The organism is Streptomyces sp. NPDC014907, assembly GCF_055562975.1.
This window is the reverse complement of the sequence record NZ_JBVHEG010000002.1, coordinates 780,783-838,453: the sequence shown is the minus strand read 5'-3', so window position 1 is coordinate 838,453 and position 57,671 is coordinate 780,783. Positions and strand designations below refer to the sequence as shown.

The 57,671-nt window shown below is 73.8% G+C and carries 43 protein-coding genes, 1 other RNA gene and 1 pseudogene (1 of these 45 only partly in view); 30 read left to right on the top strand and 15 right to left on the bottom strand.

Annotated elements, in window-relative coordinates; genetic code table 11:
- Positions 1 to 470: the start of a winged helix-turn-helix domain-containing protein gene (locus ACZ3IL_RS09165; RefSeq protein WP_467388149.1), read on the bottom strand. It extends 727 nt beyond the left edge of the window; 470 of the gene's 1,197 nt are visible here — the first part of the coding sequence; it begins with the start codon at positions 468 to 470; the stop codon falls past the left edge of the window.
- 85 nt (positions 471 to 555) lie between these two features.
- Positions 556 to 1,140: a GNAT family N-acetyltransferase gene (locus ACZ3IL_RS09160; protein WP_467388147.1), complete on the bottom strand. Its 585-nt coding sequence runs from the start codon at positions 1,138 to 1,140 to the stop codon at positions 556 to 558.
- Between the two features lie 239 nt (positions 1,141 to 1,379).
- Between ACZ3IL_RS09160 and secA the strand changes: the two genes are divergently transcribed.
- Positions 1,380 to 4,190 carry a preprotein translocase subunit SecA gene (gene secA / locus ACZ3IL_RS09155; RefSeq protein ID WP_467388145.1) on the top strand — a complete coding sequence of 937 codons (2,811 nt, stop codon included), beginning with the start codon at positions 1,380 to 1,382 and terminating at the stop codon, positions 4,188 to 4,190.
- Between the two features lie 132 nt (positions 4,191 to 4,322).
- Here the strand turns inward: secA and ACZ3IL_RS09150 are convergent, their stop codons facing one another.
- Positions 4,323 to 4,859: an Rv3235 family protein gene (locus ACZ3IL_RS09150; RefSeq protein WP_467388143.1), complete on the bottom strand. Its 537-nt coding sequence runs from the start codon at positions 4,857 to 4,859 to the stop codon at positions 4,323 to 4,325.
- 270 nt (positions 4,860 to 5,129) lie between these two features.
- Here ACZ3IL_RS09150 and ACZ3IL_RS09145 point away from each other — a divergent pair, with 270 nt between their 5' ends.
- The 3 genes from ACZ3IL_RS09145 to ACZ3IL_RS09135 all read left to right on the top strand — a co-directional run bounded on the left by ACZ3IL_RS09145 (position 5,130) and on the right by ACZ3IL_RS09135 (position 11,830).
- Positions 5,130 to 5,636: a DUF6912 family protein gene (locus tag ACZ3IL_RS09145; RefSeq protein WP_467388141.1), complete on the top strand. Its 507-nt coding sequence runs from the start codon at positions 5,130 to 5,132 to the stop codon at positions 5,634 to 5,636.
- A 58-nt stretch (positions 5,637 to 5,694) separates the two neighbouring features.
- Positions 5,695 to 6,354 carry an HAD family hydrolase gene (locus ACZ3IL_RS09140; RefSeq protein ID WP_467388139.1) on the top strand — a complete coding sequence of 220 codons (660 nt, stop codon included), beginning with the start codon at positions 5,695 to 5,697 and terminating at the stop codon, positions 6,352 to 6,354.
- Between the two features lie 514 nt (positions 6,355 to 6,868).
- On the top strand, positions 6,869 to 11,830 hold the full coding sequence (locus ACZ3IL_RS09135; RefSeq protein WP_467388137.1) for an NAD-glutamate dehydrogenase: 4,962 nt from the start codon (positions 6,869 to 6,871) through the stop codon (positions 11,828 to 11,830).
- Between the two features lie 55 nt (positions 11,831 to 11,885).
- Here ACZ3IL_RS09135 and ACZ3IL_RS09130 read toward each other — a convergent pair whose 3' ends face one another.
- From ACZ3IL_RS09130 to ACZ3IL_RS09105, 6 genes and pseudogenes are all read right to left on the bottom strand, one after another.
- Positions 11,886 to 13,256: a glycosyltransferase 87 family protein gene (locus ACZ3IL_RS09130; protein ID WP_467388135.1), complete on the bottom strand. Its 1,371-nt coding sequence runs from the start codon at positions 13,254 to 13,256 to the stop codon at positions 11,886 to 11,888.
- Positions 13,257 to 13,267: 11 nt separating this feature from the next.
- A pseudogene (locus ACZ3IL_RS09125) lies at positions 13,268 to 13,462 on the bottom strand (ABC transporter ATP-binding protein); the annotation flags it as partial.
- A 236-nt stretch (positions 13,463 to 13,698) separates the two neighbouring features.
- Entirely contained in the window at positions 13,699 to 14,574 is an 876-nt protein-coding gene (locus ACZ3IL_RS09120; RefSeq protein ID WP_467388133.1) for a carbohydrate ABC transporter permease, read from the bottom strand.
- A complete protein-coding gene (locus tag ACZ3IL_RS09115) occupies positions 14,571 to 15,917 on the bottom strand; it encodes a carbohydrate ABC transporter permease (RefSeq protein ID WP_467388131.1) in 1,347 nt (448 codons plus the stop codon). Before ACZ3IL_RS09115 ends, ACZ3IL_RS09120 begins: the two co-directional genes overlap by 4 nt.
- A 7-nt stretch (positions 15,918 to 15,924) precedes the next feature.
- Positions 15,925 to 17,280: an ABC transporter substrate-binding protein gene (locus ACZ3IL_RS09110; RefSeq protein ID WP_467388129.1), complete on the bottom strand. Its 1,356-nt coding sequence runs from the start codon at positions 17,278 to 17,280 to the stop codon at positions 15,925 to 15,927.
- Positions 17,281 to 17,403: 123 nt separating this feature from the next.
- On the bottom strand, positions 17,404 to 20,961 hold the full coding sequence (locus tag ACZ3IL_RS09105) for an FtsK/SpoIIIE domain-containing protein (protein ID WP_467388127.1): 3,558 nt from the start codon (positions 20,959 to 20,961) through the stop codon (positions 17,404 to 17,406).
- A 578-nt stretch (positions 20,962 to 21,539) separates the two neighbouring features.
- Here ACZ3IL_RS09105 and ACZ3IL_RS09100 point away from each other — a divergent pair.
- The 4 genes from ACZ3IL_RS09100 to ACZ3IL_RS09085 all read left to right on the top strand — a co-directional run bounded on the left by ACZ3IL_RS09100 (position 21,540) and on the right by ACZ3IL_RS09085 (position 26,984).
- A complete protein-coding gene (locus ACZ3IL_RS09100) occupies positions 21,540 to 23,312 on the top strand; it encodes a serine/threonine-protein kinase (RefSeq protein ID WP_467388125.1) in 1,773 nt (590 codons plus the stop codon).
- Between the two features lie 107 nt (positions 23,313 to 23,419).
- Positions 23,420 to 24,658 carry a serine/threonine-protein kinase gene (locus ACZ3IL_RS09095; RefSeq protein ID WP_467388123.1) on the top strand — a complete coding sequence of 413 codons (1,239 nt, stop codon included), beginning with the start codon at positions 23,420 to 23,422 and terminating at the stop codon, positions 24,656 to 24,658.
- Between the two features lie 91 nt (positions 24,659 to 24,749).
- Positions 24,750 to 25,853, top strand: a complete 1,104-nt coding sequence (gene prfB, locus ACZ3IL_RS09090; RefSeq protein ID WP_467388121.1) for a peptide chain release factor 2 — start codon at positions 24,750 to 24,752, stop codon at positions 25,851 to 25,853.
- Positions 25,854 to 26,237: 384 nt separating this feature from the next.
- Positions 26,238 to 26,984 (top strand): LPXTG cell wall anchor domain-containing protein, encoded by a 747-nt coding sequence (locus ACZ3IL_RS09085; RefSeq protein ID WP_467388119.1) that lies wholly within the window; start codon positions 26,238 to 26,240, stop codon positions 26,982 to 26,984.
- An 88-nt stretch (positions 26,985 to 27,072) separates the two neighbouring features.
- Here ACZ3IL_RS09085 and ACZ3IL_RS09080 read toward each other — a convergent pair whose 3' ends face one another.
- On the bottom strand, positions 27,073 to 27,255 hold the full coding sequence (locus ACZ3IL_RS09080; protein WP_467388117.1) for a hypothetical protein: 183 nt from the start codon (positions 27,253 to 27,255) through the stop codon (positions 27,073 to 27,075).
- Positions 27,256 to 27,498: 243 nt separating this feature from the next.
- Between ACZ3IL_RS09080 and ftsE the strand changes: the two genes are divergently transcribed.
- The 5 genes from ftsE (at position 27,499) to ssrA (ending at position 31,459) form a co-directional block, all read left to right on the top strand.
- Positions 27,499 to 28,188: a cell division ATP-binding protein FtsE gene (ftsE, locus tag ACZ3IL_RS09075; RefSeq protein ID WP_053648390.1), complete on the top strand. Its 690-nt coding sequence runs from the start codon at positions 27,499 to 27,501 to the stop codon at positions 28,186 to 28,188.
- A 32-nt stretch (positions 28,189 to 28,220) separates the two neighbouring features.
- A complete protein-coding gene (gene ftsX / locus ACZ3IL_RS09070) occupies positions 28,221 to 29,138 on the top strand; it encodes a permease-like cell division protein FtsX (protein ID WP_467388115.1) in 918 nt (305 codons plus the stop codon).
- A gap of 78 nt (positions 29,139 to 29,216) precedes the next feature.
- Positions 29,217 to 30,404, top strand: a complete 1,188-nt coding sequence (locus ACZ3IL_RS09065) for a S41 family peptidase (protein ID WP_467388113.1) — start codon at positions 29,217 to 29,219, stop codon at positions 30,402 to 30,404.
- 18 nt (positions 30,405 to 30,422) lie between these two features.
- The gene (gene smpB, locus ACZ3IL_RS09060; RefSeq protein ID WP_467388111.1) at positions 30,423 to 30,962 is read left to right on the top strand and encodes an SsrA-binding protein SmpB; all 540 of its coding nucleotides are present in this window, start codon (positions 30,423 to 30,425) and stop codon (positions 30,960 to 30,962) included.
- Between the two features lie 103 nt (positions 30,963 to 31,065).
- Positions 31,066 to 31,459, top strand: a transfer-messenger RNA (tmRNA) gene (gene ssrA / locus ACZ3IL_RS09055).
- A gap of 87 nt (positions 31,460 to 31,546) precedes the next feature.
- On the opposite strand, the gene ACZ3IL_RS09050 is transcribed toward ssrA, so the two are convergent.
- Genes ACZ3IL_RS09050 through ACZ3IL_RS09040 form a run of 3 tightly spaced genes read right to left on the bottom strand, consistent with a single transcriptional unit; the run spans position 31,547 to position 33,436 of the window.
- Positions 31,547 to 31,762 (bottom strand): Txe/YoeB family addiction module toxin, encoded by a 216-nt coding sequence (locus ACZ3IL_RS09050; RefSeq protein ID WP_467388234.1) that lies wholly within the window; start codon positions 31,760 to 31,762, stop codon positions 31,547 to 31,549.
- A gap of 38 nt (positions 31,763 to 31,800) precedes the next feature.
- The gene (locus ACZ3IL_RS09045; protein ID WP_467388109.1) at positions 31,801 to 32,076 is read right to left on the bottom strand and encodes a type II toxin-antitoxin system Phd/YefM family antitoxin; all 276 of its coding nucleotides are present in this window, start codon (positions 32,074 to 32,076) and stop codon (positions 31,801 to 31,803) included.
- A gap of 46 nt (positions 32,077 to 32,122) precedes the next feature.
- Positions 32,123 to 33,436: an MFS transporter gene (locus tag ACZ3IL_RS09040; protein WP_467388107.1), complete on the bottom strand. Its 1,314-nt coding sequence runs from the start codon at positions 33,434 to 33,436 to the stop codon at positions 32,123 to 32,125.
- An 84-nt stretch (positions 33,437 to 33,520) separates the two neighbouring features.
- On the opposite strand from ACZ3IL_RS09040, the gene ACZ3IL_RS09035 reads away from it, so the two are divergent.
- The 3 genes from ACZ3IL_RS09035 (at position 33,521) to ACZ3IL_RS09025 (ending at position 37,252) form a co-directional block, all read left to right on the top strand.
- Positions 33,521 to 34,486 (top strand): LysR family transcriptional regulator, encoded by a 966-nt coding sequence (locus tag ACZ3IL_RS09035; protein WP_467388105.1) that lies wholly within the window; start codon positions 33,521 to 33,523, stop codon positions 34,484 to 34,486.
- Positions 34,487 to 34,652: 166 nt separating this feature from the next.
- Positions 34,653 to 36,020 (top strand): nitrate/nitrite transporter, encoded by a 1,368-nt coding sequence (locus ACZ3IL_RS09030; protein WP_467388232.1) that lies wholly within the window; start codon positions 34,653 to 34,655, stop codon positions 36,018 to 36,020.
- 83 nt (positions 36,021 to 36,103) lie between these two features.
- On the top strand, positions 36,104 to 37,252 hold the full coding sequence (locus ACZ3IL_RS09025) for a uroporphyrinogen-III synthase (RefSeq protein WP_467388103.1): 1,149 nt from the start codon (positions 36,104 to 36,106) through the stop codon (positions 37,250 to 37,252).
- 109 nt (positions 37,253 to 37,361) lie between these two features.
- Here the strand turns inward: ACZ3IL_RS09025 and sigJ are convergent, their stop codons facing one another.
- Entirely contained in the window at positions 37,362 to 38,303 is a 942-nt protein-coding gene (sigJ, locus tag ACZ3IL_RS09020; RefSeq protein ID WP_467388230.1) for an RNA polymerase sigma factor SigJ, read from the bottom strand.
- A 243-nt stretch (positions 38,304 to 38,546) separates the two neighbouring features.
- Between sigJ and ACZ3IL_RS09015 the strand changes: the two genes are divergently transcribed.
- From ACZ3IL_RS09015 to ACZ3IL_RS08995, 5 genes are all read left to right on the top strand, one after another.
- Positions 38,547 to 38,909, top strand: a complete 363-nt coding sequence (locus ACZ3IL_RS09015) for a hypothetical protein (RefSeq protein ID WP_467388101.1) — start codon at positions 38,547 to 38,549, stop codon at positions 38,907 to 38,909.
- 119 nt (positions 38,910 to 39,028) lie between these two features.
- Positions 39,029 to 39,571, top strand: a complete 543-nt coding sequence (locus tag ACZ3IL_RS09010) for a GNAT family N-acetyltransferase (RefSeq protein ID WP_467388099.1) — start codon at positions 39,029 to 39,031, stop codon at positions 39,569 to 39,571.
- A 62-nt stretch (positions 39,572 to 39,633) separates the two neighbouring features.
- Positions 39,634 to 41,982: a HelD family protein gene (locus ACZ3IL_RS09005; protein ID WP_467388097.1), complete on the top strand. Its 2,349-nt coding sequence runs from the start codon at positions 39,634 to 39,636 to the stop codon at positions 41,980 to 41,982.
- A gap of 503 nt (positions 41,983 to 42,485) precedes the next feature.
- Positions 42,486 to 43,916: an NAD-dependent malic enzyme gene (locus tag ACZ3IL_RS09000; RefSeq protein WP_467388095.1), complete on the top strand. Its 1,431-nt coding sequence runs from the start codon at positions 42,486 to 42,488 to the stop codon at positions 43,914 to 43,916.
- Positions 43,917 to 44,228: 312 nt separating this feature from the next.
- Positions 44,229 to 44,510 (top strand): HU family DNA-binding protein, encoded by a 282-nt coding sequence (locus ACZ3IL_RS08995; protein WP_015033921.1) that lies wholly within the window; start codon positions 44,229 to 44,231, stop codon positions 44,508 to 44,510.
- A 248-nt stretch (positions 44,511 to 44,758) separates the two neighbouring features.
- On the opposite strand, the gene murA is transcribed toward ACZ3IL_RS08995, so the two are convergent.
- A complete protein-coding gene (murA, locus tag ACZ3IL_RS08990; protein ID WP_388690499.1) occupies positions 44,759 to 46,105 on the bottom strand; it encodes a UDP-N-acetylglucosamine 1-carboxyvinyltransferase in 1,347 nt (448 codons plus the stop codon).
- A gap of 280 nt (positions 46,106 to 46,385) precedes the next feature.
- On the opposite strand from murA, the gene ACZ3IL_RS08985 reads away from it, so the two are divergent.
- From ACZ3IL_RS08985 to ACZ3IL_RS08945, 9 genes are all read left to right on the top strand, one after another.
- Entirely contained in the window at positions 46,386 to 46,946 is a 561-nt protein-coding gene (locus ACZ3IL_RS08985) for a YqgE/AlgH family protein (protein WP_467388092.1), read from the top strand.
- Positions 46,947 to 46,975: 29 nt separating this feature from the next.
- Positions 46,976 to 47,260: a DUF3039 domain-containing protein gene (locus ACZ3IL_RS08980; protein ID WP_056558193.1), complete on the top strand. Its 285-nt coding sequence runs from the start codon at positions 46,976 to 46,978 to the stop codon at positions 47,258 to 47,260.
- A gap of 301 nt (positions 47,261 to 47,561) precedes the next feature.
- Complete coding sequence (locus ACZ3IL_RS08975; protein ID WP_467388090.1) at positions 47,562 to 48,905, top strand: extracellular solute-binding protein; 1,344 nt, start codon at positions 47,562 to 47,564, stop codon at positions 48,903 to 48,905.
- Positions 48,906 to 48,910: 5 nt separating this feature from the next.
- Positions 48,911 to 49,882, top strand: coding sequence for a carbohydrate ABC transporter permease (locus ACZ3IL_RS08970; protein WP_467388088.1), 972 nt, complete (start codon positions 48,911 to 48,913; stop codon positions 49,880 to 49,882).
- Positions 49,879 to 50,727, top strand: a complete 849-nt coding sequence (locus ACZ3IL_RS08965; protein WP_467388086.1) for a carbohydrate ABC transporter permease — start codon at positions 49,879 to 49,881, stop codon at positions 50,725 to 50,727. Before ACZ3IL_RS08970 ends, ACZ3IL_RS08965 begins: the two co-directional genes overlap by 4 nt.
- Positions 50,728 to 50,731: 4 nt before the next feature.
- Positions 50,732 to 52,375 (top strand): beta-N-acetylhexosaminidase, encoded by a 1,644-nt coding sequence (locus ACZ3IL_RS08960; protein WP_467388084.1) that lies wholly within the window; start codon positions 50,732 to 50,734, stop codon positions 52,373 to 52,375.
- Between the two features lie 303 nt (positions 52,376 to 52,678).
- Positions 52,679 to 53,554, top strand: coding sequence for an FAD binding domain-containing protein (locus tag ACZ3IL_RS08955; RefSeq protein WP_467388082.1), 876 nt, complete (start codon positions 52,679 to 52,681; stop codon positions 53,552 to 53,554).
- The gene (locus ACZ3IL_RS08950; protein WP_467388081.1) at positions 53,551 to 55,251 is read left to right on the top strand and encodes a (2Fe-2S)-binding protein; all 1,701 of its coding nucleotides are present in this window, start codon (positions 53,551 to 53,553) and stop codon (positions 55,249 to 55,251) included. The genes ACZ3IL_RS08955 and ACZ3IL_RS08950 overlap by 4 nt, the downstream gene beginning before the upstream one ends.
- Positions 55,248 to 57,569, top strand: a complete 2,322-nt coding sequence (locus ACZ3IL_RS08945; RefSeq protein WP_467388079.1) for a xanthine dehydrogenase family protein molybdopterin-binding subunit — start codon at positions 55,248 to 55,250, stop codon at positions 57,567 to 57,569. Before ACZ3IL_RS08950 ends, ACZ3IL_RS08945 begins: the two co-directional genes overlap by 4 nt.
- Positions 57,570 to 57,671 lie beyond the last annotated feature (102 nt).

The following is a 57,671-nucleotide window of genomic DNA, read 5'->3' as shown; positions in this document are numbered from 1 at the left end:
TTCTTCGCGCCGCCCAGTTCGGTCGCCGTGCGGGGTCCCTCGGTCCGGAGCTGGTCGATCACCTTCCGGTAGGCCGCGGGCGGCAGCTCGTGGCCCCACTGCGGGCGGGCGCGGTAGGCGCGCCTGCGGAAGGCGAAGTGCGGCCACTCCTCGACCGGCAGGACGCAGGCGGCGTGCGACCAGTACTCGAAGGCGTGGGGCCGGGCCGGGGACGCGCCGCCGGACGAGGCCGTCCAGTACGCCTCTTCCACGGCCGCGCGGCCCACGGCGCCCAGGCGCGCGTACGGGACCAGTTCGTGCGAGCGGGCGAGGACCGAGATGGTGTCGAGCTGGACCTGGCCCAGGCTTCGCAGCACGCCGCGCACCCCGGCGCGGCGGTCGGGCGCGCCCAGGAATCCCTGGGCGCGCAGCGCGATCCTGCGGGCTTCGTCGGCGGACAGTTCGGCGGCGGGGCGCGGCGCGGTCGTCATGATCGGCACCTTAGGCCCCGGCACCGACACCCGGCACCGGAACCCGACACCGGAACCCAGGACCGGAACCCGGGACGGGGCCCGTTCAGGCGGCCGGGAGACCGGATGCCGGGAGGTACGGCAGCGGGCTCGGCAGGCCGAAGTCGGAGGGGAGCAGGGCGCCGGTCCAGCAGTCCCGCAGCGTGCCCTTGTTGGGCAGGCCGGCGCGCTGGACGCCCTCCATGAGGAACCCGGCCCGTTCGGCCACCGCGCGCGAGGCGGCGTTGCCGACCTCGGCCCGCCACACCAGGCGGGTGCAGCCGAGCCCTGTGAAGGCCCAGTGGGCCAGGGCGCGGACGACCTCCGTCATGTAGCCGTGGCCGCGGTGCTCCCGGGCCAGCCAGTACCCGACCTCCCAGACGCCCGGGCCGCGGCCGCTCAGGGAGGCGGCGGCGAGCAGCGGGCCGCCGGTCAGGGGCTCGGCGAAGAAGACGTACTCGCTGTCGTCGCGCCAGCCGTCCGGCACCAGGCGGTTCAGGAAGAGTTCGGCGTCCTGCCGGGTGTAGGGGTCGGGGACGGTGGTCCAGCGCAGGATGGCGGGGTCCTGGCAGATCCCGTACACGGCTTCGGCGTCACCGGGGACGGGGGCGCGCAGGCGCAGGCGGTCGGTGGTGAGGGTGATGGGCTCCATGCGGGGATTGTGGGGACCGGCCGGGCCGGAAGCGAACACTTTTCGGGCGGGGCGGCACCTTCCGCCCGCTTCGTGCGTTCTCTCTGCGGGCGGACGCACGGCTCAGGTGCTGCGGGCCTCCCTCCGTGAGGGCGGTCTCGCTTACGATGGCCGTTGCGGTGGGGACCACCTGCCGTGCCCGCGCTCGTGTCCATGACAAGACCTAGTGCCAGGCCCGACCGGCAAGGAGACCAGCCTCAGTGTCCGTCTTCAACAAGCTCATGCGTGCAGGCGAAGGCAAGATCCTGCGCAAACTGCACCGCATCGCGGACCAGGTCAACTCCATCGAAGAGGACTTCGTCAACCTCTCCGACGCCGAGTTGAGGGCGCTCACCGATGAGTACAAGCAGCGGTACGCCGACGGTGAGAGCCTCGACGACCTGATGCCCGAAGCGTTCGCGACGGTGCGCGAGGCCGCCAAGCGCGTGCTCGGCCAGCGCCACTACGACGTCCAGCTGATGGGCGGCGCCGCGCTGCACCTCGGCTACGTCGCGGAGATGAAGACCGGTGAGGGCAAGACCCTCGTCGGCACCCTCCCGGCGTACCTCAACGCGCTCTCCGGCAAGGGCGTGCACCTGATCACGGTCAACGACTACCTGGCCGAGCGCGACTCCGAGCTGATGGGCCGGGTGCACAAGTTCCTCGGCCTGACCGTCGGCTGCATCCTCGCCAACATGACGCCGGCCCAGCGCCGCGAGCAGTACAACTGCGACATCACGTACGGCACGAACAACGAGTTCGGCTTCGACTACCTGCGCGACAACATGGCGTGGTCCAAGGACGAGCTCGTCCAGCGCGGCCACAACTTCGCCTGTGTCGACGAGGTCGACTCCATCCTCGTGGACGAGGCCCGCACGCCGCTGATCATCTCCGGCCCGGCCGACCAGGCCACCAAGTGGTACGGCGACTTCGCCAAGCTGGTCACCCGCCTCACCAGGGGCGAGCCCGGCGTCCCGCTCAAGGGCATCGAGGAGACCGGCGACTACGAGGTCGACGAGAAGAAGCGCACCGTCGCCATCCACGAGGCGGGCGTCGCCAAGGTCGAGGACTGGCTGGGCATCGACAACCTCTACGAGTCGGTGAACACCCCGCTCGTCGGTTACCTGAACAACGCCATCAAGGCGAAGGAACTGTTCAAGAAGGACAAGGACTACGTCGTCATCGACGGCGAGGTCATGATCGTCGACGAGCACACCGGTCGCATCCTCGCCGGCCGCCGCTACAACGAGGGCATGCACCAGGCGATCGAGGCGAAGGAGGGGGTGCCGATCAAGGACGAGAACCAGACCCTCGCCACGATCACCCTGCAGAACTTCTTCCGCCTGTACGACAAGCTCTCCGGCATGACCGGTACGGCCATGACCGAGGCCGCCGAGTTCCACCAGATCTACAAGCTCGGCGTCGTCCCGATCCCCACGAACAGGCCGATGATCCGCAAGGACCAGTCGGACCTGATCTACCGGACCGAGGTCGCCAAGTTCGCCGCCGTGGTGGACGACATCGCCGAGAAGCACGAGAAGGGCCAGCCGATCCTGGTCGGCACGACCTCCGTCGAGAAGTCCGAGTACCTCTCGCAGCAGCTCTCCAAGCGCGGCATCCCGCACGAGGTCCTCAACGCCAAGCACCACGAGCGCGAGGCCAGCATCGTCGCCCAGGCCGGCCGCCGCGGCGCCGTCACCGTCGCCACGAACATGGCCGGCCGCGGTACGGACATCAAGCTCGGCGGCAACCCGGACGACCTCGCCGAGGCCGAGCTGCGCCAGGCGGGCCTCGACCCGGTCGAGCACGTCGAGGAGTGGGCCGCGGCCCTCCCCGCCGCCCTGGAGCGCGCCGAGAAGGCCGTGAAGGCGGAGTTCGAGGAGGTCAGGGAGCTGGGCGGCCTGTACGTCCTCGGCACCGAGCGCCACGAGTCCCGCCGCATCGACAACCAGCTCCGCGGCCGCGCCGGCCGTCAGGGCGACCCCGGCGAGTCCCGCTTCTACCTCTCCCTCGGCGACGACCTGATGCGCCTGTTCAAGGCGCAGATGGTCGAGCGCGTGATGGCCATGGCCAACGTGCCGGACGACGTGCCGATCGAGAACAAGATGGTCACCCGCGCCATCGCGTCCGCGCAGTCGCAGGTCGAGACCCAGAACTTCGAGACCCGCAAGAACGTCCTGAAGTACGACGAGGTCCTCAACCGGCAGCGCGAGGTCATCTACGGCGAGCGCCGTCGCGTCCTGGAGGGCGAGGACCTGCACGAGCAGATCCGCCACTTCATGGACGACACGATCGACGACTACATCCGCCAGGAGACCGCCGAGGGCTTCGCGGAGGAGTGGGACCTCGACCGCCTGTGGAACGCCTTCAAGCAGCTCTACCCGGTGAAGGTCACCGTGGAGGAGCTGGAGGACGCGGCCGGGGACCGGGCGGGCATCACCGCCGAGTTCATCGCCGAGTCCATCAAGGACGACATCCACGAGCAGTACGAGGCGCGCGAGAAGCAGCTCGGCTCGGAGATCATGCGCGAGCTGGAGCGGCGCGTCGTCCTGTCCGTCCTGGACCGCAAGTGGCGCGAGCACCTCTACGAGATGGACTACCTCCAGGAGGGCATCGGCCTGCGCGCCATGGCGCAGAAGGACCCGCTGGTCGAGTACCAGCGCGAGGGCTTCGACATGTTCACCGCCATGATGGAGGGCATCAAGGAGGAGTCCGTCGGCTACCTGTTCAACCTGGAGGTCCAGGTCGAGCAGCAGGTCGAGGAGGTCCCGGTGCAGGCGAGCGCCCCCTCGCTCGACAAGGGCGACGCGGTGCCGGCCGGCACCGGGCGTCCGGAGATCCGCGCCAAGGGGCTCGACGCCCCGCAGCGGCCGGACCGGCTGCACTTCTCGGCGCCGACGGTGGACGGCGACGGCGGTGTGGTCGAGGGCGACTTCGGCTCCGACGACACCGACTCCGGCGACGGGATGACCCGCGCGGAGCGGCGCAAGGCGCAGAAGAACGCGGGCGGCGGGCGGCGCCGCAAGAAGTGACGCCCCGCCGGGCCCCCGGACCCTGAGCGTGCGAGGGGGCCGTCCACCCACCGGGTGGACGGCCCCCTCGTCGTACCTACCTCCGCGGCCGTGCGCCCCCGCGACGTACGGCCCGTGTCGTGCGTCCCGCCGTCACGCGTGCCGGGCCGTCGCGCCCAGGCCGTCGAGTTCCACGGCGGCGCAGCGCCAGCGGTGGTCGGCGCCGCGCTCCAGCCGGAACGCCATCGCCCGGACGCGGGCGCCGACGGCGATGGTCGCGAACGCCTCGACGGCCCCCTGGGAGGGGTGGGTCTGGGCCGAGCAGCCGCGCAGCACCGGGCGCGGCCCGGAGGAGCGCAGGGGGGTCCGGGGGGCGAGCCGGACCAGCTGCTCGTACGCGTCGCCGAGGGTGTGGCCGAGCATCCAGTGCACCGGCCGTTCCCCGCTCAGCACGGCGAGCAGGCGCTCGGCGAAGACGGTGTGCGGGGGCAGCGAGCGGCGCGCGGCGCCCCGGGACGCGCGGGGGCGGGTGCCCGCGGAGCCGCGCGGGCGGGTGCCGGCCGGGCCGCCCGGAGCGGTGCGGGGGCGCGGGGCGCGGGGGCGTGCGGCGGCGGCCGGGGAGACCGCGTGGGCGGCCTCGGCGGTGGCGTCGCCGGCGGTGGTGCCGGCGGTGAGGAGCGTGCTGGTCATGGAGGGTCCCTGTCTCTGAGTAACCGTTTGGTACCAGTCGGTAACTTCCGATGGGGACCTTGTACGGCGGGACTCCGGGGCCCCGCAAGGAGCCCGCCCCCGGAGGCGGCCCGGGGACGGGATCACCTATCCGGGTGACGCGGCCGGAAAACCGGTCCCCGGCGGTCCGGAGAGGGCGTCCCGGCGGCGGCGGAGCGGCACCGGCCGGGAACCCGAAGGGGGACTCCGCACGTATCCTGAGGACACCTCCGTCTACGAAAGCGGCCAGCCATGCGCGTCTACGTCCCCCTGACCCTCCCCGGTCTCGCACAGGCGCACAAGGCGGGCGAGCTGGGCCCGGGCCCGCTGACCGCCTACGCCGTCACCCCCGCCCTGCGCGAGTGGTACGTCTCCGACGACATCGAGGAGCTGGAGTACGCGGCGCTCAACCGGGCCGCCTCCGCCTCCCTGCGGCTGCTCGCCAACGACCCCGGGACGCCCCGGCGCCGGGTCGTCGTCGCCGTGGACGTGGCCGACAAGGACGCGACCGTGGATCCCGACCGGGGGCTCGACGCCGGTTCCGTCGGCGAGGTCCGGATCGCCGGGCCCGTGCCGCTGGGCAGGGCGGCGGCGGTGCACGCCGACGCGGACGACGCCGAGGCGGACGTCACGGCGGCGGCGGACGCGCTGGGGGCGGCGGACCAGGGCGACGACGACGCGCGGTTCGTCGTGGACGGTGCCGAGGACCACGAACTGCTGTGGTTCGGGGTGCAGGAGATCCCGGCGCTGCTGGGCTGACGGCGCGGGGGAGGCCGCCGCACTCCTCACCGCCGGAGGCGGCGGGTACCGTCCTTCCATGGGGAAGCACGGAAAGCACCTGGTCTGGGACTGGAACGGCACGCTGCTCGACGACACCGACGCGGTCATCGGGGCGACGAACGCCGCCTTCGCGGAACTCGGACTCGGGCCGATCACGCCGGAGCGGTACCGCGAGCTGTACATGGTGCCGGTGCCGAGGTTCTACGAGCGGTTCATGGGGCGGCTGCCCACCGAAGCCGAGTGGGCCCTCATGGACGGCGTCTTCCACCGCCACTACCGGGAGCGGGCCGAGGGCTGCGGGCTGACCCCCGGGGCGGCGGAACTCCTCGCGGCGCGGCAGGCGTCCGGCTCCACGCAGTCGCTGCTCTCGCTCGCGCCGCACACCGACCTCGTCCCGCTCGTGCGGCGGCACGGGATCGCGGAGCGCTTCACGCGCGTGGACGGACGGGTCGACGCCTCGACGGACGGGAAGTCCGGGCACATGGTGCGGCACCTGGCCGCCCTCGACGGGGTGCGGCCGGAGCGGGTGGTCGTCATCGGCGACGCGGCGGACGACGCGCTGGCGGCGGCGCACGTGGGGGCCAGGGCGGTCCTCTACACCGGGGGATCGCACAGCCGCGCCTCGCTGGAGCGGGTGGGCGTACCGGTGGTGGACTCGCTCGCGGAGGCGGTGGCCGTGGCGGAGGAGCTGGTGTGACCCCTCCGCCAGGCACCGGCCGGACGGGCCGGCCCCGCGCCCGGCGCCCCTCCGGGGACTCCGCCGCGCCGCCGGTCGCGATCGGGCCCTTCGCCGGGGTCCTCCCGGATCACGGGGGCCGGACCGCCGTCCCGCGCGGACCGCTCCCTCCGGGGCACCCCGCCGGGAGGACCCGTGTCGCTGTCCATAACGTCAAACTTCCGCCCCCTCTTTTGTACACATACGGCTCATGACGGTTCGGGGGTCGGGAGCGATAGGCTTTCGTCGTGATCAGCGCGATACGCCGAGGGGGCAGTGAAGCCCCCGGCTGCCGCCCGGTCCGCGACAGCGGCCGGGCCGTCCGTGCGTTCGCCGATCCCCTCCGTCCGGGCGCGCCGCGCACAGTGGCCGATAACGACCCGGACATCTCTCATCCGGGCATAACGTCGTCCTCGACCGGAATCACCGCGTCGAGACGTTGTGTCCTTCCTTCCACCGACGTCACGCAACGGCGCGCGACCAGGAGTCAGAGGACATGCAGACCAAGCTGGACGAAGCCAAGGCCGAGCTGCTCGAAAGGGCCGCTCGGGTAGCTGAGCACAGCCCGGTCGGGGGGCGACTTCCGACGGGGCCGGAGGGTTCGGGCGAACGCCCGGACGGGGACACCGTGCTCGAGTACCTCCAGCGCTACTACCTGCACACGGCGCCCGAGGACCTGACCGACCGGGACCCGGTCGACGTGTTCGGCGCCGCCCTCTCCCACTACCGGCTCGCGGAGAACCGCCCGCAGGGCACCGCGAACGTGCGCGTCCACACCCCGACGGTCGAGGAGAACGGCTGGACGAGCAGCCACTCCGTCGTGGAGGTCGTCACCGACGACATGCCCTTCCTGGTCGACTCGGTCACCAACGAGCTGTCCCGCCAGGGCCGCGGCATCCACGTCGTGATCCACCCGCAGGTCCTCGTCCGCCGTGACGTCGCCGGCCGGCTCATCGAGGTCCTGTCGGCCCAGATCCACGGCGAGCTGCCGCACGACGCGCTCACCGAGTCCTGGATCCACGTCGAGATCGACCGCGAGACCGACCGCGCCGACCTCAAGCAGATCACCGCGGACCTGCTGCGCGTCCTGTCCGACGTCCGCGAGACGGTCGAGGACTGGGAGAAGATGCGCGACGCCGCCCTGCGCATCGCGGACGGCCTCCCCGACGAGCCCACCGCCCCCGACCTGCGGCCCACCGAGGTGGAGGAGGCCCGCGAGCTGCTGCGCTGGCTCGCCGACGACCACTTCACCTTCCTCGGCTACCGCGAGTACGAACTCGTGGACGGCGACGCCCTGACCGCCGTGCCCGGCACCGGCCTCGGCATCCTGCGCTCCGACCCGCGCCACGACGGCGACGACGAGGGCCACCACGCCCACCCCGTCTCGCCCTCCTTCAGCCGGCTCCCCGCCGACGTGCGCGCCAAGGCCCGCGAGCACAAGCTGCTGATCCTGACGAAGGCCAACAGCCGGGCGACCGTGCACCGCCCCTCGTACCTCGACTACGTCGGCGTGAAGAAGTTCGACGCCGACGGGAACGTCGTCGGCGAGCGCCGCTTCCTCGGCCTCTTCTCCTCGGCCGCCTACACCGAGTCCGTCCGCCGCGTCCCCGTCGTCAAGCGCAAGGTCCAGGAGGTCCTGGCGGGCGCCGGCTTCTCCCCGAACAGCCACGACGGCCGCGACCTGCTCCAGATCCTGGAGACCTACCCGCGCGACGAGCTGTTCCAGACCCCGGTCGACCAGCTCCGGTCCGTCGTCACCAGCGTGCTGTACCTGCAGGAGCGGCGCCGGCTGCGGCTCTACCTGCGCCAGGACGAGTACGGCCGCTACTACTCGGCCCTCGTCTACCTGCCGCGCGACCGCTACACCACCCGCGTCCGGCTGCGGATCATCGACATCCTGAAGGAGGAGCTCGGCGGCACCAGCGTCGACTTCACCGCCTGGAACACCGAATCGATTCTCTCCCGGCTGCACTTCGTCGTCCGCGTCGAGCCCGGCACCGAACTGGCCGTGCTCACCGACTCCGACGTGGACCGCATCGAGGCCCGGCTCGTGGAGGCCGCCCGCTCCTGGGCCGACGGCTTCGGCGAGGCCCTCAACGCCGAACTGGGCGAGGAGCGCGCCGCCGAACTGCTCCGCCACTACGGCAACGCCTTCCCCGAGGGCTACAAGGCCGACCACTCGCCGCGCGCCGCCGTCGCCGACCTGGTCCACCTGGAGGCCCTGTCCGACGGCCGGGACTTCGCGCTCTCCCTGTACGAGCCGGTCCTCGCGGGCCCCGGCGAGCGCCGCTTCAAGATCTACAAGACGGGCGACCAGATCTCCCTCTCCGCCGTCCTGCCGGTCCTCAACCGGCTCGGCGTCGAGGTCACCGACGAGCGTCCGTACGAGCTGCGCTGCGCCGACCGCACCCACGCCTGGATCTACGACTTCGGCCTGCGGATGCCCGCCGAGACCGGCAACGGCGCCTCCCTCGGGGACGACGCCCGCGAGCGGTTCCAGGATGCCTTCGCCGCCACCTGGACCGGACAGGCCGAGAACGACGGCTTCAACTCGCTCGTCCTCTCCGCCGGGCTGACCTGGCGCGAGGCGATGGTGCTGCGCGCCTACGCCAAGTACCTGCGCCAGGCCGGGGCGACCTTCAGCCAGGACTACATGGAGGACACCCTCCGCAACAACGTCCACACCACCCGGCTGCTCGTCAACCTCTTCGAGGCCCGGATGGCCCCGGAGCGCCAGCGCGCCGGCACCGAGCTGATCGACGCGCTCCTCGAAGAGCTGGACGCCGCCCTCGACCAGGTCGCCTCCCTGGACGAGGACCGCATCCTGCGCTCCTTCCTCACCGTCATCAAGGCCACCCTGCGCACCAACTTCTTCCAGCGGGACAGCGAGGGCCGGCCGCACGCCTACGTGTCGATGAAGTTCGACCCGCAGGCCATCCCCGACCTGCCGGCCCCGCGCCCCGCCTTCGAGATCTGGGTGTACTCGCCCCGCGTCGAGGGCGTCCACCTGCGCTTCGGCAAGGTCGCGCGAGGCGGTCTGCGCTGGTCCGACCGGCGCGAGGACTTCCGCACGGAGATCCTCGGCCTGGTCAAGGCGCAGATGGTGAAGAACACCGTCATCGTGCCCGTCGGCGCCAAGGGCGGCTTCGTCGCCAAGCAGCTCCCGGACCCGTCCGTGGACCGGGACGCCTGGATGGCCGAGGGCATCGCCTCGTACAAGACGTTCATCTCGGCCCTGCTCGACATCACCGACAACCTGGTGGCGGGCGAGGTCGTGCCGCCGGCCGACGTGGTCCGCCACGACGAGGACGACACCTACCTGGTCGTCGCCGCCGACAAGGGCACCGCGACCTTCTCCGACATCGCCAACGGGGTCGCGGAGTCGTACGGCTTCTGGCTCGGCGACGCGTTCGCCTCCGGCGGCTCGGCCGGCTACGACCACAAGGGCATGGGCATCACCGCCCGCGGCGCCTGGGAGTCCGTCAAGCGCCACTTCCGGGAGCTGGGCCACGACACCCAGTCCGAGGACTTCACCGTCGTCGGCGTCGGCGACATGTCCGGCGACGTCTTCGGCAACGGCATGCTGCTCTCCGAGCACATCCGCCTGGTCGCCGCCTTCGACCACCGGCACATCTTCCTCGACCCGAACCCGGACGCGGCCGTCTCGTACGCCGAGCGCCGCCGCCTCTTCGAGCTGCCCCGTTCGTCCTGGGCCGACTACGACACCTCGCTGCTCTCGCCCGGCGGTGGCGTCCATCCCCGCAGCGCCAAGTCGATCCCGGTCAACGCGCAGGTCCGGGCCGCCCTCGGCATCGAGGACGGGATCACCAAGATGACCCCGGCCGAGCTGATGAAGGCCGTCCTGCACGCCCCCGTGGACCTGCTGTGGAACGGCGGCATCGGCACGTACGTCAAGTCGTCGGCCGAGTCGAACGCCGACGTCGGCGACAAGGCCAACGACGCCATCCGCGTCAACGGCCAGGACGTGCGCGCCAAGGTCGTCGGCGAGGGCGGCAACCTCGGCGCCACCCAGCTCGGCCGCATCGAGTTCGCCCGGTCCGGCGGTCCCGAGGGCAAGGGCGGCAAGATCAACACCGACGCCATCGACAACAGCGCCGGCGTCGACACCTCCGACCACGAGGTCAACATCAAGATCCTGCTCAACGGGCTCGTCGCCGAGGGCGACATGACCGTCAAGCAGCGCAACAAGATCCTCGCGGAGATGACCGACGAGGTCGGCACGCTGGTGCTGCGCAACAACTACGCGCAGAACACGGCCCTGGCCAACGCGGTCGCGCAGTCGCCGTCCCTGCTCCACGCCCACCAGCGCTTCATGCGCCGGCTGGGCCGCGACGGGGCCCTCGACCGCTCCCTGGAGTTCCTGCCCAACGACCGGCAGATCCGCGAACTGCTCAACAACGGGCGGGGCCTGAGCCAGCCGGAGCTGGCCGTCCTCCTCGCTTACACCAAGATCACGGTGGCCGACGAGCTGATCGGCACGGAGCTGCCGGACGACCCGTACCTGCGCGGGCTGCTCCACGCGTACTTCCCGACGCTGCTGCGCGAGCGGTTCGCCGACGCCGTCGACGGCCACCCGCTGCGGCGCGAGATCATCACCACCGTCCTGGTCAACGACACCGTCAACACCGGCGGATCGACCTTCCTGCACCGCCTCCGCGAGGAGACCGGCGCGTCGATCGAGGAGATCGTCCGGGCGCAGACCGCCGCCCGCGTCGTCTTCCGGCTCGGCCAGGTCTGGGACGCCGTCGAGGACCTCGACAACCGGGTGCCCGCCGACATCCAGACCCGGATGCGGCTGCACTCCCGCCGGCTCGTCGAGCGCGGCACGCGCTGGCTGCTCAACAACCGTCCGCAGCCGCTCCAGCTCACCGAGACCATCGAGTTCTTCTCCGACCGCGTCGAGGAGGTCTGGTCGCGGCTGCCGCAGCTGCTGCGCGGTTCCGACCTGGAGTGGTACCGGTCGATCCTGGACGAGCTGACCGGGTTCGGCGTGCCGAAGGAGCTGGCCCTGCGGGTCGCCGGCTTCTCCTCCGCGTTCCCGATCCTCGACGTCGTGGCGATCGCGGACCGGACGGGAACGGAACCGCTGGAGGTGGCCGAGGTCTACTACGACCTGGCCGACCGGCTGCGGATCACCCACCTGATGGACCGGATCATCGAGCTGCCGCGCAGCGACCGCTGGCAGTCGATGGCCCGTGCCTCGATCCGCGAGGACCTGTTCGCGGCGCACGCGGCGCTCACGCAGGACGTCCTGACGGCGGGCGGCGACAACGCGAGCCCGGAGGAGCGGTTCAAGGCCTGGGAGGAGCGGAACGCGGCGATCCTGAGCCGGGCGCGGACGACCCTGGAGGAGATCCAGGGTTCGGACACCTTCGACCTGGCGAACCTGTCGGTGGCGATGCGGACGATGCGCACGCTGCTCCGTTCGCACGGCTGACCGTGAAGGGGGAGGGCCCCGCCGGAGACTCCGGCGGGGCCCTCCCCCCTTTTTCTCATTCGGCCGGTTCGGCGGCGGCCGTCGAGGTCCACAGGCGGCGGGCGGCGAGCAGGGCCGCGGCCAGCAGCAGGCCGTTGCGGAGCACCATCACGGCGAGGCCGGTGGGGGTGCCGTCGATGACGTCGTAGTAGAGGACGGGGTACGCGAGCGCGCTGAGCGCCGCCGCCGGGAGCAGCAGCAGGGCCACCGGGCGCATCACGGTGTCGCGGGAGGTCAGGCAGACGGCGGCGAGGCCGAGCAGCCAGACCATGTACTGGGGGCTGATCACCCGGCTGGTGACGGTGAACAGCAGGACGGCGGCGAGGGCCGTGTCGAACGGGGTGGCGGGGGTCCACGTGCGGGCCCGCAGGCGCCACACGACCAGCCAGCCGAGGGCGATCGCGGTGAGCAGCAGGAAGAGGTGGCCGAGGCTGGAGACGTAGGGGCCCGCGTACTCCAGGGCCCCGTAGCGGAACTCGACCCGGCCCGGCCAGACGCCGGAGGACCGGGCGAGGGCGAGGACCGTGCCGCCCAGGGACTCGATCTGGACGCCCCGGCCGCTCTGCTGGCGCAGGAAGCCCAGCGACTCGGAGAAGAGGAGCGCGAGGGTGGCGAGGAGCACGAGGGCGGTGACGGCGGCGGCGGTCCACGCCTCGCGGGTGGTGCGGCCCCGGGGCGTGCCGAGGAGGGCGAGCACCGGCCAGACCTTGACCGTCGCGCCGATCCCGGCGAGCGCCCCGCCGAGCCGGTGGGCCGCGGCCGGGCGGGCACCCAGGGCGAGCAGGGCGAGGACGGCGAGGGCGGTGGTCTGGACGTCGTACCGGGCGAGGGGGACGTGGAGGAGGAGCGGCAGGCCGCAGACCCAGATCCAGGCGCCGTGGGTGAGGCGCGCGCCGTCGGCACGGGCGAGGGCGAGGGTGACGACCGCGTCGGCGAGGAGGGTGAGGGTGACGAAGGCCTGGAAGTAGGTGAGCCACGGGAGGGCGCCCGGGGACATGATCACGAGCCCGGCGCCGGGCGGGTACTGCCAGGTGGCGTCGCCGGGCGGGAAGGTGCCCTCGGCGAACCTCCCGTACCACTGCTGGTAGAGCGTCACCTCGCGGGCCACCCCGCCGATGCCGAGGTCGTCGCGGAGGAGCAGCAGGAGCATGCCGGCCCGGGTGAGGAGCCAGACGGCGGCGAGCGCGAGGTGGGGGCCGCGGCCGACCGTGACGAAGGTGGCGAGGGTGAAGGTGTCCGAGTCGAAGGGGGAGCGGGTGAGGGCGGGGGGTTCGGTACCGGCGGGGCGGGGGGACGGCGGGGGCGCGGAGCCGGGGGAGCGGGGAGGTGCGGAGCCGGGCGGTTCGGTGCCGGCCGGGTGGGGGGTCTGCGGCTGATCGTTCGTCACCCCACCGCACTTTAGACCGTAATGTCTTTTTTGGGGGTGGTCTTCCCCCCTGTCGCGGTGAACTCCTCGTACGCCGCCACCACCTCCCGCGCCGGACCGTCCATCCGGAGCGTCCCCGCCTCCAGCCACAGGGCGCGCCCGCAGGTCTCCGCGACGGTGGCGTGCGCGTGGCTGACCAGGAAGACCGTGCCCGCCTCCGCCCGGATGCCCATCGAGGGGATCGCGCGCTCGGCGGGCCGGCCGGGCGGACCGCTCCGCCGGCCGGGCCGCTCCACGTGCCACGCGGGTCGCTCCACGGGCCGGGCCGTGCGGGAGTGCCGGGCCGTGCGCGGGTGCGGCCGTGCCCGGGTGCCGGGCCGGGCCCTGTGCGGGGGCCGGTTCGTACGCCGGTGCCTGGCCGTACGCCGGTTCTGGTTCGTACGCCGGTGCCGGGCCGTGCGGGTTACTTCACCGCGCCCGCCATCACCCCCGACGTGAACTGGCGCTGGAACGCGAAGAAGACCACCAGCGGCACCACCATCGACAGGAACGCGCCCGGCGCGAGCACGTCCACGTTGTTGCCGAACTGCCGCACCTGCTGCTGGAGCGCCACCGTGATCGGCGGCGACTGCGAGTCCGCGAAGATCAGTGCGATCAGCATGTCGTTCCAGACCCACAGGAACTGGAAGATGCCGAGCGAGGCGATCGCCGGGCCGCCGAGCGGCAGCACCACCCGGGTGAACAGCCGGATCTCGCCCGCGCCGTCGAGCCGCGCCGCCTCCAGGAGCTCGCGCGGAATCTCCGCGAAGAAGTTCCGCAGCAGGAAGATCGCGAACGGCAGGCCGAAGGCCGTGTGGAAGAGGACCACCCCGGCGGTCGTCTCGAAGAGCCCGACCGTCCCGAAGAGCTTCGACACCGGGACCAGGGCGACCTGCACCGGCACCACGAGGAGGGCGACCACGCCCAGGAACCACCAGTCCCGGCCCGGGAAGTCCAGCCACGCGAACGCGTACCCGGCGAACGCGCCGAGCACCAGGACGAGGAGGGTCGCCGGGACGGTGATCAGGACGGTGTTGAGGAGGGAGCCCGTGATCGTGTCGTTCGCCAGCAGGCGGGCGTAGTTCTCCGTGGTCAGCTGCGCCGGGGCGGTGAACACCTCCCACCAGCCGCTCGCCGCGATGTCGGACGGCGAGCGGAGCGAGGAGAGCAGCAGCCCGATCGTCGGCAGCAGCCAGAACAGGCCCGCCAGGACGAGGAAGACCCGGACCGCGCCGGACGCGGCCGCGGACGCGATCCGCGCCGCCGGGGAACGGGAGGGCCTGGCGTCGGTCGTCCTCATCGGCGGGCCTCCCTGCGCATGCGGCGGATGTTGAGCACCATCACCGGGACCACGAGCAGGAGCAGCAGGACGGCGATGGCCGAGCCGACCCCGAGGTCCGCGTCCGTGCCGAAGGACGAGCGGTACAGCTGGAGCGCGAGCACGTTCGCGTCGTCCTGCGCGGAGCCCGGCGCGATGACGAAGACCAGGTCGAAGATCTTCAGCACGTTGATCATCAGGGTGACGAGGACGACCGCGAGGACCGGGGCCAGGAGCGGCACCGTGATCCGGCGGAACACCTGCCATTCGTTCGCCCCGTCCACCCGCGCCGCTTCGAGCAGTTCGCGCGGCACGGCCGCGAGCCCGGCCCCGATGAGGACCATCGCGAACCCGGCCCACATCCACACGTACGCCCCGATGATCGCGGGCGTGACGAGCGAGGGGCCCAGCCACTCGACGCCGTTGTACTGCTCCCGGAAGTTGCCCGCGGGCAGCCGGAGCACGGCCCCGTCCGCGCGGTCGGCGGGCAGCGCGAACGTGCCGTCGGCCGCCGCCGTCGCCGTGGCGACCACCTTCCCGTCCCGTACGGCCTCGATCCGCAGCCCGGCGAGGCCCCGTTCGGCCGGGTCGACCTCGTTGGGCCGTCCGCCGCCGCCCCGGGTGAAGTCCAGCCAGGCCGTGCCGGTGACCGTGCCCGGGTCCGTGCCGGCGGGCTCCGCGGCCGGGCGGGCCCCCTCCGGCATCTGCGCCGGCGCCACCCCGATCAGCGGAAGCCGTACGGGCCGCCCGGCCCGCACCGGCTCCTTCGTCACGTACGCGCCGCCCCCGGCCGCCTTCAGCGGGTGCACGGGCAGCGGCCGGGCCTTCGGGAAGACCGAGGACTCGGCGAAGGTGTCGTGGACGCCGACCCAGACGGCGTTCGCGACGCCCCGGCCCGGGTCCTGCTCGTACACCAGCCGGAAGATGATTCCGGCGGCCAGCATCGAGATGGCCATCGGCATGAAGACGAGCAGCTTGAACGCCGTTCCCCAGCGGACGCGTTCGGTGAGGACCGCGAAGACCAGGCCGAGGGCGGTGGCGACCGCCGGGGCCAGCACCAGCCAGACCAGGTTGTTCCTGACGGCGGTGCGGAGGGAGTCGTCGGTGACCAGGGCCAGGTAGTTGTCGAGGCCGACGAAGGAGGAGCCGGAACGGTCGAAGAACGAACGCCGGACGGAGTACCCGATCGGATAGACGACGAGCGCCCCGAGCAGGAGCAGGGCGGGCAGCAGGAACCCCGCCGCCACGGCCCGGCTCCTCCGCCTCTCCCCGGCGTTCCCGCCCTTCCCGCTCCCCGCGCGCGTGGCGGTGGTGGTGGAGGACATGCCGGCCTCAGCCCTTCGCGGTCCGGTACGCCTTCGCCGCGTCCGCCTCCAGGCGCGCCTGGGTCCCGGCGATGTCCTTCGGGTTCTTCAGGAAGTCCTGGAGCGCCTTCCACTCGCCCTTGCCCGGCGTCCCGCCGAAGGACTGCGGCATCTGGTCCGACATGTCGAAGCGGAAGTCGTCGCCCGCCCCGATCAGGGCCTTGGCGATCTCGCGCTGGACGTCGTTCGGGTACGCCGCCGGGTCGAGGTTCTTGTTGGGCGAGAGGAAACCGCCCTCGGCCGCCCAGATCTTCGCCGCGTCCGGGGAGGCGAGGAAGGCGAGCAGGGCCTGCGCGCCCTTGGTGTCCTTGAGCGCGACGGCCGCGTCGCCGGCCGTCACCACGGGCACGGTGCCCGCGTCCCCCACCTTCGGGAAGGGGAAGACCTTCGCGTCCGTGCCGATCTTCGCCTTGGTCTCCGCGATGTTGACGGCCGCGAAGTCGCCCTCGAAGACCATCGCGCCCTTCGGCTCGGCGCCGCCCGTGAAGGTCTGCGCGACCGAGGCCGGGTACTCGGTCTGGAGCGCGCCGCTCGCCCCGCCCGCGATCAGCGACGGCTTGCCGAAGAGCTCGGCCAGGGTGGTCAGGGCGGCGGTGACGGACGGGTCCGTCCACTTGATCGTGTGCTTCGCGAGCTGGTCGTACTTCTCCGGTCCGGCCTGGGAGAGGTAGACGTTCTCGAACCAGTCGGTGAGCGTCCAGCCGTCCGCGCCGCCGACCGAGACCGGGGTGACGCCGGAGGCGGATATGGTCTCGGCCGTGGACAGGAAGTCCTTCCAGGTCTTCGGCTCGGTGGCGCCCGCGTTCTCGAAGACGGCGCTGTTGTACCAGACCAGGGACTTGTTGGCGGCCTTGAAGTAGACGCCGTACTGGGTGCCGTTCACCGCGCCCAGCTCCTGCCAGCCGCGCGAGTAGTTCGCGGCGAGCCGGGCCTTCACCTCGGGACCGACCGGTTTGAGCCACTTCTGGGCGGCGGCCTGCTGGATCGCGCCCACCTGCGGGAGCATCGCCACGTCCGGCGGGGAACCGCCGGCGATCTTCGTGCCGAGGAAGTTCACGATCGGGTCCTGCGCGGGCACGAACGTGACCGTCGCGCCGGTCCGCTTCTCGAACTCCCGCAGCACCTTGGTGAAGTTCTCCTGCTCCGGGCCCGTCCAGACGGCGGCGACCTCGATCTTCTCGCCCTTCAGGGGGAGATCGCCGGTGGGCTTCGCCCCCGGGTCCTCCGCGCCGCCGTCGCCGCAGCCCGCGAGGGCGAGCGCGGCGAGCGTCGCGAACGCCGTGAAGGTCACCGCGGCCTTGCGTGGACGAAGAGTTGTACGCATTGCTGCCCCGTCTCTTTCGTGCGCCTAGCTGTCCCGTGCCGACAGGTCTACGCCGGGCGCCGCGGGGCCGCAATACCGCCTTCCGCGTCACGTGGGGGATCGTGATCCGCTTGTGACGTGGCGTCAGGAACCCTGTCGCGCGGGGGCGGCGGAGGAGAGCGGCGGCACGGGCACGGCCTCGACCGACCGGGCGGCCCGGTCGAGCGCGCTCGCGAGGAGGGCCAGGTCCGTCGGGCCGTTGCCCAGCTCGCGGACCGGGCGGCGGGCGGGCGGGTCGCCCATCCGCTCCCACTCCAGCGGGACGACCGTCGGGCGGAGCGTCGCCGTCCGGGGAATCCGCCCGGTGACGCGGCCCGCCTGGAAGGGGGTCACCCGGCCGTCCGGATGCCCGAGCCGGCCCCGGCCCGCCACCGGGACGTCCGGCCCCGCCGTCGCCGGGGGCGCGTCGAGCACGATCCGCAGCCGGGCGCCGAGGGCCGGCTCCGTGTCGGCGGTGCGGTCCGGGCGGGCCGAGGCCACGACGAGGTGCACGCCGAGCCGCTCGCCGTTCCGGGCGACGGCCTCCAGGGCCCGTACGACGGAACCGGCGGCCGGCCGGCCGGGGGCGCCGAGCGCGGGGGCGACCAGCGCGTCGAAGTCGTCGACCAGGACGACGAGCCGGGGCAGCGCCCCGGTCGCGGTCCCGGCCGCCGTCCGCCCGCCCGTGGCGGGCCGGGGGACGCGGGGCGCCACGGCCTCCCCGGTCCGGTCGTCGCCCGGACCGCCGTCCCCGGCACGGAGGGCGCGACCGGCGGGGCGGTCGGCGGGACGCTCGTCCGGGCCGCCGCCCCGCCGGGGCAGCCGTCCGCTGGGGGTGTCGGCCAGGAAGGCGTCCCCGCCGCGCGCGAAACCGTTCCCGGTCCGGGGCGCGCGTCCGCCGGTCCGCCCGGCCGCGTCGTCCGCGCCCGGGTACGCGCTCCGGCCGCTCGGCAGGGAGCCGATCGAACCGTCGCCCGTGCGGAGGGTGCGCCCGCTCGGACGGTCGGCGTCCGGGAGGCGGACGGCCGCGCGGGCGTCCCGGGGAAGGGTCTCCGCCGCGCTCGGGGCGCGCTGGCCGAACAGCCGGTCCGTGACCTGCGGGGTGCGGGCGCCCCGCAGGTCGGCGAAGGAGGCGTCGCCCAGGAGCTCCGCCCGCCGCTTCAGCTCGGCGCCCAGCGCCTGGGCGAACTCCCGCATCCGGACCGGGTCCGAGGCGACCAGGTGCTCGGTGACGTGCGGCAGCTCCGTACAGGCCGCCAGCCCCTCGCCGCGCTCGCCGCCCGCCCCGTCCACGAGGACCAGGCCCAGCCGGTCGGGCCGGCCGCCCGCCGCGAGCGAGGCGGCGATCGAGCGGAGCAGTTCCGTGCGCCCGCTGCCCGCGGGGCCCTCGATCAGCAGGTGCGGCCCCTCCCGGGTGAGGTCCACGGACAGCGGTCCGCGCGGGCCCGTGCCCAGGACGGCCGTCCCGTCCCCGGCGGAGGCCCAGCGGGCCATCAGGGAGGCGGGCGTGGCCCGCGCGAGCCCCAGCTCGTCGAGGAGCCGGGACGACGGCGGCAGCGCGGCGGCCCGGCCGCGCGGGGCCGCCGCCGGGGTCTCCGGCCGCAGCGGCGCCAGCGCCCGCGCGAACCGCTCGGCCCAGGCGACGGAGACCGCGTCGACCACGCCGACGGTGCCGTGGCCCGCCACGTGCCCGCCGGAGGTCCGCAGCAGCCGCAGCGCCGTCGCCACGTCACCGCTCAGGAGCGCGGCGGCCCCGCACTCGCGGAACGCGAGGGACGCGGCGCACGCGGCCTCGTACGTCGCGGCCACCGGCGAGACCGGGGAGGCCGGGGGCGCCTCGGCGAGGCACAAGAGGTGGATGCCGGCCGCCGCGCCGGCCCCGGCGAGCCGTGCCACCGTCTCGCGCAGCGCCGCGGTGCCGGGGTCGCCGTCCACGACGACGACCGTCCGGGGTCCCTCGTGGCGGGCCGCGGCGTCGGCGACGGCCGCGCGGTCCGCGCTGGGCCAGCCGGGACCCAGCGGGCCGTCGTCGAGCCGCCGGGCCAGTTCGGACGTACGCGCGTGGGCCTGCTCGCGGTCGTAGGCCAGGAGCAGCCGGCAGTCCTGGCCGTGGGCCGGACGGACGTGCGGGAGCCAGCCGAGCCAGCCCCAGGCGCGGCGCCGCTCCTCCGGGGAGCGGTTCCGGTCGGTGCTGAGGAGCACGATCTCCAGGTCGGAGGGGGAGTGCAGGGCGGCGAGCTGGGCCACCACCGAACGGGCCAGACCGGCGAGCCGGTCGCCGGGGCCGGCCAGGCCGAGCGAACCGGCCTCGCGCAGCCCGACGGTGACCGGCACGCCGGAGAGTTCGGCGCGGTCCGTGGTGCCGAGCCGGACCGCCAGGAACTCCGGGTGGTCCGGCTCGCGCTCCCACAGCCGGGGGCCGGGGCCGAGGGCGTTGAGCAGGACGGTGGCCGGGTCGGGCCAGGTGTCGGCGCCCGGCACGGGACCCCGGGGGCCGGCGTCCCCCGGGGCACCGGCGCCCCCGCCGGGGGCCTGCCGGGTCCCGGCGGGGGCCGGAAGCTCCTCGCGGCCGCCGGCGAAGCGCCGGGCCCACGCGCCGAGCCCGCGCCTGCCGCCCGCCCGGACGGACGCGCCGGGAGCCGTCGGGACGTCGTCCCCTCCCCGGCCGGCCTCCGGGAACCCGTCGTGCGCCCCGCCGCCGGCGCCGTCCCCCCGGCCGTCGCCGTACGCGTCGTGGTGTCCGTGCCCCGCGCGCGGGGGGCCCTGGACGTGGTCGTGCCCGCCGTCGTACGGGCCGCTCCGGTCGTCGCCGTACCGGCCTCCGTCGTACGGGCCGTCGTACGAACCGCCCCGGCCGTCGCCGTACCGGCCTCCGCCGTACGGGCCGCCGGGGCCGCCGTCCCACGCGAGTCCGTGCCCGCCGTGGGTCGTGTCGTCCGCCGGACCGGCCGGGACCGTGGGGCCTCCCGCCGGTCCCGGCCTGCCGGTCCCGTCCCGTCCTTCGGTCCCGCGCGCGAGCCGCAGGTGGCCCTCGCCGTCCGGGGCCGTCGCCACCGTGTCCGTACCGCCGGGGCCGTCGTCCGGGCCGGTCAGGCGCAGGACGGACTCGCCGAGGCGCAGCAGCGCGCCCGGGCGGAGCCGGACCGGGCGGTCGCCCACGGGCGCGCCGTCGAGGACCGTGCCGTTCGTGGACCCCCGGTCGGCGACCGTGATCCGGCCGTCCCCGCCGACGGTCACCGTGCAGTGCGCGCGGGAGACGTCCGGGTCGTCCAGCGGCACGTCGGCGTCGGCGGAACGGCCGATCCTGACCGTCCCGCCGTGCAGCAGGTGCACCCCGCCCGCGTCCGGGCCCGCCACCACGTGCAGCCGGGCGGAGGCGGGCTCCCCGGCCCGGTCGTCCGGGCCGGGGACCTGGAGGGAGAGGACCGCGCCGTCGACCAGCGGGGGTTCGCCGAGCACGCAGCGCCGTCCGTCCAGCCGCTCCGCGCCCGCGTAGAGCACGACCGTGCCCGACGCGGAGGACTCGGGGCCGGTGACGGCGGCGGCCAGTTGCGAGGCCACGGCGGAGAGCGCCGTCCCGGCGGGGGCGGTGACGAGCACGTCGCAGGCGCGCCCGGCGCCGGGGCCGGCGTGTGGCGCGAGGACGGTCAGCCGGATCTGCATCGCCGTCAGCGGTCCCTTCTGCGCGACGTGCCCGGCAGGGGGACCGCCCTGTGTCTCCCCCCACCCGGCACGGACGCGTCGTCCGGTACAGGTCGGCACGGCGCGGGGCTCCCGACCCCTCGGTGCGGCGTGCTGAGGGCATCCTCGCACCTGCCGGTGACAACGCGCCCGCGGGTCGGCCGTAAGTGATCTTGAATGGTCGGCTGTGGACGTAAAAGTGCCTGGTTGGGCATGCCTTCGGAACATGTCCGGCAACCGTCCCGCTCGAAGAAGCGTCTTCTTCCGGGCAGGACCGGGTGCCGTTCCGGACACCTCCGGTCGGAGCCGGGCCGGAAGCGGGCACGGGAATGGGCGCGGGACCGGGCCGGAAGCGGCGCGGACGCCGGGCCGGCGCCCGCCCGCGCGGAGCCCGCAGGCCCGGCGCGCCGCTCCGGAACCGCCCCGCGGAGGACCGGTCCGGCACCCGTTCGGCGGCACTAAAGTGGGTCGGACATCCGGACGGGTCACAACAAGAGGACAGGGCCTCCGGGACACCGCGGGGACCACTCCGGGACCACGATCAGCAGGGAGCGCGTGACGTGCGGCCTATCGGCAGCAAGTACCTGCTCGAGGAGCCGCTCGGCCGCGGCGCCACGGGCACCGTCTGGCGAGCCCGCCAGAGGGAGACGGCGGGCGCCGAGGCGGCCGTGCCCGGCCAGCCGGGCGAGACCGTCGCGATCAAGGTCCTCAAGGAGGAGCTGGCCAACGACGCGGACATCGTGATGCGCTTCCTGCGCGAACGGTCCGTGCTGCTGCGGCTCACCCACCCGAACATCGTGCGCACCCGCGACCTGGTCGTGGAGGGCGACGTCCTCGCCCTCGTCATGGACCTGGTCGACGGCCCCGACCTGCACCGGTACATCCGCGACAACGGCCCGCTCAGCCCGGTCGCCGCCGCGCTCCTCACCGCCCAGATCGCCGACGCGCTCGCCGCGAGCCACGCCGACGGCGTCGTCCACCGCGACCTGAAGCCGGCCAACGTCCTGCTCGCCGAGCGGGACGGCGGGATGCACCCGATGCTCACGGACTTCGGCATCGCGCGCCTCGCGGACTCCCCGGGCCTGACCCGCACCCACGAGTTCGTCGGCACGCCCGCGTACGTGGCGCCGGAGTCCGCCGAGGGCCGCCCGCAGACCTCCGCCGTCGACATCTACGGCGCCGGCATCCTCCTCTACGAGCTGGTCACCGGCCGGCCCCCGTTCGCCGGCGGCACCGCCCTGGAGGTCCTGCACCGGCACCTCAGCGAGGAACCGCGCCGCCCCTCCACCGTGCCCGGACCGCTGTGGACGGTCATCGAGCACTGCCTCGACAAGAACCCCGAGCGCCGGCCGAGCGCCGTCAACCTCGCCCGCGGCCTGCGCGCGGTCGCCGCCGGCATCGGCGTGCACGCCACGCCCGCCCAGATCGAGGCGGCGGACGGCGTCGCGGTGCTCCTCGCCCCGGACCCGGCGCCCGCGCCGGTCCCGGAGACGCCCGGCGCCGCCGACCCGACCCAGGTCCTGTCCGCCGGTGCCCCCGGGGCCGCCGACCCCACCCAGGTGCTGCCCGCCGGGGCCGGGGCGCCGCCGCGGTACGACCCCGCCGCCGCGACCGGCGTCCTGCCGGCCGGGGGGCCGGGCGGCGCCGACCCGACGGCCGTCATGCCCCCGGTGCCGACGCGGCCGCCGGGGGGCGGGGAGGAGGGGCGGAACAACGAGGAGCCGCACCCCTGGCAGAGCCAGCTCCGCGCCGCCCGCGACCGCAACGAGCAGACGCAGGTGCAGTACCTGGACCCGGGCGAGGACCCCCTGCGCCGCCGTCCCCAGCGGCAGCCGCAGCAGCCCCCGCAGCCCCCGCAGAACCGGCAGCGGCCCGGCGGGTACGGGCAGCAGCACGGGCAGCAGCCCCCGCCGTACCGGCAGCAGCCCCCCGCCCCCCAGCAGTACGCCCAGCAGCACCAGCCGCAGCAGTACGCGCCCCCGCCGCAGCCCGCCCCGCAGCAGCGGTACGCCCCGCCCCAGCAGCAGTACGCGCCCCCGCAGGCGCCGCCCCCGGCGCCCGCGCCGCGCGAGCCGCGCCCGCCCCGGCGGCGCGGCGCCAACCCGATGCGCATCCCGGGCCTGGGCTGCCTCAAGGGCTGCCTGTTCACGATCGTCCTGTTCGTGGTCGCCGGCTGGCTCGTCTGGGAGCTGACCCCGCTCCAGGACTGGGTGGCCCAGGGCAAGGGCTACTGGGAGGCGATCGGCGACGGCGTCTCGTCGTTCGGCGACTGGGTCTCCAAGCTGTTCGACAGCACCGGCACCTCGGGTGCTACCGGCGGTACGGGACAGTAGTACTGCCGATTTATCGACTTCCGGGGGGAGTTTTCCCCCCGGAAGTGACGATCGGCGGTCGCGGACGCGTAGCTTTGGCGTGAACCGCAGCCGCTGAGGGAGCAGTCTTGGCACGGAACATCGGCAGCCGCTACACCGCCCACCAGATCCTCGGGCGGGGCAGCGCCGGAACGGTGTGGCTCGGCGAGGGCCCCGAGGGGCCCGTCGCCGTCAAACTGCTGCGCGAGGACCTGGCCTCGGACCAGGAACTGGTCGGCCGCTTCGTCCGGGAGCGGACCGCCCTGCTCGGCCTCGACCACCCGCGCGTGGTCAAGGTCCGCGACCTGGTGGTCGACGGCAACGACCTCGCCCTCGTCATGGACCTGGTGCGCGGCACCGACCTGCGCACCCGCCTCGACCGCGAGCGGCGGCTCGCCCCCGAGGCCGCCGTCGCGATCGTCGCCGACGTCGCCGACGCCCTGGCCGCCGCGCACGCCGCCGGCATAGTCCACCGGGACGTCAAGCCCGAGAACATCCTGCTCGACATGGAGGGCCCGCTCGGCCCCGGCGGTTCCCACCCCGCCCTCCTCACCGACTTCGGCGTCGCCAAGCTGATCGACACCCCCGGCCGCACCAGGGCCACCCGGATCATCGGCACCCCCGACTACCTCGCCCCCGAGATCGTCGAGGGCCTGCCGCCGCGCGCCGCCGTCGACATCTACGCCCTCGCGACCGTCCTGTACGAGCTGCTCGCCGGCTTCACCCCGTTCGGCGGCGGCCACCCGGGCGCGGTCCTGCGCCGTCACGTCACCGAGACCGTCGTCCCGCTGCCCGGCATCCCCGAGGAGCTGTGGCAGCTGCTCGTGCAGTGCCTTGCCAAGGCCCCGGCCTCCCGGCTGCGCGCCTCCGAGCTGGCCGCCCGCCTCAGGGACGTGCTGCCGCTGCTCAGGGGCATCCCGCCGCTGGACGTGGACGAGCCCGACGCGGAGCCGGCCCCGGAGCCGTACGAGGAGGAGGGGTACGCCACCGTCGCGGGCGCCGCCCAACCCGGTCCGCGCCGGACCGCCGTCCCGCTCGTCCCCGGGGCCTCCGCCGACTCCCACCGCGACACCCACACCTCCATGCGCGTCCCGGCCCCGGACGAGCTCTCCGGCGGCCCGCTCGGCACGGCCCGCGCGCCCCGCCCGGCGGGCGCCCGCCGCCCCGGCTCGGCCCGCCACAAGGCGGGCGCGGTCCGCAAGCGCCGGATCACCCTCGCCGTCGCGGCGGTCGTGCTGGCGGGAGCGATCGGAGCCGGCGGCTACCTCGCGGCCTCCGGGGACGCGGAGGCCCCGCCGCAGGACTCGAAGCGGTCCTCCGCGCCGTAGGGGCGCCGGGGACGCCGGGCGGGGCCGGCCGCCGGGACACCCCCGGTCGCCGGGGGTTCGGCTCCCCGCCCGGAGCCGTTACGCTGGACGCGTGGCAGTCGTCGATGTATCCGAAGAGCTGAAGTCCCTCTCCTCGACCATGGGGTCGATCGAGGCCGTCCTGGACCTCGAGAAGCTGAGGGCCGACATCGCCGTGCTCGAAGAGCAGGCCGCGGCCCCGTCCCTGTGGGACGACCCGGAGGCGGCGCAGAAGATCACGAGCAAGCTTTCGCACCTCCAGGCCGAGGTCCGCAAGACCGAGACCCTGCGCGGACGGATCGACGACCTCGCGGTGCTCTTCGAGCTCGCGGAGGAGATGGACGACCCGGACACCCTCGCCGAGGCCGAGGCGGAGCTGGTCTCCGTCCGCAAGGCCCTCGACGAGATGGAGGTCCGCACCCTCCTCTCCGGCGAGTACGACGAGCGCGAGGCCCTGGTCAACATCCGGGCCGAGGCCGGCGGCGTCGACGCCTCCGACTTCGCCGAGCGCCTCCAGCGCATGTACCTGCGCTGGGCGGAGCGCCACGGGTACTCCACCGAGGTCTACGAGACCTCGTACGCGGAGGAGGCCGGCATCAAGTCGACCACCTTCGTGGTGAAGGCCCCGTACGCCTACGGCACGCTCTCCGTCGAGCAGGGCACCCACCGGCTCGTCCGCATCTCGCCCTTCGACAACCAGGGGCGCCGCCAGACCTCCTTCGCCGGTGTCGAGATCCTCCCCGTCGTGGAGTCGTCCGACCACGTCGAGATCGACGAGTCCGACCTGCGCGTCGACGTCTACCGCGCCTCCGGCCCGGGCGGACAGGGCGTCAACACGACCGACTCGGCCGTGCGCATCACGCACATCCCGACCGGCATCGTGGTCTCCTGCCAGAACGAGCGCTCCCAGATCCAGAACAAGGCGAGCGCCATGAACGTCCTGCAGGCCAAGCTCCTGGAGCGCCAGCGCCAGGAGGAGCGGGCCAGGATGGACGCCCTGAAGGACAGCGGCAGCTCCTGGGGCAACCAGATGCGGTCGTACGTCCTCCACCCGTACCAGATGGTCAAGGACCTCCGTACGGAGTTCGAGGTCGGCAACCCGCAGGCCGTCCTGGACGGCGAGATCGACGGCTTCCTGGAGGCGGGCATCCGCTGGCGCAAGCAGCAGGACAAGTAGCCCACGGCTCCGTCCGCCGGGCCCCGCACCCCACCGGTGCGGGGCCCGGCGCCGTTTCCCGGTCACACGGCGCATTCGCTGACGCAAGGGGAAGACGGGTCGCCGGAACGCTATGTCGACAAGGGAACCGGCCCTGCGGAGGCCGGTGTTCAGGGCTTACGTCACAGTTGCATCATCGCATGTCGGGCGCCTGGTGACCTTTCGGGCATCGCACGCGCAACGACCTTGACGCCTCATCGGAAACTCGGAAGGGTGTCGTACCGGCATGCGCATTCCCGGGGCGCGTGTGAACGGGGGGCCGGTCCGGTCGTGACGTCGCCCCCTGCCGCGCAGGACCCCGAGCGCTGCCCCATGACGAGTTGAGCTACTGGGGGTAGCAGCCAGATGACCAAGCAGATGCGAATCCGTATCGCGCGCGTCGCCGCCGGTGCGGTGATCGCCGCCGGTGCGTCGCTCACCGCGGCGGGCGCCGCACAGGCCGTGGGGGCCTTCGAGGGCGAGCCCGACCCGACGCCCACCTGCATTCCCGGCACCGTCGGTTGCGAGGAGACCCCGCCGCCGGTGACCGAGCCGCCGGTCACGAAGCCGCCGGTCACGGAGCCGCCGGTGACCGAGCCGCCGGTCACGAAGCCGCCGGTCACGGAGCCGCCGGTGACCGAGCCGCCGGTCACGAAGCCGCCGGTGACCGAGCCGCCGGTCACGAAGCCGCCGGTCACGGAGCCGCCGGTGACCGAGCCGCCCGTCACCACACCGCCCACGGGTCCGGGCACCACCGCCCCGCCGACCGGCAAGCCGACCGGCAAGCCGGGCACCAAGCCGGGCACCACCGCCCCGGAGCCGGGCACCACCGCCCCGGTGCCGGGCGCCACGGACGCCCCCGGCGACTGCACCGTCAACCTCGACGGGGTCGAGTGCGCGGCTGCCGGCAACGGCACCACCGGCAACAACAACCCCGACACCAACAACGCCGGCTCGCAGCCCGTGCAGCAGGGCCAGGCGAAGGAGGAGCTCGCCGAGACCGGCGCGGCCGAGACCTCGTTCCTGGTCATCGGCGCCGCGACCATGATCGCCGGCGGCATCGGTTTCCGGATGCTGCCGCGCCTCGTCACCGGCGGCCGCACCGCCGCCTGACGGTTCCGTACGCGACGAAGGGCCGGGGAGACCTCTCCCCGGCCCTTCGCCGTCCTTCCGGGCCCGCACGGGGCCGTCCGGCGGCCTCCTAGGGCGTGCGCACCGCCATCAGCAGGGCGATCGCCGCCAGCAGGGCGATCGCCAGCGTCAGCAGCATCGCGGGGGACGGCCCGCGGGGGGTCAGTCGCTCCCGGCTCGCGCGGCAGACGGGGCAGCGGCCCTCGGCGACCGGGGCCGCGCAGCTGGCGCACACCAGTCGGTCGTAGGTCATACGCTCTCCTCCTCCCGTCCTCCCGCACCGGGACGCACACCGGGACAACGTGCGGGGGGTTCCGGACGTTCCCCCCACCACTGTGCCAGCTCCGCGTCGTTTCGGCGCGCCCCGCCGGCCCCCGCCCCCACCGCCCGGAAGGGCGAAAAGGATATACCGCGCAAGCCAGGACCGCGACTGCGAGGGCCGTCCCGGGTCGCGTAAGGTCACGCACACCTACTCCCGGCCGACCGTGGTGCATCCGTGATCCGATTCGACAACGTCTCCAAGTCCTATCCGAAGCAGAACCGCCCCGCGCTCCGGGACGTCTCCCTGGAGATCGAGAAGGGGGAGTTCGTCTTCCTCGTCGGTTCCTCGGGCTCCGGAAAGTCGACTTTCCTGCGGCTGCTCCTCCGTGAGGAGCGCGCCAGTCAAGGCCAGGTGCACGTCCTCGGCAAGGACCTGGCCCGGCTGTCCAACTGGAAGGTGCCGCACATGCGGCGGCAACTCGGCACCGTCTTCCAGGACTTCCGCCTGCTGCCCAACAAGACCGTGGCCCAGAACGTGGCCTTCGCCCAGGAGGTCATCGGCAAGCCGCGCGGCGAGATCCGCAAGGCCGTCCCGCAGGTGCTCGACCTGGTCGGGCTCGGCGGCAAGGAGGACCGGATGCCGGGCGAGCTCTCCGGCGGCGAGCAGCAACGCGTCGCCATCGCCCGGGCCTTCGTCAACCGCCCCATGCTGCTGATCGCCGACGAGCCCACCGGCAACCTCGACCCGCAGACCTCCGTCGGCATCATGAAGCTGCTCGACCGCATCAACAGGACAGGTACCACCGTCGTCATGGCGACCCACGACCAGAACATCGTCGACCAGATGCGCAAGCGCGTCATCGAGCTCGAAAAGGGCCGCCTCGTCCGCGACCAGGCGCGCGGCGTCTACGGATACCAGCACTGAGCCCGTAGCGAGCAGGAGGAGAAACCAGACCCATGCGCGCTCAGTTCGTGCTTTCCGAGATCGGCGTCGGCCTCCGGCGCAACCTGACGATGACCTTCGCCGTCATCGTCTCCGTGGCCCTCTCGCTCGCCCTCTTCGGCGGCGCGCTGCTCATGCGCGAGCAGGTCAGCACGATGAAGGACTACTGGTACGACAAGGTCAACGTCTCCATCTTCCTCTGCAACAAGGCCGACGCGGCCACCGCGGGCAAGTGCCCCAAGGGCGCGGTCACCGCACAGCAGAAGGAGCGGATCGAGGCCGACCTGAAGAAGATGGACATCGTCGAGTCCGTCCAGCGGGAGACGGCCGACGAGGCCTTCAAGCGCTACAAGGAGCAGTACGGCGACACCGCCATCGCCTCCGTGGTGACGCCGGACCAGATGCAGGAGTCGTTCCGGGTCAAGCTCAAGGACCCGGAGAAGTACAAGGTGGTGGCCACCGCCTTCGCCGGGCGGGACGGCGTCGAGTCGGTCCAGGACCAGCGGAACATCCTGCAGAACCTCTTCGACCTGATGAACGGCATGAACATCGCCGCGCTCGGCGTCATGGGCCTGATGCTGGTCATCGCGCTGATGCTGATCGTCAACACCGTCCGCGTCTCGGCCTTCAGCCGCCGCCGCGAGACCGGGATCATGCGGCTCGTGGGCGCGTCCAGCTTCTACATCCAGATGCCGTTCATCATGGAGGCCGCCTTCGCCGGGCTCCTCGGCGGCGGCGTCGCCTGCGTGCTGCTGCTCGTCGGCCGGTACTTCCTGATCGACCACGGCATCGCGCTGGCCGAGAAGATGCAGCTGGTCAACTTCATCGGCTGGGACGCCGTGTTCGCCAAGCTGCCGCTGGTGATCGCCATCGGCCTCCTGATGCCGGCCGCGGCGGCCTTCATCGCGCTGCGCAAGTACCTGAAGGTGTGAGAAAGCACCCGTCGTGAGGGACGGCGTCGTGCGGCCACGGCCCGTGCGGCGCCGTCGCCCTGTCCTACAGTGGACGCCATGCCCGACGGCACCGACCTTCTCCGTCCCCGGCCCCGCGGAGCGCTCCGCGGGGCCGTTCTGACGCTGGTCTTCACCGGCGTCCTCGCCACCGCCGCCGCCACCGGTTCGCTGCCGCGGCAGGAACCGGCGGGGAAGCGGGCCGAGGCGCTTCCCGGTCCGGGGTCCCGGACTCCGGGCCGTACGCCCGTCGACGGCGCCGCGCTCGGCCGGGCCGCCGCCGCGGCCATGGCCGACGGGAAGTCGGGCAAGCAGGCCGCCGAGGAGTTCGTCAGCCGCAGCGGTGACCGCTGGGGCGCGGTGTACGACAAGCGGGAGTACGCGGAGTTCGAACGGGCCCTCGACGGGGCCTACACGGGCGTCGGGCTCTCCGCGGGCCGCGCCGGCGGGGGCCGCGTCCGGGTGACCCGGGTCCAGCCGGGCGGCCCCGCCGACCGGGCCGGGCTGCGGGCGGGCGACCGGCTGGTCTCCGTCGACGGGCGCCCGGTGGACGGCCTCTCCGTCTCCGAGGCCGTCGCCCTGCTGCGCGGTGACGGCGTGCCCGGCTCGTCCGTCGTCCTGGGGGTCGAGCGCGGGCGGGCGGCCTGGACGCGGACCCTGCGCCGGGCCCGGCTCGCGACGGACCCGGTGACCGTCCGCCGCCTCGACGACGGGGCCGTGCTGATCCGGGTCGAGGCCTTCACCAAGGGCGCGGGCGCGCGCGTGCGCGAAGCGGTGCGGAAGGCGCCGTCCGGCGCCGGCGTCCTCCTGGACCTGCGGGGCAACTCCGGCGGCCTCGTCACGGAGGCCGCCTCCGCCGCCTCCGCGTTCCTGGACGGCGGGCTCGTCGCCACCTACGACGTGGAGGGCGAGGAGCGGGCCGTGTACGCGGAACGCGGCGGCGACACCGGCCGGCCGCTGGTGGCGCTGGTCGACGGGGGCACGATGAGCGCGGCCGAACTGCTCACGGGCGCCCTCAAGGACCGGGGCCGGGCCGTCACGGTCGGTTCCCGGACCTTCGGCAAGGGCTCGGTCCAGATGCCGAGCACCCTGCCCGACGGGTCGGTCGCCGAGCTGACCGTCGGCCACTACCGGACCCCGGCGGGGCACGCCGTCGACGGGCGCGGCATCACGCCCGACCTGACGGCGGGGGAGCGGGCCGAGGAGCGGGCGAGGACGGTATTGAGTGGCCTCGGAGGGGGCTCGTAGTGCGAAAATGACCGCACTATGGCAAAGGGACTCGTGAACGTGCAGGGCAAGCCTGCCAAGAAGAACCAGGACAAGGCGCCGGAGCGCAAGCTCGTCGCGCAGAACAAGAAGGCGCGGCACGACTACCAGATCATCGACACCTACGAGTGCGGTGTGGTGCTCATGGGCACCGAGGTGAAGTCGCTGCGCATGGGACGGGCCTCGCTGGTCGACGGCTTCGTCCAGATCGACGACCACGAGGCGTGGCTGCACAACATCCACGTTCCGGAGTACACGCAGGGCAGCTGGACCAACCACTCGGCCAAGCGGAAGCGGAAGCTTCTCCTCCACCGGGAGGAGATCGACAAGCTGGAGGCGAAGGCGCAGGAGACGGGTCACACGATCGTGCCCCTCGCGCTGTACTTCCTGAACGGCCGGGTCAAGGTCGAGATCGCCCTCGCCAAGGGCAAGAAGGAGTACGACAAGCGCCAGACCCTGCGGGAGAAGCAGGACACGCGCGAGACCAACCGCGCCATCGCGGCGGCCAAGCGGCGCGAGCGCGCGGGGCGGTCCCTCTAGCCCCCGGGGCCGGCTCCCGGGAATACGCTGGCGACGGCCGCCGTTGGTCACGTACGATGGGGCACGCACCCCACGGCGGGTGCGACCTTTGAAAAATCAACATGGGGATGATCGGTTTCGACAGCGGATACCGATGCAGAGGAAGCGTGTCGAGGAAGCGGCAATGATCTCGTAAACCATATGTCGCAACCAATAATCGCCAACTCCAAGAGCGATAACTCCCGCTTCGCCCTCGCTGCCTAATTTTTAGGTAACGAACAGAAGCCTCTGTGAGGAGCGTCAGCCCGGGGATGGTCCCGACCCGGATCCTGGCGTCATTCAGGGATCTAAACCTCCTGCCCCGGTCACGGGGGCCGGAGGGAAATCAAACAGTGACTGAGCCCGTCGGAGACTTGTCCGCGTGATCTCCGGGGCTGAGAAACTCGTAGCGGACTGCACACGGAGAAGCTCTGTTTCCGTACCGTTGGACGCGGGTTCGATTCCCGCCATCTCCACCGAGCGCCCGGGGGCACGTTCCCCGGGCACCTCATCCCATGTGGGCGAAGGCCCGGCGGTCACCACGACCGCCGGGCCTTCGTCATGTCTCAGTAGCGGTACCTGGCCTGGACGATCTTCACTTCCCCGGCGTCCGCCCGGTAGACGAGACGGTGCTCGTCGTCGATCCGACGGGACCAGTAGCCGGTCAGGTCCCCCTTCAACGGCTCCGGTTTCCCGATCCCCTTGAAGGGGTCCCGCTGGATCTCGCCGATCAGGCGAACGATCCGGCGTGCCGCCCGCCGGTCCGTGCCGATCCAGAACAGGAAGTCCTACCAGGCCGCCGGATCGAAGTGGACACTCCTCACTCCTCGCCTCCGGCCATCTCCCTCAGCTCGTCGGTGGTCGAGACGACCGCCGCCCGCCCCTCCCGGTCCCGGGTCACCGCTTCCATGAGCCGTCCGGCGTTCTTGGGAGAACGCAGCAGGTGAACCGTCTCCTGCCAGGCGTCGTAGTCGGCGGCGGACATCAGGACGGCGTCACCGTTCCTGGAGGTGATCCGCACCGGAACGTGGTCGTCGTTGACGCGTTCGATGAGCGGGAAGAGCGTGGCCCGTGCCTCGCTGGCGCTTATGGACATGACGCGGTCCCCTTCCGGCGGTCTCGTGACGAGAAAACTGCACCTCTCACTCGTACCGGACAGTCGTACCAGTCTTTCGCCGGTGGCGGCTGCCGACGCGGAAGGCCGAGGCCAGCGCCAGCGCCGCGGCCGCCGCCGTGACCGGCAGCAGGAAGCCGAACGCGGGGAACGGGGCGTGGTCGGCGGCCCAGCCGCCGGACGCCGAACCGGCCGCGATGCCCGCGAGGAGCGCGGTCACGGCCAGGGTCATGCCCTCGTTGAGCCGCGCCGCGGGCGTGAGGCGCTGGATCAGGCCCATGCCCGTCACCATCGTCGGGGCCGTCGCCATGCCCGCCACGAGCAGACCGCCCGCCAGGGCGAGCAGCGAGCCGGTCGAGGCGGCGAGCAGCGGCAGCGCCATCAGGACCGTCATCGCGGCCAGGCAGGTGCGCAGCCGCGCGGTGCGGCGGACACGGCCGTAGAGCAGACCGGCGGCGCAGGAGCCCGCCGCCTGGAGGGCGAGGACCGGACCGGCGACGGGCCCGTCCACGTACGCCAGGGCCACCACCTCCATGGAACCGAAGACCGCCCCGGTGGCGAGGAAGACCGCGAGCAGCGGCGCCGTGCCGGGAGCGCGCAGCGGGGAACCCGCCGGGGAGCGGGGGGCGACCGGCGGCTCGGTGGAGCGCTGGGCGGCGAAGAGGAGGACCCCGCCGAGGAAGAGGACGGTGGCGGCGAGCGTCCCCGCCTCGGGGAAGAGCGCCGAGCAGAGGACGGCGGAGAGCACCGGGCCGAGCATGAAGCAGAGTTCGTCGGCGGCCTGCTCGAAGGCGTTGGCGGTGTGCAGCGCGTCCGGGTCGTCCCGCAGGAGGTGCGCCCAGCGGGCCCGGGACATCCCGCCCGTGTTCGGGGTGGTCGCGGTGACGGCGGTCGTCACGAAGAGCGCCCAGGCCGGGGCCCGCTCGTGGACGCACAGCAGCAGGACCAGATGGCCCAGGGCCGCGTACGCGGCGGCGGGGACCGCGGCCCGGGCCTGCCCGTACCGGTCGACGAGCCGGGCGATCAGGGGAGCGGTCACGGAACCGGCGGCCAGACCGGTGGCGGTGACCGCGCCGGCCAGGGCGTAGGAGCCGTACGCCGCCGCGATCATGATCACGGCGCTGACGCCGAACATGCCCGCGGGCAGCCGGGCGATCAGGTTCCCGGCGGTGAAGGCGCGGGTGCCGGGGAGGGCGAAGAGACGGAGGTAGGGGTTGCGGGGGAGGGCGGCCGGACGGCCGGGGCCGTGGGGGCGCGGGTCGCCCGCCGGGCGGTCGCGGTGGCGGTAGCGGGGGGCGAGGGCCGGGCCCGCCGGGGTGAGGGTGAGGTCCGGTTGCGGCATGGCAGCAAGGTTCGGGCGCGCGGTCCCGGCCGGTCCAACACCTGTTCCGTGGCCATTCACGCACCTGTGTTGTTGAATGCGGCGGTGGCCTCCCCGTACGACATCGACCCCCGCCTCCTGCGCGCCTTCACCGCCGTCGCCGAGGAACTGCACTTCACCCGCGCCGCCGCCCGGCTCTACGTCGCCCAGCAGGCCCTCAGCCGGGACGTGCGGCGCCTGGAGCGCGAGCTGGGCGCCGAACTCTTCGTACGGACCACCCGGCAGGTCGCCCTCACCCCCGACGGCGAACGCCTCCTGCCGCACGCCCGCCGGGTCCTCGCCGCCCACGACGAGCTGGGCGAGGCCTTCCGGTCCGCGCCCCGCCCCCTCCTGGTCGACCTCAACAGCCCCGGCCTCGCCCACGAGCGCGTCCTGCGCCGGGCCCGCGAACTCGCCCCCGACCTCGAACTGATGGCCCGCTACGAGAGCGGCCTCACCGGGGCCGCGCGGTCCATCGTCGCCGGCCGCCTCGACACCTCCTTCGGCCGCTACGGAGGACTCGACGCCGGGCTCAGGGCGGGCCTCGGCGCGCAGTTCGTGCGGTACGAGCCGATGGCCGTGATCCTGCCCGAGGACCACCCGCTCGCCGGACTCCCCGAGGTCCCGCTCGCCGCGCTCGCCGGGGAACGGATCTACGCCGGCGCCGGGAACGAACACACCCCCGAGTGGACCGACCTCGCCGCCCGCCTCTTCGCCGGGCGCGGCATCGGGATCACCCCGCCCGCGCCGCTCGCCGTCGGCAAGGAGGAGTTCCGCCGGATCATGGCCAAGTACGGCCACCCCGTCCTCGCCGTCGTGGACTTCCCGCCCATGCCCGGCTGCGTCCTGCGGCCCCTCGTGGACCCCGTGCCCCTGTCGCCCGTGAGCCTGGTGTGGCGCAGGGGACTGCGCCACCCCGGCCTGGACGCCCTGCGGACCGCCGCCGCCGAGATCGGCGCCCGGGAGGGCTGGCAGGACCTCCCGCCGGACGCCTGGCTGCCGGAGGACGAACCGGGCCTGCCCCGGACCTGAGGCGCCCGGCGGCCCGCCCCTCTCACAGGGGCCCCGGCCGCCGGGTGAGCGCAAGGTTCCCCCGCCGTCACCTCGCGGCACCGGACCGAAACGCGGCCTCCCTAGCGTCGGTGGCCGGAGGACCGGGGCCGTGGACGCCCCGGGTCCCGACACCCGGAGGTGGGACATGGGCGGCCGGTGGATCGAACGCTGGGAACCGGAGGACGAGACCTTCTGGCGCGAGGAGGGCGAGCGGACCGCGCGGCGGAACCTGCTCTTCTCCGTCTTCTCCGAGCACGTCGGCTTCTCGGTCTGGAGCCTGTGGTCGGTCATGGTCCTCTTCATGGGCCCGGAGTACGGGATCGACCCCGCCGGGAAGTTCTTCCTGATCGCGACCGCCACCCTGGTCGGCGCGCTGATCCGGATTCCGTACACCTTCGCCGTCGCCCGCTTCGGCGGCCGGAACTGGACCGTCGTCAGCGCCCTCCTGCTCCTGCTGCCGACCGGTCTCGCCCTCGCCGTGACGGAGCCCGGCACGCCGTACGCCACGTTCCTCCTGGTGGCGGCGCTCACCGGCGTCGGCGGCGGCAACTTCGCCTCCTCCATGGCCAACATCAACGCCTTCTTCCCGCTGCGGAAGAAGGGCTGGGCGCTCGGGCTCAACGCGGGCGGCGGCAACCTCGGCGTGCCCGTGGTGCAGCTCGTCGGCCTCCTCGTCATCGGGACCGCCGGGGCCGCGCACCCCCGGATCGTGCTCGGCGTCTACCTGCCCCTGGTCGTGGCCGCCGCCGTCTGCGCCGCGCTCTTCATGGACAACCTCGCCCCCGTCAGGAACGACACCGGAGCCGTCCGGGAGGCCGTGCGGAACCGGCACACCTGGATCATGGCCTTCCTCTACGTCGGCACCTTCGGCTCCTTCATCGGCTACGGCTTCGCCTTCGGGCTCGTGCTCCAGACCCAGTTCGGCCGCACCCCGCTCCAGGCCGCCTCGCTCACCTTCCTCGGCCCGCTGCTCGGCTCGCTCCTCCGGCCCGTCGGCGGCTCCCTCGCCGACCGGTACGGCGGCGCCCGCATCACCCTGTGGACCTTCGCCGCCATGGCCGCCGCGACCTCCGTGGTGATCCTCGCCTCCGCGACCGGGTCGCTCGCCGTCTTCCTCGCCGGCTTCACCTGCCTCTTCGTCCTCAGCGGCCTGGGCAACGGCTCCACGTACAAGATGATCCCGGCGGTCTTCCTCTCCCAGGGGCACCACCGCGGGCTCGCGGGCGAGGCCGCCGAGGCGTACGGGCGGCGGCTCTCCGGCGCCGCCATGGGGATCACCGGGGCGGTCGGCGGACTCGGCGGACTCGGGATCAACCTCGCCTTCCGCCAGTCCTTCGCGACCGCCGGCACCGGCACCGCCGCCTTCGTCGCCTTCCTCGCCTTCTACGCGATGTGCATGGGCGTCACCCGGGCGGTATACCTTCGACGCCCGGCGGTCGCCGTGCCGGAGACCGCCGGGGCCCTCGGCGCCGTCGCGCAGCCGGAACCCAGGACCGGCCACGCGAAGGTGTGAACCCGGTGCCCGGCACGGACCGTAACGGCCAGGAAATACGGACGAACCGCGTCCGTCACGCGCTCCCGTCAGGCTCAGGACCCATGGACGAGCAAGAACACGGCCCCCTCGCCGGCCCCCTCGCGGGCTTCACCGTCGGCGTCACCGCGGCACGGCGCGCGGACGAACTCATCACGCTGCTCCGCCGGCGCGGTGCCACCGTCGTCCACGGCCCCGCCCTGCGGATCGTGCCCCTCGCCGACGACACCGAACTCCTCGCCGCGACCAGGGAACTCGTGGCCCGCGCCCCCGACGTCGTGGTCGCCACCACGGCGATCGGCTTCCGGGGATGGATCGAGGCCGCCGAGGGCTGGGGGCACGGGGAGGAACTGCTCGCCGTCCTGCGGGACGTCGAACTCCTCGCCCGGGGGCCGAAGGTCAAGGGGGCCGTACGGGCCGCCGGGCTCAGCGAGTCCTGGTCGCCGTCCTCGGAGTCCATGGCCGAGGTCCTGGACCGGCTCCTCGCCGAGGGGGTCGCCGGCCGCCGGATCGCGCTCCAGCTGCACGGGGAGCCGCTGCCGGGCTTCGTGGAGGCGCTGACGGCGGGCGGGGCGGAGGTCGTCGGCGTCCCCGTCTACCGCTGGATGCCGCCGGAGGACCCCGCCCCCCTGGACCGGCTGCTCGACGCGGTCCTCGGCGGAAGCCTGGACGCGGTGACCTTCACCAGCGCCCCGGCCGCCGCCTCGCTGCTCGCCCGGGCAGGGGAGCGGGGAGTGCGGGAGGAACTCGTCGCGGCGCTGCGGCACGGCGTGCTCGCGGTGTGCGTGGGGCCGGTGACCGCGCTGCCGCTCCAGGCGGAGGGCATCGGCACGTACCAGCCCGAACGCTTCCGGCTCGGCCCCCTCGTCCAGGTCCTCTGCACCGAGCTGCCCGCCCGCGCCCGGGTCCTCCCGGTCGCGGGCCACCGCCTGGAGATCCGGGGCCACGCGGTCCTGGTGGACGGGGCGCTGCACCCGGTCCCGCCCGCCGGGATGGCCCTCCTGGGACTCCTCGCCCGGCGCCCCGGCTGGGTCGTCTCCCGGGCGGACCTCCTCCGCGCCCTGCCGGGCGCCGGGCGCGACGAACACGCCGTGGAGACGGCGATGGCCCGCCTCCGGGCCTCCCTCGGCACCCCGAGACTGATCCAGACCGTGGTCAAGCGCGGCTACCGGCTGGCCCTGGACCCGGCGGCGCGGGACAAGTACGACGTGTAGGACGGGCGGGGCGAGCGGGGCGGGAGGGGCGAGCGGGGGGTAGGACGAGCGGGGCGGGAACCCGGGGGGCTCCTCGGGACTCTTACGGCCCCTACGGCCCCTACGGCCCCTACGGCCTCCGGAGGCCCGTCCCCGCCCCTGTCCCCGTACCGCCGGACGGGGCCCGGCCGCCCTCCGTCCACGACCGCAGCTTCTCCGGGTTGCGGACCACCCAGATCCGGGAGACGCGGCCGTCGGCGACGCCGAACGAGGCCACGGTCACGACGGCCCCGTCCCGCAGGGCCACCAGCCCCGGCGCGCCGTTGACCGACCGTTCCAGGAGCCGGAGCCCCGGGGCCAGGTCGGCGATGCCCGCCATGTACCGGGCGATGCGCGCGCCGCCCTCGACCGGGTGCGGGGCGGAACCGGCCAGACCGCCGCCGTCGGCGGTCATCACGGCGGCCGGGTCGAGGAGGGCCACGAGGGCCGCGACGTCCTTGTTCTCCCACGCCTCCCTCACGCGCCGCACCAGCCCTGCCTGTCCGGCCGCCACGGGGGCGGGCGCCGCGCCCGCCCGCCGCCGGGCGGAGGACGCCAGCTGCTTGCAGGCCGCGGGGGACCGGTCGAGGACGCCGGCGATCTCGGCGAAGGGGTAGCGGAAGACGTCGTGCAGGACGAACGCCACCCGCTCGGCTGGCGTCATCGTCTCCAGGACCACGAGGAAGGCCATGGACACCGACTCGTCCAGGACCAGCTGGTCGGCGGGGTCGGGAGGACCGGCGGGGGCGGTCCCGGGGCCGCGGCCCCACTCGGCGCGGTCGGGCAGCGGTTCGGGCAGCCACATGCCGACGTAGCGCTCGCGCCGGGCCCGCGCCGAGCCGAGCACGTCCAGGCAGACGCGGCCGGTCACCGTCGTCAGCCAGGCGCCGGGGGACAGGATCTCCTCCCGCCGGCCCGGCGGCAGCGCGTACCAGCGCGCGTAGGCCTCCTGCACGGCGTCCTCGGCCTCGGCCGGCGAACCGAGCAGCCGGTAGGCGACGTTCAGCAACCGCCGCCGCTCGCCGGCCACCACGCCGTCGGCACCGGCCCCTCCGGCGGCTTCCGTCCTTCCGGGGGCCTCCGTCCTTCCGGCGGTCTCCGCCCCTCCGGCCGTTCCGCCGCCGTCGACGGCCCCCGCGCCCCCGGCCGTCTCCTCGTTCCCGTCCGCTCCCACGCTTCCGTCCGCCCCCTCGCCTTACCTTTCGCGGGCCCGTGTCGTCGGACCCGCGAGACCTTATCGACCCACTGCCCCCGGGCAGAACGGAGGGACCGGCACATGGCCATCCAGACGGCGGCGCGGCGCGGCTTCTCGTTCCTGCGATGCGCGATCGCCCTGCAGACCCTGACCGTCTTCGTCCAGGCCGTCTCCGCCGGGCTGCTCCTGACCTCGTCCTACGGAGAGACGCTGCACGGAGTGGGGGCCCGCGTGACGTACGGGGCGACGATGCTGTACCTGCTCGCGGCGGTGCTGGCGTGGAAGCCGGGCGGCGGCTCCCTCCGTCCCGTCCGGGACGCGTCCGGCTTCCTCCTCCTCGCCTCCGCCCAGGTCGTGCTCGGCATCGCGCACGTCCCGTCGGTCCACCTTCCGCTGGGGGTCCTGATGTTCGGCCTGAGCGTGCTGGCCCTGGCCCGGCGCTGAGGCCCGGCCGCCGGACCCGGGGGCCGGCGGAGACGGGAACGGCGGGGGTGGCGCGCCCGGGGACGGCGGGGCCCGGGGCGGCCGGGCCCCGGGGCGGCGGGGCCCGTTACCGTACGCGGATGACCACCGAAGGACCCCGCATCCGGCCCGCCACCCCCGCCGACGCCCCCGCCCTCGCCCGGGCGGTGACGCGGAACCGGACGTACATGAAGCCCTGGGAGCCGTACCGGCCCGAGCGGTACTACACGACCGAGGGGCAGGCCGAGCGGATCGCGGACGGCGGGGCGCGGTGGTTCGCCCTCGACGGCGACGAGATCGTGGGCGTCGCCACGCTCTCCGGGATCGTCCTCGGGCCCTTGTGCAGCGCCTCCCTCGGCTACTGGGTCGACCCGGACCACGCCGGGCGGGGCCTCGCCACCGCCCTCCTGGAGGAGGCCTGCCGGGCCGCCCGCGAGGAGCTCGGGCTGCACCGGGTCGAGGCTTCCACGCTCCTCGACAACCACGCCTCCCAACGGGTCCTGGCCAAGGGCGGTTTCACCCGTGTCGGGACCGCGCCGCGCTACCTCCACATCGACGGGGAGTGGCGCGACCACCACCTCTTCCAGCGGCTGCTGCACGACGACCCGCCGCCCGGCGTCCCCGTTCCGGGAGACCCGGCCTGACACGGGGTCTCCGGTGGCGTACGCTCGACGGCTGCCCAGTGCACGTGAGAAGGGGGCCTTAGGTGGCCGCGCAGGAAGCCGTGGACACGGTCAGGGACCGTGAGATCGGTGTCGAGCAGGAACATCTTGACCGGGTCTACCGACGGCTGGAGGAGAAGATCCACGAGGCGGAGTTCCTGATGAACGACGCCGCCCAGCGCGGCCAGGTCGGCACGCCCGGCGCCCTCGCCGAGCGCGACGCCCAGGTCTTCCGCGCCGGTATCCACCTCAACCGGCTCAACAACGAGTTCGAGGACTTCCTCTTCGGCAGGATCGACCTGCTGGACGGGAAGGACGGGAAGAAGGGTCCCGACGGGGCCTACACCTCCGTGGAGCCCGCCGACGACGCGGTGCGCCCGGACAACACCGCCGACATCGGCGAGACGCTCCACATCGGCCGCATCGGCGTCCTGGACTCCGACTACGCGCCGCTCGTCATCGACTGGCGCGCTCCCGCCGCCGCGCCCTTCTACCGCTCCACGCCGGTCGACCCCGGCCGGGTGGTGCGCCGCCGGGTCATCCGCTCCAAGGGCCGCCGGGTCCTCGGCGTCGAGGACGACCTCATGCGCCCGGAGCTGAGGGCCGCCCTCGACGGGCAGGAGCTGCCGGTGATCGGCGACGGCGCCCTGATGGCCGCCCTCGGGCAGGCCCGCGGCCACACCATGCGGGACATCGTCGCCTCCATCCAGGCCGAGCAGGACCTCGTCATCCGGGCGCCCGCCGCCTCCGTGACGTACGTGGAGGGCGGTCCCGGCACCGGCAAGACGGCCGTGGCCCTGCACCGGGCCGCGTACCTGCTCTACCAGGACCGGCGGCGGTACGCGGGCGGCATCCTGATCGTCTCCCCGACCCCGCTCCTCGTCTCGTACACCGAGGGCGTCCTGCCGTCCCTCGGCGAGGAGGGCCAGGTCGCGATCCGCGCGGTCGGCTCGCTGGTCGACGGCGCCGAGGCCACCGCGTACGACGACCCGGCCGTCGCCCGGATCAAGGGTTCCTCCCGCATGCTCGCGGTGCTCCGCAAGGCGGCCAGGGGCGCCCTGGAGACCCCGGCGCCCAGGACGCGGCCCGGGAGGGACGGGGAGGAGCGGGACGGGGACGGAGCGGCCGCCGGCACGCCCACGCGCCTGCGCGTGGTCGCCTTCGGGCGCCGCCTGGAGCTGGAGGCCGAGGAGCTGCGGCGCATCCGCCACAACGTCCTCGGCGGCACCGCCCCGGTCAACCTGCTCCGCCCGCGCGCCCGCCGGCTGCTCCTCGACGCGCTGTACGCCAAGTCCGGCGCGGCCGGCCGGCACAGCGACCCCGAGCTCGCCGCCGAGCTGCGCTCGTCCTTCGACGAGGACGTCTCCACCGAGGACTCCTTCCTCTCCTTCCTCGCCGCCTGGTGGCCCGAGCTCACCCCCCGGCGGGTCCTCGACGCGATGGCCGACGAGCGGCGGCTCGGCCGCTGGGCGCGCGGCGTCCTCAACCAGGGCGAGGTGCGGCGGCTCGCCCGTTCCCTGCGCCGTCCGGAGCTGTCCGTCCACGACGTGGCCCTCCTGGACGAGCTGAACACCCTGCTCGGCGCTCCGGCCCGGCCGAGGAAGCGCCGGGAGTACGACCCGCTGGACCAGCTCACGGGTCTGGAGGAGCTGATGCCGGTACGGGAGGAAACCCAGCGCGAGCGGGCCGAGCGGCTCGCTGCGGAGCGCACCGAGTACGCCCACGTGATCGTGGACGAGGCCCAGGACCTCACGCCCATGCAGTGGCGGATGGTCGGGCGGCGCGGCCGGCACGCCACCTGGACGGTGGTCGGGGACCCGGCGCAGTCCTCCTGGTCCGACCCGGACGAGGCGGCGGCGGCCCGGGACGAGGCGCTGGGTTCCCGGCCGCGCCGCCGTTTCGAGCTGACCGTGAACTACCGCAACCCGGCGGAGATCGCCGAGCTGGCCGCCCGGGTGCTGGCCCTCGCCATGCCGGGCATGGAGTCGCCGCGCGCGGTCCGTTCCACGGGGGTCGAGCCCCGTTTCGTCGCGGTCCAGGAGGGGGCCGGGACGGCGGATCTGGCCGAAACGGTACGTTTCGAGGCGCGACGGCTTCTCGATCAGGTGGACGGAACGGTCGGTGTCGTCGTCGCCATGAAGCGGCGCGAGGAGGCCGCCCGCTGGCTCGCGGAGCTGGGCGACCGGGTGGTGGCGCTCGGCTCCCTGGAGGCGAAGGGCCTGGAGTACGACGCGACGGTCGTCGTCTCGCCGGCGGAGATCGCGGACGAGTCCCCGGCGGGTCTGCGGGTGCTGTACGTGGCCCTGACCCGGGCGACGCAGCAGCTCACGGTGGTCGCGGCGGCCGGTGACCTGCCGGACGCGGCGGGGGTGCCGGACCTGCTGCGGGACTGAACCGGGCCGCCGTGCCCGCCGGGGTGCCGGACCGGGCCGCCGCTCCTCCCGGGGGCGGCGGGGTCCCGGGGCGTCTCCGGCGGGCGGCGCGGTCCGCCGCGCCCGGGCCCCGGTGCGGGCGATTTCAAGTCAACCTGTGGCGCTGGAATCACTTGCCCGAGTGGTTTGTTAGCCTGGATGTGGCACCGGCTCGATCCAAGCCCCCGGGCCCAACCTTCGTCCCTCAGAGGGACCACTTGCCGCGAGGCGAGCATGGCGGGTCGGTGCCACTCAACGCGTGAACGCTTCGTACACGGTTACGAAGCCGAGGCCCTCGTCACCCCGGTGACGAGGGCCTCTTCTGTTTCCCGGCCACTTCTCGTATGGTGGAAAATGTTTTCCGAAAACAAAATGACCGCATTACCTGCTACCGGCAGGTAGGTGCGACCATCGGAGGGCGCCGCCGGGCAACCAGCCGGGGCGGACGTAGCAATGAAGCTCAGGGAAAGCAGAGGAACTCGGCCATGGCAACGGCGCCCAGCGTCTCGTACTCGATGACGGTCCGGCTGGAGGTTCCCGCGAGCGGGACCGCGGTCTCCCAGCTCACCACGGCGGTGGAGTCGTCCGGCGGTTCCGTCACCGGCCTCGACGTGACCGCCTCCGGCCACGAGAAGCTCCGGATCGACGTCACCATCGCCGCGACCTCCACCGCCCACGCGGACCTGATCGTGGAGCAGCTGCGGGGCATCGAGGGCGTCGTCCTCGGCAAGGTCTCCGACCGCACGTTCCTGATGCACCTCGGCGGCAAGATCGAGATGGCGTCCAAGCACCCCATCCGCAACCGTGACGACCTCTCCATGATCTACACCCCCGGCGTGGCCCGGGTGTGCATGGCGATCGCCGAGAACCCCGAGGACGCCCGCCGCCTCACCATCAAGCGCAACTCCGTCGCGGTCGTGACCGACGGCTCCGCCGTCCTCGGCCTCGGCAACATCGGCCCCATGGCCTCCCTGCCGGTCATGGAGGGCAAGGCGGCCCTCTTCAAGCGCTTCGCCGGCATCGACGCCTGGCCGATCTGCCTCGACACGCAGGACACGGACGAGATCGTCGCGATCGTCAAAGCCATCGCCCCCGGCTTCGCGGGCATCAACCTGGAGGACATCTCCGCGCCGCGCTGCTTCGAGATCGAGGCCCGGCTGCGCGAGGCCCTGGACATCCCCGTCTTCCACGACGACCAGCACGGCACGGCCATCGTCGTCCTCGCCGCCCTCACCAACGCCCTGCGCGTGGTGGGCAAGAGCGCCGGCGACGTCCGGGTCGTCATGTCCGGCGCCGGCGCGGCCGGCACGGCCATCCTGAAGCTCCTCCTGGCCGCGGGCGTCAAGCACGCCGTCGTCGCCGACATCCACGGCGTCGTCCACGCGGGCCGCGAGGACCTGGTCGCCGCCCCGGCCGGCTCGCCGCTGCGCTGGATCGCCGACAACACCAACCCCGAGGGCGTCACCGGCACCCTCAAGGAGGCCGTCGTCGGCGCGGACGTCTTCATCGGCGTCTCGGCCCCGAACCTGCTGGGCGCGGAGGACGTCGCCGCCATGGCGGACGGCGCCATCGTGTTCGCGCTCGCGAACCCCGACCCGGAGGTCGACCCGGCCGTCGCCCGGCAGACCGCCGCCGTGGTCGCCACCGGCCGCTCCGACTTCCCCAACCAGATCAACAACGTCCTGGTCTTCCCGGGTGTCTTCCGCGGCCTGCTCGACGCCCAGTCCCGTACGGTCAACACGGAGATGATGCTGGCGGCGGCCGAGGCCCTCGCCGACGTGGTCACCGAGGACGAGCTGAACCCGAACTACATCATCCCGTCGGTCTTCAACGACAAGGTCGCGGGCGCGGTCGCGGGCGCGGTCCGCACGGCGGCGAAGACGGCCGCCGCGGGCACGGTTCCGGCCGAGCGCTGACGGCGCGTCGCGATTCGCGGTGGCGTAAACCCGCCTTTAGGGTTGCTTTTCGGCTCCGCTCGGTTTCCGCGGGGTCGACAGAACGTCACCACCACGGGTTCCCGGTGTTTTCCGTGCGATCCGAGGGGGTGCCGGATTGGCGTTCCCGCCGCTGGTGGGGGCAGGATGCGTCTTTGGGCGCGAGGGTCTGTCCATGTGACCCGGGTCCGGGGACTGTCCGAGAGCCCTGGCAGCATCGGCTTCGCTGTACCCAACGCGCGGCTTCCGCCGCGTGGCACGCCTCACAGGCAAGAAGAACACGGGAGTAACAACATGAACCGCAGTGAGCTGGTGGCCGCCCTGGCCGACCGCGCCGAGGTGACCCGCAAGGACGCCGACGCCGTGCTGGCCGCTCTCGCCGAGACCGTCGGTGAGGTCGTCGCCAAGGGCGACGAGAAGGTCACCATCCCCGGCTTCCTGACCTTCGAGCGCACCCACCGTGCCGCTCGCACCGCTCGTAACCCGCAGACCGGCGACCCGATCGACATCCCGGCCGGTTACAGCGTGAAGGTCTCCGCGGGCTCGAAGCTCAAGGAAGCCGCCAAGGGCAAGTAAGGCGGCCTGTAGGCGCTGAAAGGGCGGCCACCCCTCCAGGGGGTGGCCGCCCTTTCGTTCGCCCGTCAGAACCGCCGGAGCGGCCGGAACCACCCGTACGGCTCCGTGCGGGCACGGGAGCCGCCGTACGCGCGCGGGCGCGGCACGGGGCTCCGGACGCGCGCGGAACGGGCCCGGACGCGCGAGAGGGCCCGTCCCGTACGCCTCCACGCGTGGAGAGCCGTACGGGACGGGCCCCGGTGCACGTCCTAGACCAGCGCGCTGCCCGGCAGCTCGACCTTGGCGCCCAGCTCGATCAGCTTCTCCATGAAGTTCTCGTAGCCGCGGTTGATCAGCTCGATGCCGTGGACCCGGGAGGTCCCCTGGGCCGCGAGCGCCGCGATCAGGTACGAGAAGCCGCCGCGCAGGTCGGGGATGACCAGATCGGCGCCCTGGAGCCGGGTCGGGCCCGACACGACCGCCGAGTGCAGGAAGTTCCGCTGGCCGAAGCGGCAGTCGGAGCCGCCCAGGCACTCGCGGTACAGCTGGATGTGCGCGCCCATCTGGTTCAGCGCGGAGGTGAAGCCCAGCCGCGACTCGTACACCGTCTCGTGCACGATGGACAGGCCGGAGGCCTGCGTCAGGGCCACGACCAGCGGCTGCTGCCAGTCGGTCTGGAAGCCGGGGTGCACGTCCGTCTCCAGGGCGATCGCGTTGAGCGAGCCGCCCGGGTGCCAGAAGCGGATGCCGTCGTCGTCGATCTCGAAGGCGCCGCCGACCTTCCGGTACGTGTTGAGGAAGGTCATCATCGAGCGCTGCTGGGCGCCGCGCACGTAGATGTTGCCCCCGGTGGCCAGCGCCGCCGACGCCCAGGAGGCCGCCTCCAGGCGGTCCGGGAGCGCCCGGTGGGTGTAGCCGTCGAGCCGGTCGACACCGGTGATCCGGATCGTCCGGTCGGTGTCCATGGAGATGATCGCGCCCATCTTCTGCAGGACGCAGATCAGGTCCTCGATCTCGGGCTCCACCGCCGCGTTCGACAGCTCGGTGACGCCCTCCGCGAGCACCGCCGTGAGCAGCACCTGCTCGGTCGAGCCGACCGAGGGGTACGGCAGGCGGATCTTGCAGCCGCGCAGGCGCTGCGGGGCCTCCAGGTACTGCCCGTCCGCCCGCTTCTCGATGGTGGCGCCGAACTGCCGCAGCACGTCGAAGTGGAAGTCGATGGGCCGGCCGCCGATGTCGCAGCCGCCCAGGCCCGGGATGAAGGCGTGGCCGAGGCGGTGCAGCAGCGGGCCGCAGAAGAGGATGGGGATGCGGGACGAGCCGGCGTGGGCGTCGATGTCGGCGACGTTCGCGGACTCGACGTGCGTCGGGTCGAGGACGAGTTCGCCGGGCTCCTCGCCCGGACGGACCGTCACCCCGTGCAGCTGGAGCAGGCCGCGGACCACCCGGACGTCACGGATGTCGGGCACGTTGCGCAGGCGGCTGGGGCCGCTGCCGAGCAGGGCGGCGACCATCGCCTTGGGCACGAGGTTCTTCGCGCCCCGGACGCGGATCTCGCCCTCCAGCGGGGTGCCGCCGTGGACAAGCAGTACGTCATGGCTGTCTGTGCCGGTCATGAATCTCGCGTTCCGAAAGTGGGTCCGACGGGTGGCCAGTGAAAAGAGTAAGGGGCCGTGAGACCCCTTTCGGGTGGGCCGGGGGGCCTGCCGCGCGTAATGAATTCGGCACAACACCCTCTGTTCGCGCGATCTTGCGGAGTGTCACCGTCCGGTTCTTCCGGCGGGCCCGTCCGTCCGCCCGCTCCCCTCCCCTCTGAACTGCGGCGGTTTCCCGCCTTCCCGCGTTCGCGCGTCCGACGCGTCCCGCGAACCCCGGAGATGCGGGATCATGTCTCCCATGACCGAGGTGTCCTCGCTCACAGGACGGCTGCTCGTGGCCACCCCCGCCCTCGCGGACCCGAACTTCGACCGCGCGGTGGTCCTGCTGCTCGACCACGACGACGAGGGTTCGCTCGGCGTGGTCCTCAACCGGCCGACGCCGGTGGCCGTCGGCGACGTCCTCGCCCCCTGGGCGGACCTCGCCGGCGAGCCGGGCGTCGTCTTCCAGGGCGGTCCCGTCTCCCTCGACGCGGCCCTCGGCCTCGCCGTGATCCCCGGCGACGAGGGCCCGCTCGGCTGGCGCCGGGTGCACGGGGCGATCGGCCTCGTCGACCTGGAGACCCCGCCCGAGCTGCTGGGACCGGCGCTCGGCTCGCTGCGGATCTTCGCCGGGTACGCGGGCTGGGGCCCCGGCCAGCTGGAGTCCGAGGTGGACGACGGGGCCTGGTACGTGGTCGAGTCGGAGCCCGGCGACGTCTCCTCGCCGGAGCCCGGGACGCTCTGGCGGCAGGTGCTGCGACGGCAGCGCGGCGACCTCGCGATGATCGCGACGTACCCGGACGACCCGACCCTCAACTGAGGGCCGGTCTTTCAGTACCCTTGGCGGTTATGAGCACTCTCGAGCCCGAGCGCGGGGCAGGTACGGGGACCCTCGTCGAGCCGACGCCGCAGGTGTCCCACGGTGACGGCGACCACGAGCGCTACGCCCATTACGTCCAGAAGGACAAGATCATGGCGAGCGCGCTCGACGGCACGCCCGTCGTGGCGCTCTGCGGAAAGGTCTGGGTGCCGGGGCGCGACCCCAAGAAGTACCCGGTCTGTCCGATGTGCAAGGAGATCTACGACTCCATGGGCGCCGGCGGCGACAAGGACAAGGGCGGCAAGGACAAGTAGACCGGTCCCCGGCGACGGGAAGGTCCGGTGACGGCCCCCGCCGTGCGTGCTCAGGCACGCACGGCGGGGGCCGTTCCGTTTCCCGCCTCCCGGAGCGCGTCCCGCCGGTGCTCCCGGGCGCGCCCCCTGGTTTCCCGGAGCCCGCCCCCGTTGCACGGGGTGCTTTCCCGGGTCACGGAGTGGTCGAAGTGGTCGAGACCTCTTGTCGGCCCGCCCGGGGCCCGCCTAACCTCACGCGTGTTGTGCAGAACGAAACGCGCATTGCGCATGTTGCAACGCACGCATCCGGAGGGGACCCGCCATGAAGCTTTCCGCCCTCCCCCGAGTCCTCGGCCTCGCCCGAGCAGGGGGGACCCCCATCACCGCCACGGCCGCCGCGCTCCTGCTGGCCGGCCTCACCGCCACCGCCTGCGCGCCCCGAATCACCGACGGGAAGGCCGCGACGGACGAGAAGAGCGGCACCCTGCGCGTCTGGCTCTTCCAGGAGGTGGGCAACAAGCCCAAGGAGCAGGCCGTCCGGCAGGCCGTCACCGCCTTCGAGCGGCGCAACGGGGGCGCGAGGGTCGAGATCGAGTACATCCCCGTCGAGGCCCGCGCCCAGCGCGTCAAGGCCGCCTTCAACGACCCGGAGTCGGCCCCCGACCTCATCGAGTACGGCAACACCGACACCGCCGGATACGTCCGGGACGGCGGCCTCGCCGACATCAGCGCCGAGTTCGCGGCCTGGGACGAGGCCGAGGACACCGATCCCACCGCCCGCCGGTCCGTCACCGTCGGCGGCAAGGTCTACGGCGCCCCGTTCTTCGTCGGCGTCCGCGCCCTCTACTACCGCACCGACGTCTTCCAGGACCTGGGCCTCACGGCTCCCAGGACCCTGGCCGAACTGGTCGGGACGGCCAAGAAGATCCGCAAGGCCAGGCCCGAGCTGTACGGCATCGCCGTCGGCGGCGCCTACACCTACGGCGCCATGCCCTTCGTCTGGGCCGCCGGCGGCGAACTCGCCACCGAGCGAGGAGACTCGTACAAGGCCGCCGTCAACAGCCCGGACGCCCTCGAGGGCATCGCCACGTACGCCTCGCTCTTCGGCGACGACAACTGCCCGGCCGCCAAGTGCGCCCAGATGGGCGGCAACGCCACCGTCACCGCCTTCGCCTCCGGCAAGGCGGGCATGGCCATCGGCGGCGACTTCAGCCACGCGGCCGTCGAGGCGGGCACCGTGAAGGGCAAGTACGCCGTCGTGCCGCTGCCCGGCACCACCCCCGGCTCGATCGCCCCCGCCTTCGCCGGCGGCAACAACATCGGCGTCCTCGGGAGCACCTCGCACCGCACCCTCGCCGTCGACCTCCTCAAGTCCCTCGCCGGCAAGGAGACCCAGGGCCGGCTCTTCGACGCGATGGGCTTCCTGCCCACGTACACCGACGTGCGCGCCGCCGCGGCCCGGCGGCAGCCCTTCGTGAAGCCCTTCACCGACACCCTCGCCGCCGGCACGAAGTTCGTCCCGGCGTCCCCCGGCTGGGGCCGGATCGACGCCTCGCTCGTGCTGCCCACGATGTTCCAGGAGATCGTCAGCGGCCGTAAGGACGTCAAGGCGGCGGCGGACGACGCCGCGAAGAAGATGGACGCGGCCTTCGCGTCGGCGGGCTGACCCGCATGACGACCCGGCTCACCCCGCCCGTCGCGAAGCGGCCCGGAGCGGCCGCGGGGCCTCCGGCCGCGAGTCCCGCGCCCCGGGGCCGCGGGCCCCGGCGCCCCGGCGCCTGGACGCCCTGGCTGTACCTGCTGCCCGCCCTCGTCGTCCTCGGCGCCCTCCTCGTCTACCCCGTCTACCAGCTGGGCCTGATCTCCTTCCTGGAGTACACCCAGGCCCAGGTCAGCGGCGGCGAACCCACCTCGTTCCAGGGGTTCGGGAACTACACGGCGCTCTTCTCCGACCCCCAGTTCCGGCAGGTCCTCCTCGCCACCGTCGTGTTCGCCGCCGCCTGCGTCGTCACCACGCTCGCCGTCGGCTGCGCCCTCGCCGTCCTCCTCACGCGCGTGCGCGCCCTGCCGCGGCTCGTCCTGATGACGGCCGCACTCGGCGCCTGGGCCACCCCCGCCGTCACCGGCTCCACGGTCTGGGTCTTCCTCTTCGACCCCGACTTCGGTCCCGTCAACCGGCTCCTCGGACTCGGCGACTTCTCCTGGACGTACGGGCGGTACAGCGCCTTCGCCCTCGTCCTCCTCGAAGTCGTCTGGTGTTCCTTCCCGTTCGTGACGGTCACCGTCTACGCGGGCATCAGGGCCGTCCCGGCCGAGGTCCTGGAGGCCGCCGCCCTCGACGGCGCCTCGCAGTGGCGGACCTGGCGCTCGGTCACGGCGCCGATGCTCCGGCCCGTCCTGGCCGTCGTCACGATCCAGTCGGTCATCTGGGACTTCAAGCTGTTCACCCAGATCTACGTGATGACGAACGGCGGCGGCATCGCCGGCCAGAACCTCGTCCTCAACGTGTACGCCTACCAGAAGGCCTTCGCCTCGTCCCAGTACAGCCTGGGCTCGGCGATCGGCGTCGTCATGCTGCTGATCCTGCTGGCCGTGACGCTCGTCCACCTGCGCCTGCTCCGACGCCGGGGAGAAGAACTGTGAGCACCCTCCGGGCACGGGGCGTCCGGCGCCCCGGACGCCTCGCCGCCGAGGCCGTCACCCTCCTCGTCGCCGCCGTCGTCGCCTTCCCGCTGTACTGGATGGTCCTCTCGGCCCTCAAGCCGGCCGGCGAGATCCAGTCCACGACCCCGCGCCCGTGGACGCTCTCGCCGTCCCTGGACTCCTTCCGGCGCGTCTTCGGGCAGCAGGAGTTCGGCCGCTACTTCCTCAACTCGCTGGTCGTCGCCGTCACGGTCGTCCTCGTCTCCGCGGTCGTCGCCTTCCTCGCGGCGACCGCCGTCACCCGGTTCCGGTTCCGGTTCCGGACGACGCTCCTGATCATGTTCCTGGTCGCCCAGATGGTGCCCGTCGAGGCGCTGACCATCCCGATGTTCTTCCTCATGCGGGACTTCGGGCAGCTCAACACCCTCGGCTCGCTGATCCTGCCGCACATCGCGTTCTCCCTGCCCTTCGCGATCTGGATGCTGCGCGGCTTCATCGGGGCCGTCCCGGAGGCCCTGGAGGAACAGGCGCGGGTCGACGGCGCGAGCCGCACGCGCTTCCTGTGGCAGATCCTCTTCCCGCTGGTCTTCCCCGGCCTGGTCGCCACCAGCGTCTTCTCGTTCATCTCCACCTGGAACGACTTCCTCCTCGCGAAGTCGTTCCTCATCAGCGACACCTCGCAGTCGACCCTGCCCATGGCCCTGCTCGTCTTCTTCAAGCCCGACGAGAACGACTGGGGAGGCATCATGGCCGGCTCGACCGTGATGACCCTCCCGGTGCTCGTCTTCTTCGTACTCGTACAGCGCCGCCTGGTCTCGGGACTGGGCGGGGCGGTGAAGGACTGACGCGATGACCGATTCCACGGACCTGATCCCCGCGCCCCTGTCGGCCGGACGCCCGGGGGGCGCCCCGGGGCACGTCACGCTCGACGGGCGGACCGTCCTCGACGCCGGGCCCGGCACCGGGGGCACCGCCCGCTGGCTGCGGGCCGCCCTGGGCGCCGCCACCGGGCTGCCGTTCCCCGACGGGACGGGCGAGCGCGCCGTGCGCCTCCGGATCAGCGAGCAGGTGGCGCGGGAGCACGGCCCCGAGGGGTACCGCCTGACCACCGAGGACCCCGGAGCGGCCGTCCTCGTCGAGGGCGGGGGCCCCGCCGGGGTGTTCTGGGGCGTCCAGACCCTCCGCCAGCTCCTCGGCCCCGCCGCGTACCGCAGGGCGCCCGTGACCGGCGGCGCGTGGCGCCTCCCGCGCACCACGGTCGGGGACCGGCCCCGCTTCGGCTGGCGCGGCCTCATGCTCGACGTCGCCCGGCACTTCGTGCCCAAGGACGACGTCCTGCGCCTGATCGACCTCCTCGCCGCCCACAAGCTCAACGTCCTCCACCTCCACCTCACCGACGACCAGGGCTGGCGCGTCGAGATCCGGCGCCACCCGAGGCTCACGGAGGTCGGCTCCTGGCGGGCCCGCACCAAGTGGGGCCACCGGGCCTCCCCCCTGTGGAACGACACCCCGCACGGCGGGTTCTACACCCGGGACGACATCCGCGAGATCGTCGCGTACGCCGCCGGGCGGCACGTCACCGTCGTCCCCGAGATCGACCTGCCCGGCCACTCGCAGGCCGCCGTCGCCGCGTACCCGGAACTCGGCAACACCGACGTCGTCGACACCGCCGCCCTCGGCGTCTGGGACACCTGGGGCGTCAGCCCGAACGTCCTCGCCCCCACGGAAGCCGTCCTCCGCTTCTACGAGGGCGTCTTCGAGGAGGTCCTGGAACTCTTCCCGTCCCCCTTCGTGCACGTCGGCGGCGACGAGTGCCCCAAGGACCAGTGGAAGGCGTCCCCGGCCGCCCAGGACCGCATGAGGGAACTCGGCCTCGCCGACGAGGACGGGCTGCAGTCCTGGTTCGTCCGCCACTTCGACCGCTGGCTCGCCGCCCGGGGCCGGCGCCTGATCGGCTGGGACGAGATCCTGGAGGGCGGTCTCGCCGAGGGGGCGGCCGTCTCCTCCTGGCGCGGGTACGGGGGCGGGATCGCCGCCGCCGAGGCCGGTCACGACGTCGTCATGTGCCCCGAGCAGCACGTGTACCTGGACCACCGGCAGGCGCCGGGCGAGGACGAGCCGATGCCCATCGGGTACGTCCGCACCCTGGAGGACGTCTACCGCTTCGAGCCCGTCCCGCCGGGCCTCTCCGAGGAGGCCGCCGCCCACGTCCTGGGGACCCAGGCCAACGTCTGGACCGAGGTCATGGAGAACCGTTCCCGCGTCGACTACCAGGTCTTCCCCCGCCTCGCGGCCTTCGCCGAGGTCGCCTGGTCCGCGCTCCCCGCCCCGGGGGAGCGCGACTACGCCGGCTTCGAGCGCCGCATGGAGACCCACTACCGGCGCCTGGACGCCCTCGGCGTCGACTACCGGCCGCCCGCCGGGCCCCTGCCCCACCAGCGGCGGCCCGGAGTCCTCGGCAGGCCCCTGGAGGGGATGCCCCCGAACGTGTGAGGCCCCCCGGACGCCCCGTCACCCGGGAGCGGTGCTTCCCCCGGCGGGGGCGCCGCGGCGGGGACCGCCCCCGGCCGCGGGGAAGGGCGGTCCCCGCCCTCCGGGAGCGACGAAACGGAAGTCGCCTTCTTTACCAGGATGTTCCGGACAGAACAGTCCTTCGTGGACCCTCGCGCCGGACCGCTCCGAAGATGTGCCAGAGTTGCCACGTCCGGCCCGTGAGCACGTACGGTACGCCCACACGCAGGCGCGACGGCCGGGCGACAGTCGGGGACCGCCGGGACACCGGGAAGGGGCAGCGGGTTGACCACGCACGCACCACAGACGGCGCAGTCCGTGACGCTGCCCGCCTCGCTCGACGAGGCCGTGGCGGCCCTCACGGCCAGGCCGGACGCCGTTCCCGTCGCGGGCGGCACCGACCTGATGGCCGCCGTCAACAAGGGCCGTCTCCGGCCCGCCGGACTCGTCGGCCTGGGCCGCATCAACGAGATCCGGGGCTGGCAGTACCAGGACGGCCACGCCCTCCTCGGCGCGGGCCTCACCCACGCCCGGATGGGCCGCCCCGACTTCGCCGCGCTCATCCCGGCCCTCGCCGCCGCCGCCCGCGCCGCCGGACCGCCCCAGATCCGCAACGCGGGCACCCTCGGCGGCAACGTCGTCACCGCCGCGCCCACCGGCGACTCGCTGCCCGTCCTCGCCGCCCTGGAGGCCGACCTCGTCGTCCTCGGGCCGCTGGGCAACCGCGAGATCCCCGTCTCCCACCTGCTCGCCGGACGCGACCTGCTCGCCCCCGGCGAACTCGTGGGCTTCGTCCGGGTGCCGCTGCTCCACGCCCCCCAGGTCTTCGTCAAGGCCACCGGCCGCACCGGCCCGGCCCGCGCCACCGCCTCCGTGGCCGTCGTCCTCGACCCGGCCCGGCGCGGGGTGCGCTGCGCCGTCGGCGCCGTCGCGCCGATGCCGCTGCGCCCGCTGGAGGCCGAGCGCTGGATCGCCTCCCTCGTGGACTGGGACAACGACCGGGGGCTCGCGCCGGAGGCGCTGGCGGCGTTCGGCGAGTACGTCGCCGCCGCCTGCGTCCCGGACCCGCAGGGGGGCGGGCAACTGCCCCCCGCCGTACTGCACCTGCGGCGCACCGTCGCCGCACTCGCCCGACGGGCACTGGGGAGGGCACTCGCGTGAGCAACGACGAACAGCACGGCAACCAGGGCGGCTGGGAGCCGATCCCGCAGAGCGAGGGGTACGACGGCGACGCGACCGCCTTCGTGCAGCTGCCGCCCGACTTCATGCTGGACGGCGTGCCCCTGGAGGCACCCGGCCACGACTACGTGCCGCCGATGATCACCCCCCTCCAGCCGCTCGCCCCGGCCCCGGCGACCGACCCGGCGGCCACGGGCGGCTGGACGGCGCACCCGCCGGCGGAGACGGACCGGGACCCGTACTTCGGGCGGGAGCGGGGGCAGGAGCCCCACGGCTTCGAGGAGCCCCGGTCCTTCGAGCCGCCGGAGCCCTTCGGGCAGGACCGGGACCGGGACTTCGGGCAGGAGCAGGACCGGGGCTTCGAGTACTTCGAGCAGGTCGGACGCCCCGACGGGCCCGGGTACGGGGACGGGCCCGGATACGGGGACGGGGACGGGGACCCGCACGCGACGGCCGAGTGGCGCTTCACCGAGGAGGCGGGGACGGCGGCGACGGCGGAGCCCGTCCCGGGACCGGACGCCGCGGACCACTGGGACTTCCCCGCCGAGGAGGCGGAGGAGCAGGGCGGGTTCGCCGCCCCGGTGCCGCCCGGCGCGCCCGTCGCGCCCCCCTCGTACGACGGCGCCCCGGCGACCCTGCCGGGCGGCGCCCCCGCCCCCTGGGCGCTCCCGGAGGAACCGCCGTCCGCCCCGGACGACGCCTCCGGCCCGGCGTCCGGGGACGCGCGGGCGGACGGGAGCCCGGAGCCCGCCGGCGAGGGCGCGGGCCCGGCGGAGGAGTACGGCGCGGCCCCGGACGGCGGCCCGGACGCCCCTGGAACCGACGCCGGTCTCCGCGCGGAGACCGTCCCCGGCCAGGGGCTCGGCACGGAGCCCGCCCCCGGGGCCGTCCCCCCGGCGGAGGCCGTTCCCGGCGCGGACGCCGTTCCCCCCGCGGACGTCGCTCCCGGCGCGGACGCCGTTCCCCCCGTGGACGCCGTTCCCGGCGCGGAGACCGTCCCCGGCGCGGAAGAGGCCCCCCGCGCGGAGACCGTCCTCGACACGGAGCTCCCGGACGCGGACGTCCCCGCGGTGCCCCCCGCCGCGCCGGGGACCCACGCCTCCACCGACAGCGACGAGCACCCCCACACCTCGTACACCCTGCGGGTCAACGGCGTGGACCGGCCCGTCACCGGTTCCTGGATCGGGGAGTCGCTGCTCTACGTCCTGCGCGAGCGCCTGGGGCTCGCCGGGGCCAAGGACGGCTGCTCGCAGGGCGAGTGCGGCGCCTGCAACGTGCAGGTCGACGGCCGCCTCGTCGCCTCCTGCCTGGTGCCCGCCGCGACCGCCGCCGGGAGCGAGGTCCGGACGGTCGAGGGGCTCGCCGTCGACGGGGAGCCCTCCGACGTGCAGCGGGCCATGGCCACGTGCGGCACCGTCCAGTGCGGCTTCTGCATCCCCGGCATGTGCATGACCGTGCACGACCTCCTGGAGGGCAACCACGCCCCCACCGACCTGGAGACCCGCCAGGCGCTCGCCGGCAACCTCTGCCGCTGCTCCGGCTACCGGGGCGTGCTCCAGGCCGTACGGGACGTCGTCGCCGAACGCGAGGCGAGCGCCGCGGCCCACGCCTCCGAGGGCGCCGGCGACGCCCGTGTCCCGCACCAGATCCCCCACCCGCACGACGGAGGCAAGGCGTGAGCAGCGACGCGACCACCGCCGCTCCCACGGTCCCGGACACCCCCGGACCCCTCGGACCGGAGCCGGCCGCCCACGGCCTCGGCACCTCGCTCCCGCAGGCCGAGTCCCGGGCGAAGACCGAGGGCACCTTCCCGTACGCCGCCGACCTGTGGGCCGAGGGCCTGCTCTGGGCGGCGATCCTGCGCTCCCCGCACCCGCACGCCCGGATCGTCTCGATCGACACCGGTGCCGCGACCGCCATGCCGGGCGTACGGGCCGTGGTGACGGCCGCCGACGTGCCCGGCGCGGCCACCTACGGGCGCCGGGTCGCCGACCGGCCCGTCTTCGCCTCCGACCTGGTCCGGCACCACGGCGAGGCCATCGCGGCCGTCGCCGCGGACCACCCCGACACGGCCCGGCTCGCCGCCGCCGCGATCGGCGTCGAGTACGAGGTCCTCGAACCGGTCACCGACCCGGAGAAGGCGTTCGAGGCCGGACCGCTGCACCCCGACGGGAACCTGATCCGGCACATCCCGCTCCGCTTCGGCGACCCGGAGGCGACCGGCGAGGTCGTCGTCGAGGGCCTGTACCGGATCGGGCGCCAGGACCCGGCGCCGATCGGCGCCGAGGCCGGCCTCGCCGTGCCCCGCCCCGACGGCGGCGTGGAGCTGTACGCGGCCTCCACCGACCCGCACACCGACCGCGACCTGGCCGCCGCCTGCTTCGGCCTGACGCCCGAACAGGTCAAGCTGGTCGTCACCGGGGTCCCCGGCGCCACCGGCGACCGCGAGGACCCGGGCTTCCAGATCCCGCTGGGCCTGCTCGCCCTGCGCACCGGCTGCCCCGTCAAGCTCACCGCCACGCGCGAGGAGTCCTTCCTCGGCCACGCCCACCGCCACCCCACCCTGCTGCGCTACCGGCACCACGCGGACGCGGAGGGGCGCCTGGTGAAGGTGGAGGCGCAGATCCTGCTCGACGCGGGCGCGTACGCCGACTCCTCGTCGGAGTCGCTCGCGGCGGCCGTCGCCTTCGCCTGCGGCCCGTACGTCGTCCCGCACGCCTTCGTGGAGGGCTGGGCGGTCCGCACGAACAACCCGCCCTCCGGGCACGTGCGGGGCGAGGGCGCGATGCAGGTGTGCGCGGCGTACGAGGCGCAGATGGACAAGCTGGCCGCGAAGCTGGGCGTGGACCCGGCCGAGCTGCGCCTGCGGAACGTCATGGCGACCGGCGACATCCTGCCCACCGGCCAGACGGTGACCTGCCCGGCCCCGGTGGCCGAACTGCTCACCGCCGTACGGGACTTCCCGCTGCCCCCGCTGCCCAAGGACATCCCGGAGGGCGAGTGGCTGCTGCCCGGCGGCCCCGAGGGCGCGGGCGAACCCGGCGCGGTGCGGCGGGGCGTGGGCTACGCGCTCGGCATGGTCCACATGCTCGGCGCGGAGGGCACCGACGAGGTCTCCACGGCGACCGTGCGCGTCATGGACGGCGTGGCCACGGTCATCTGCTCGGCCGTGGACACCGGTTCGGGCTTCTCGACGCTCGCCCGGCAGATCGTGCAGGAGACCCTGGGCGTCGAGGAGGTCCACGTCGCCCCCGTGGACACCGACCAGCCGCCCGCCGGCCCGGCCGCCCACGGCCGGCACACCTGGGTGTCGGGCGGGGCCGTCGAACGGGCCGCGAAGATGGTCCGCACACAGCTCCTCCAGCCCCTCGCCCACAAGTTCGGCATGTCGACGGAGCTGCTCCAGATCGCCGACGGCAAGATCACCTCGTACGACGGCGTGCTGTCCACGACGGTCACCGAGGCGCTCGACGGCAAGGAGCTGTGGGCCACCGCCCAGTGCCGCCCCCACCCCACCGAGCCCCTGGACGACGCGGGCCAGGGCGACGCCTTCGTGGGCATCGCCTTCTGCGCGATCCGGGCGGTCGTGGACGTGGACGTGGAACTCGGCTCCGTGCGGGTCGTGGAGATGGCCGTCGCCCAGGACGTCGGCCGCGTCCTCAACCCGGCGCAGCTCGCCACCCGGATCGAGGCGGGCGTCACCCAGGGCGTCGGCGCGGCCCTCACGGAGAACCTGCGCACCGCGCGCGGCCTGGTCCGGCACCCCGACCTCACCGGCTACGCGCTCCCGACCTCCCTGGACGCCCCGGACATCCGCATCGTGAAGCTGGTCGAGGAACGCGACGTGGTGGCCCCCTTCGGCGCCAAGGCCGCGAGCGCGGTCCCGGTCGTCACCTCGCCCGCCGCGGTGGCCTCGGCGGTCCGCGCGGCGACCGGCCGCCCGGTCAACCGCCTCCCGATCCGCCCGCAGGCGGCGACGGCGGCGCCCACCCCGTAGGGACCGGACGCGGGGGGGGGGGGGGGGGGGGGGGGGGGGGGGGGGCCCCCCCCCCCCCCCCCCCCGCCGCCCCCCCACCCACCCGCAGCCCACACCCGCAAA

Bases quoted from the DNA above. Each gene is read 5' to 3' on its own strand.
- ACZ3IL_RS09160 (WP_467388147.1), bottom strand. From the start codon at position 1,140: ATGGAGCCCATCACCCTCACCACCGACCGCCTGCGCCTGCGCGCCCCC.
- ACZ3IL_RS09150 (WP_467388143.1), bottom strand. From the start codon at position 4,859: ATGACCAGCACGCTCCTCACCGCCGGCACCACCGCCGGCGACGCCACC.
- ACZ3IL_RS09145 (WP_467388141.1), top strand. From the start codon at position 5,130: ATGCGCGTCTACGTCCCCCTGACCCTCCCCGGTCTCGCACAGGCGCAC.
- ACZ3IL_RS09140 (WP_467388139.1), top strand. From the start codon at position 5,695: ATGGGGAAGCACGGAAAGCACCTGGTCTGGGACTGGAACGGCACGCTG.
- ACZ3IL_RS09135 (WP_467388137.1), top strand. From the start codon at position 6,869: ATGCAGACCAAGCTGGACGAAGCCAAGGCCGAGCTGCTCGAAAGGGCC.
- ACZ3IL_RS09120 (WP_467388133.1), bottom strand. From the start codon at position 14,574: ATGAGGACGACCGACGCCAGGCCCTCCCGTTCCCCGGCGGCGCGGATC.
- ACZ3IL_RS09115 (WP_467388131.1), bottom strand. From the start codon at position 15,917: ATGTCCTCCACCACCACCGCCACGCGCGCGGGGAGCGGGAAGGGCGGG.
- ACZ3IL_RS09110 (WP_467388129.1), bottom strand. From the start codon at position 17,280: ATGCGTACAACTCTTCGTCCACGCAAGGCCGCGGTGACCTTCACGGCG.
- ACZ3IL_RS09105 (WP_467388127.1), bottom strand. From the start codon at position 20,961: ATGCAGATCCGGCTGACCGTCCTCGCGCCACACGCCGGCCCCGGCGCC.
- ACZ3IL_RS09085 (WP_467388119.1), top strand. From the start codon at position 26,238: ATGACCAAGCAGATGCGAATCCGTATCGCGCGCGTCGCCGCCGGTGCG.
- ACZ3IL_RS09080 (WP_467388117.1), bottom strand. From the start codon at position 27,255: ATGACCTACGACCGACTGGTGTGCGCCAGCTGCGCGGCCCCGGTCGCC.
- ftsX (WP_467388115.1), top strand. From the start codon at position 28,221: ATGCGCGCTCAGTTCGTGCTTTCCGAGATCGGCGTCGGCCTCCGGCGC.
- ACZ3IL_RS09065 (WP_467388113.1), top strand. From the start codon at position 29,217: ATGCCCGACGGCACCGACCTTCTCCGTCCCCGGCCCCGCGGAGCGCTC.
- smpB (WP_467388111.1), top strand. From the start codon at position 30,423: ATGGCAAAGGGACTCGTGAACGTGCAGGGCAAGCCTGCCAAGAAGAAC.
- ACZ3IL_RS09045 (WP_467388109.1), bottom strand. From the start codon at position 32,076: ATGTCCATAAGCGCCAGCGAGGCACGGGCCACGCTCTTCCCGCTCATC.
- ACZ3IL_RS09040 (WP_467388107.1), bottom strand. From the start codon at position 33,436: ATGCCGCAACCGGACCTCACCCTCACCCCGGCGGGCCCGGCCCTCGCC.
- ACZ3IL_RS09030 (WP_467388232.1), top strand. From the start codon at position 34,653: ATGGGCGGCCGGTGGATCGAACGCTGGGAACCGGAGGACGAGACCTTC.
- ACZ3IL_RS09025 (WP_467388103.1), top strand. From the start codon at position 36,104: ATGGACGAGCAAGAACACGGCCCCCTCGCCGGCCCCCTCGCGGGCTTC.
- ACZ3IL_RS09015 (WP_467388101.1), top strand. From the start codon at position 38,547: ATGGCCATCCAGACGGCGGCGCGGCGCGGCTTCTCGTTCCTGCGATGC.
- ACZ3IL_RS09010 (WP_467388099.1), top strand. From the start codon at position 39,029: ATGACCACCGAAGGACCCCGCATCCGGCCCGCCACCCCCGCCGACGCC.
- ACZ3IL_RS09000 (WP_467388095.1), top strand. From the start codon at position 42,486: ATGGCAACGGCGCCCAGCGTCTCGTACTCGATGACGGTCCGGCTGGAG.
- ACZ3IL_RS08995 (WP_015033921.1), top strand. From the start codon at position 44,229: ATGAACCGCAGTGAGCTGGTGGCCGCCCTGGCCGACCGCGCCGAGGTG.
- murA (WP_388690499.1), bottom strand. From the start codon at position 46,105: ATGACCGGCACAGACAGCCATGACGTACTGCTTGTCCACGGCGGCACC.
- ACZ3IL_RS08985 (WP_467388092.1), top strand. From the start codon at position 46,386: ATGACCGAGGTGTCCTCGCTCACAGGACGGCTGCTCGTGGCCACCCCC.
- ACZ3IL_RS08980 (WP_056558193.1), top strand. From the start codon at position 46,976: ATGAGCACTCTCGAGCCCGAGCGCGGGGCAGGTACGGGGACCCTCGTC.
- ACZ3IL_RS08975 (WP_467388090.1), top strand. From the start codon at position 47,562: ATGAAGCTTTCCGCCCTCCCCCGAGTCCTCGGCCTCGCCCGAGCAGGG.
- ACZ3IL_RS08970 (WP_467388088.1), top strand. From the start codon at position 48,911: ATGACGACCCGGCTCACCCCGCCCGTCGCGAAGCGGCCCGGAGCGGCC.
- ACZ3IL_RS08960 (WP_467388084.1), top strand. From the start codon at position 50,732: ATGACCGATTCCACGGACCTGATCCCCGCGCCCCTGTCGGCCGGACGC.